Raw genomic sequence first — 57,671 nt, 5'->3', positions numbered from 1 at the left:
TATGACTGTAAACGTTACTAAAACGAAAAAACTTTCTAACGTACGTTCTTCTGGAGCTGATGATAAAGCTAGAATTATTCCAGCTATCAAATTCTCTTTAGAAGAAGCTTTAGAGTACATTCAAAAAGATGAATATGTTGAAGTTACTCCAAAATCTTTACGTTTAAGAAAGATTTACTTAAGTGAAACTGATAGAAAAAGATACAAAATCTAATTCGATTTAAATTTCAAATAATAAAATCCCAAATTTCAATTATGGAGTTTGGGATTTTTTTTGTGTAATTTTTTCCGCCACGAATTCACGAATTAATTAAAAAAAAGATTCGTGAATTCGTGGCGGAAAATTACCCGAATCAGTTTGGAATTTGGAATTTTAAAACTTAGAATGTTAAAAAATTATCTTTTCAAACTAAAATGTCCTTTTACATTTTTTCCGTTAACAAAAAGAAGCGTAAACCAATAATCATCCGAAGGCATTTCTCTTCCATTGAAAATTCCGTTCCAACCCGAACCATTCTGATTCATTTGTTTTAACAATTTTCCGTAACGGTCAAAAATCGAAATGGTATAATCTGGCATTTGGTCAATATTTTTAATAGCCCATAAATCATTGAATCCGTCACCATTTGGAGTAAAGAAACGAGGATAATCTAAAACGTATACTTGAAACACATTAGACAAGCCGCAGCCGTTTTTGTCTCTTGCAATCGCATTGTAAACGCCTGGGCTTATTTGTGTGAAAGTTGGGTCATCTTGGAAAACGGTTCCATCAAGAGAAAACTCGTAGTTTCCTGCTCCAGTATATAGAATTTTTACAGAATTGTCTACTCCAGAAAAATCCTTCACATCTGCTCCCGTAATTGTCGCCGGTTCAGATAAAACTACTTTGAATTTTTTAGTTTTTGGACATCCATTTGCATCTGTGACAGTTACTGAGTAATCGCCAGGGGGGCTAACTTGAATTGAATTTGTTGTGCCTAAGTTATCAGACCAAGCATAGCTGCTAAAACCAGTGGCTACAGACAATGTTATTTCATCTCCTTTGCAAAGATATTGTGTTGCATCTTCAAAATTGGGCGGATCAAAAGTATGTACAATCAATTCGATTGGAGTGATGTCATAACAATTAGAACCATTTGCGGCACGAGCATAAATAGTCTGGCGGTTTGGCGTTGTATTTTTGAAAATATTCGCCAGCTGATTTGTTTCGGTAATTGCATCAGAAGCTGTTGAAAAATAATTGATTACCAAGCCAGAAGGTAAACCAACCATAATTTGAGGCGTTACTTCTGCTGCCAAATCAAATTGATATAAACCGTCTTGTGTTGTGTCTCCATCGCAAGTCTCTACTGGAGATTGGTTTGGGATGACCGCATTAGAAATAGTCAATGTAATTTGAGCTACTGCACTACATCCAAAAGAATTTTCAATCCTAGCAAAAACGATCTGATTTGGAGCTTTATTAGTATATCGCTGTGGATTTAAAATCGGATTTGTTTTAACTTGCGCATCTGCCAACGTTTCGTAATATCCTTGATTGGTAATCTGTGGGTTGTTGTTCTTTACAATATTAGCCGTTTTTGTCAAATCAAAAATGGTAATGCCGTCTGTATCATCATCACATTGCAAGAGGGAAGTATTTGTTGACGGAATTTCTGGTGAAAATTCCACTGTAATTTCTCCAATTGACACACAGGTTGTACTGCCTAAAGTTGCTTCTGCTTTATAAGTTCCTGTTGCAGTAACAGTGTAAGAGGCAGATGTTGCACCAGGAATTTGAACATAATTATTGGAAGCGTCTTTTGTAAACCATTTAAAACTGTAATTGGCAGGATTCAAATTGGTGGTTAAAACGTAATTTTCGCCAAAACAGACAGGATTATTATTAGCTACAGTTCTGTCTTCTCCAAAATTTATTTTCGTTACAAAACTGCCAGCTTCAATAAAAACTGCCGAATTGTACTGTCTTGTTGCATCATCGGCAATAACCAATTTTAAATGGTACTTTTTATTAGGAACTACGTCTGTAGAAGCGTTCATTACTACAGTTTGGCCAGCATAATTAATAGGGCTGGAAGCTGTATTATAGTCGTCAAAATAGTTTTCATTTACGGCTGCACAGCCAATCATTGGTTCTCCGCCAGCACCATTCATGTTTTCAATTTTTGGATGGACTGTTGTTGCGGAAACTGCTATTGAGGTATTGGGTAAAACAGCAAGATTTTTATAGTTTTCACTGCTTCCGGCTTCTTTAATCAAAAAAGCAAATCCGTCTGAATAAATACAAGGGAAATTAAGTTGATATTCATTCGAAGCAAAAATATAATTGAAGCTGATTGAATTGGTCAATGCTATAAAGTCAAATTCTAAAACGGTTGCTTGCGTGCTGTTATTAATTCCTAAAGCTTGATTAAGATCTGAATCGCCACTCCAGCTTGGCACTTTTACACCTTTAGAATCTTGTTGGTCAAAGGGACCTTCGGCTCTTTTGCTGGGAGAAGTGCTTAAAACAATTCCGTGAGAAAATGGAAAGTTGGCGCCCGCTGTAAAAGAGCCGTAGCTTTGTTCATTTGGCGTTGGGTTTCCTTTTGCACTTACGCTTTGAGTCTCAATGCAAGAGCTATTTATTAAAACATTTTGAATTAAATCTTCTGGTGATACTGTGGCATTGACAGAAATAGCCTGTGCAGTAATTTTATTATAAAAACAGCACAAAAATAAAAATAGAAATAAAACTCTTGAAGGACTCATAGTAACAAATATACTACAAATCTCTATTTTTTAATAATTTGTAAGAAAAATAAATAAATAGAAAAGTCCATACTAAAACGATCAAAACAGCAGAATAATCAACGCTAAAATCGGTGTCGGTTTCGATTCCCATTTGTGTTCCAATATTTTTAACAACAGATAATCTCGGGCCTGGATTGACAATTAAATTAGACATTGATTCTAAAGGTAAAAATTGCGTAATTTTTTTATCTGCATCGCTATCTGGGAAAATTTTAAAGGCTAAAGTACCTCTTATAATAGCTTCAATTATATTCCAAACTAAAAGAAAACCCAATGCAAATGCAGAACGCTTTACTAAAATGCCTAGAAATAAACAGAAAGAAAAGAAACCTGTCAATTTTATAAAAAAGGCAAGAAGATAATCCAAATCGCTAAAGATAATGCCAAATTCTGTATAAGAAGAAAAGCATAATCCTAGAAATAAACTCATTATAAAAACAAAAAGAGTAGATCCAAATGCAAATAAAACTACAGTTAAGAATTTGGATAAAATAAATTCTTTTTTACTGAGGCCATCAATTAAGTTTTGTTTTAAAGTTCCGTAGCTATATTCGTTTGCCATCATCGAAACGATTACAATGGCTAAAAAGAATTTAAGCCAAGCGGCTACATAAGTATTGAAATGCCAGATAAACGGGAAATTAAAAATTCCCATTTCTGCCAAATGAAATTTGAAAGGGCCAATATCAAATTTTATAGCAGCGATTAAGGCTATAAAAGAAAGTAGTATAAAGTAAGTTAAGGTTAATATGCGGCTGGCTTTGTTCATCCAGATTTTTTGCAATTCTATAGAAAGAAGTCTTTTCATGGTTTAGTTTTTTTGAGCAATGGCATTTTTGGTTAATTCTAAAAATTGAGCTTCCAGACTGTTTTTACGTTTTACTAAATGGCTTAATACGATGTTTTTAGAAAATAAAAACTGGTTTAATTCTGAAGCTGATAATTCAGATTTTAGGTAAACCAGAACTTTTCCGTCTTCTTCTGCAATTCTCTCAACTGCAGGATGATCCTGTAAAGCCGTTTTTAAAACTAAGTTATCATTTGACTGCACTTCGAAGAAGCCTTCATTTGAAGACATTCCGTCAACAGAACCAGAGTATAAAACTTCACCTTTTCTCAGAACAATTACTTGGGAGCAGACTTTTTCCACTTCGTCCAATAAATGGGAAGCAAGCAAGATAGTAGTTCCCTGAGATGCAATTTTTTTTATAATATCGCGAATCTGATGAATTCCCTGCGGATCTAAGCCGTTAGTAGGTTCATCTAAAATTAAAATTTCAGGGTCGTTTAAAAGCGCCGATGCAATTGCCAGACGCTGTTTCATTCCTAAAGAAAAAGTGCTGAATTTGCTGTCTTTTCTTTCGCTCAGACCAACCAATTCTAGTTTTTCATTGACCTTAGAATAATTTATATTTTTGATTTTGCAAACCAATTTTAAGTTTTGCTCGGCCGTCATGTACGGGTAGAAATTGGGTCTTTCTATAATGGCGCCCACTTTTTTTAATGCGTCATGTGTTTCAACATTCCCGTCAAACCAGCGATAATTGCCAGACGATTTATTGACAACATTCAAAACAATTCCCAATGTAGTCGATTTTCCGCTGCCGTTTGGCCCTAGAATGCCATAAACACGACCTTTTTGTATTTGAAAAGATACATTTTTCAAAGCCTGGATTCGGCCGTATCTTTTGCTTAAATTCTCAATGGTTAATATGGTTTCCAAATTTTTCTGGTTTTAGTTTTTAGTATGACGAGCCAAGTTGATTTTTGTTACTTTAAATTCTAACTTTAAATCGTATTGATGTAAATTTGTAATAAAGATATTCAAAATGAGCGAGCCTTTAATGGTTTTAAAAAAACCGTCTTACCCTTTAACACAGCCCCTATTAAGTTATTTAGAGCGATACGAGCGTATTTCTAAAGTTTCTGTGTTTTATGATGACTTGCTTCGTTTTTCGGGCTCTATAAACGTTTACGATAAAAATGATACCGATACGCTTTGGATTCGGGTATATTACGGCGAATTTGAGCGCAATGAAATTGATTTAAATCTAAAAAAAATATATTCGCTATTGCATTCTGATGGAAATAGCGAAATCATTCAATACTTGAATGTCGACGCAATTGATTATTGTACTTTTGGAAATTCGAAACCTTTTAGAATTAAAGTTCGAAATATTCTCAACGATAACTATGTTCATTTTTACATCAAAAAAGCAGATGCCTCCCGTATTTACGGACTGGAATTGGAAGATATTCTGTCGCCAGATAAAATTAACTTTCTGGTTTACAAAGATACTTTGATCGAAGAGCATATTATCGGAATTCCAGGAGATGTTTTTATGGATACGCTGCTTGATAAATGCAGCGAAATGGAAAAAGCACAGATTGCCAAAGAGTTTGTGAAATTTAACGAGCGCTGTATGATTCGGCTTTTGGGTGACATGAGGGCATATAATTATGTAATTGTTCCGATTCACGATTTTGATCAGGTAGTTTATAAAATTCGCCCGATCGACTTTGACCAGCAATGTTACGAAGGAAATTTTAAGGTATATCGTCCGCAGTTTTTCAAGGAAAATTTTCCAATGATTCAATTAATCAAAGAAAAATTAGAAGAGCGTTCGATCATTCAGTATAAAGATGAGGAGAGAGCGATTCTGGCAAAACGTATCCATTCAGCCGAAACTAGAATTAAAAAATTACTGAATATAATGTGTCACGATACCATTTCGACGCACGAGCATTTACTGCAATTAAAAATGGAGTTGTATCGTTATACAAACGATATGAAATTCAAAAACGCAAAATCAATGGGGCACATCATGCACGCCGCATTTGAATTTATTACCCGTAATTTTAAAAACACTAACTTAGTTTAAATCATTTCACCATATAAGTTATATAAGTTCATTTCAGCCAATCTTTTTATAACTTATATGGTTTAAAAAATAGTTTTATGAAAAAATCATTTTTAGTAGCCGTTTCTATTGTTTTATTAGCTTGTCAGAAACAATCTGGTTCTGATTTAAAAGAACTTTATTCGCTTCCTAAAAAATTAAAGGAAGTTTCCGGAATCACTTATTTTCCTGAAACAAAAATTCTTTACACGCTAGAAGACAGTGGAAATAAAAATGCGATTTATGCAATTGATTCTAAAGGAAAATTAGCTAAGACCATTACGATCTCGAATGCTACAAATATCGATTGGGAAGATATTACAAAGGATAAGGCTGGAAATGTTTACATTGGCGATTTTGGAAATAATGATAACGAAAGAAGAGATTTATGCATTTATAAAGTGGCAAAAAATCAGTTGAATAATGATTTGGCTAAGGCTGAATATAAAGTTTCATTTTCGTATCCGGAGCAAAAAGAGTTTCCGCCAAAGAAAAAAGAAATGTTTTTCGACGTTGAAGGTTTCTTCGAACAAGGCGGCTATTTTTATCTTTTTACGAAAAACAGAAGCAAAGGTTTTGACGGAACAGCTTTTATCTACAAAATTAAAAATGCTGCAGGAACTCAAAAAGCGGTTAAAATTGGAGAATTTAAAACGTGCAGCAATTATAATCACTGTGTCTTAACGAGTGCCACAATAAGTCCCGACGGAAAAAAAGTAGCTTTGTTGAGTCATGATAAAGTGCTTTTGTTTAAAGGATTTAAAGGAGATTTGTTTCATAGCGGTACACAAACAGAATTAAATCTGAACCACTTTTCACAAAAAGAAGCAATCGTTTTTAAAGATAACAATACTTTATTGATTGCTGACGAAAAAACAAATAAGATAGGAGGGAAGGTTTATGAGTTTAGTCTCTAATTTAGTCTCAAAGTTGCAAAGGAACAAAGGATCAAAGATTTTTTAAGATAGAACTAAAAACCTTTGAACCTTTGTCGCTATGTGCCCTTTGTACCTAACTAAAAGCTATATGCCGCTCCAAAAATCAATCTTCCAACTTCATCAGGAGATTTGAAATAAGAGATTCTTGCTGTAATAACGTTTATCGCATTCAGCCAGAGTCCTCCGCCGTAATCTTGATGCCATTTTTTAGAATTTTCGCCATCAAGCCAAACCCTTCCGTAGTCAAAACCTCCTAAAATTCCATAAGTAAAAGGAACAATCGTTTTACGGATTTTCCCGATGCTTAAACGCAGATCAGAGCTTTGAGAGAAGTATGAACTTCCTAGGAAACGTTCGTTTCTGAAACCGCGCAAATCGGTATCGCCACCTAGAGAAGCACCTTGATAAAACTCATAATTATTGTTGAAAATAGCTTTTCCTTTCACGTAAGTGGCCAATATCAATTTTCCGTTGTGATCAATTTTATGGGTAAATCCTAAGAAACTCTCCAATGTTGGGAAATTTTTCTTTGTATTATCCAAATTGGTTGTCCAAGTCGCTGCAAGCATAAACGCCATTCCTAAAGTAGGTTTGGCAGCAAAATCTGAATTTTTAAATACATACTTAACTTTTAAGCTTCCAAAATTCTGACTGTCAAATACCTCAGGATTTACAATTCCAGGAATGTTTATGTATCTATTTTCGGTATCTTCAACCGTCATTCGCTGGAAAATTGGCTGAATGCTAAATTCGCTTCCGTATCGTCCTACGTGTCGAATGGCGCCCGAAGCATTAAATTTTCTAATACGCACACGATTATAATCCATTCCTAAATCGTCATCATATTTTGACTCATTTCCATATCCAAAATAGTTCATGGCAAAATTTGGAGTCGTATATAATGATTCCACGTCAATAACCCATTTGCCTAATAACCCTGGAAAATGCGCCGCATAATTAAACTCTAAACCGCCTGTAGCAAAATAGTAGAAAGCATTAAAAATATGTCTTTGCGTGTATGGATTTTGTTTAAAATTATTGACAGTATAATTTACATTAACCCCCATTTTCACACCATCATCTGGATTGTATCCAATGTTTGGCAGACCTGAAACCACATTGTATTTTGGTTTTTCGTAATTATAGGCATTAACATCATAATCATCTGTTAGCTGCGTTTGCGTTTTCGAATCTAGGTTGTACGTGTTCTCTTTTGATTTGAAATCGTAAACAATAACCTTTCTTCCGTTTTCAATGTTATAAGTATCGTTGTTCTGGCCTCCAATCAAACGAATTTTAATGCTGGATTTTTCGTTTCCTTTTACTTCAAAAACATCATTGTCGTCTAAACCGTAAATCCAAAGATTTTTGGTTTTATCATCGGTTACGTTTTTGGTGTAAAGCAATTCGTCTCCTTCCTTTTTGATTCTGAAAACCTGAATTTCAATTCCTTTCTTTACATTATGATTCAAAACAAACTTGTCTTTTTTGTCTGTTCCTGCGATCATAATTGTTCTGCTTAAGACATCAGAATACTCGCGAGCATATTTCTGAAGATCTTTTTTTCTGCTTTTTAGTTTTGCCTTGATTTCGTCAATCGTTTCGTCTTGGACTTCTTTTGGCAAGTTTTTGAAAGCTTCGTCAATATCTGCATCAGTCAAATTTTCCTGAATATATTTGGCCTGCTCCACCCAATCTTTTTCTTGGGCTGTTTTTAAAAATGCCAAATCCATTGGGTAAGGCTCTCTTCCAAGCCATTTCACATTTATTCTGTCACCTTTAAAAGATCGCATATGACGAAGGGGAGGCATATTCATTAAAAGCGAAAGTAAAGCGCCATCATATTTTACAAACGCTTGATCACGGTCACGCGGAATCGGTTTGTAAATCACTTTGCCATCTTCTTTATATTCAGCCCAACGCCATTGATCGCTATGTCTGTCCCAATCTCCTAAAAGTATGTCAAACAAACGCGCTTTTATATATTCTTTTTCATCGACCACATATTTTTCGTCCTTATGAAGATTCAGCATCATATCATCAGTTCCGATAATGTTGTTTGGTTTTCCAAAATTTTTCCCATCAAGATGATTGTCAGCAGGCCTTTCTTCAACCATATACAATTGATCTCCAAAACTCGCGTTAAATTCGCCTAAACCATTTTGTTTTGGAATGTAGTATAAAATAGGGTTGGTGTGTCTAAGACCAATTTGATCGGACATACTGCCAATGGCGAAAGAAGAATAAGGATGAGAAGTAGTGTAGAAATCAAATAAGAAATCCTCGGCGTATGTCTTTTCGAATTCATTTACTACATATTGGTCTTTAAAAGCAACTGACTGCAAAAATACAGTCGCGCTTTTCTTCATGGCGCGCATTACATATTCACGGCCTTGAGGATCAGACATTCTCAAAGAAACAGATTGATGTCCTCCGCCTTCGCGAATGGGTTTCAGACCGCCTTTTAGAGTGTCAACCGTAGCAGTTGTCGCCTCAATAGGCATACTGTAATATTTTCTGTAATGTTGGCCGAATAAAAATCTGTGAAAAGCACTTTTTTGAGTCATTTTTGGAGAATAAATCGAAGTGGTCACTTTTGCTGGAAAGGTATTCGGAATATCTGCAGCCCAGTTGATTTCTTTTGCTTTTATGATTTCTCGTTCAAAAAGCAGTTTTTCTTTACCGTTTTCATTTCCATAAAAACAAACTTTTGCATCACCGCTGTTAAACATGGTTAAAGTTGCATAACCATTTCCGCCATATGAAAAATCGTATGGGCTGATAGCTCTAGCAGCTTCAGATTTTGATCCTGCGCCGCTGATAATCTGCTGGATGTTTTCTTTGCTGATGTATTGCAGGTTGTGGTCGTGTCCAGAAACTACAATGACATTTTTCTGTTTTTGCAAAAGCGTTTTAATTCTCTTAGCATAAATCGTGTATTGTTTGTTCTGAATATCCTGCGGACTTACACCAGATGTTTTTCGCAATAAATTAATGAATGAGCCAATTATTGGCAAAGGAATCTTTTGTTCTAAAGGAAACAATTGCTTTTCTAACGAAAATTGTCCGCCATGTGTTCCGTTGCTCAATAATGGATGATGAATTGCCAAAACAACCGTTTTTTCTTGGTTTTTGTTCAAAAGCCCCTCCAATTCTTCAAAAAAAGCTTCTCTGGTTTTAATTTCGCAATTGTCGTTTATAGTGGGATGATCGTTCCAGTCTTCCAGAAACCATTCACTGTCAATAGCTATCAAAGTAGTGGTGCTGTCGATTTTAACGTTTTCGATAGGGCAGCTTTTTCTTGGAAGAAATGCTTTTTTATCATTTAAATATTTAGTTACAAAATCGGCTTGACGCTCTAGACCTTTGATGCCGCTGTACCAATCATGATTTCCGGGAATTACAATAGTTTTTCCTTTAAAACCTTTTGTCAATTTTAACTGATTGGTTAGTTTGGTCTCGGCCAAAGCCTTATCTTCAGGGTGTTTGTCGTTAGGAAAGCCTTTTGGATAAATATTATCGCCCAAGAACAGAAGTGTCGATTTTTTGCTTGCTTTCTTAAGTTTTTGATGTAAAAGTTCTAACGTCTGCTGTGCTTGCTCTTCGTCGGCATTTCCAGCATCACCAACCAAGAAAAAAGTATGTGCAATTTTTATAGTATCGGTAGCGTTTTCTGTTTCGTTAGCACTAACATTTTTTCCATATTGGGGCTTGCGTGTTGCACAGGAATAAACAATGAATAGTGCCATTATTGCTAATGCGTATTTTTTAATCTTAGCAATAAAATGATTATCCAAAAACAATTTCATAATTTAGTGGTATAAAAATATTCTTTATGAATCTAATAGAACAATCCGAAGATTTCGTCAGTAATTTACTCAAAGATAAACTTTCTAATTTATATTCTTACCATAATTTTAACCATACTTTCACAGTAGTTAATGCTGTAAAAGAGCTGTGCAAAAAAGAAGATGTAGAAGGTGATGACAAAGAGGCACTTTTGATTGCAGCATGGTTTCATGATACAGGATATGTTGAAGGATATGAAAACCATGAAAAGACAAGCACTAAAATTGCTGCTGATTTTTTGCGTGAAAAAGGAAAATCGGAAGAATTTATAGCGCTGGTTTCCAGTTTGATTTTGGCTACAGTTAAAGAATATGAGCCAAGAACTCACTTAGAAAAAATTATACGTGACGCTGACTACGCCCATTTGATGGGAGCCGAATATGCTACAACTTGCGAACTGCTTCGTCTGGAATTAAAAAATGCAGGAATAGTAAGTTTTTCTAATGCCGAATGGACAAGAGAGAATCTAAACTTCTTGCTGAACAAACATAGATTTTATACCGATTATGCTTTAAGAAAATGGCAACCCTTAAAAGAAAAAAATCTATTGATGATTCAGAAAAAAATCAATAAGCAGGAAGTGAAAGCCGCCGCAGCGCTCGAAGAAGAAAATAAAAAGAAAGAAAAGGTAGAAAAACCAGACCGCGGAATTGATACTTTGTTTCGTGTTACACTAGGGAATCACACCCGTTTAAGCGGTATTGCAGATAGTAAAGCCAATATTTTACTGTCTGTAAATGCAATTATTATTTCGATTGCACTATCGTCTATTATTCCAAAATTGGATAGTCCGAAGAATGCTCATTTGGTTGTTCCAACGTTTATTATGCTGATGTCGAGCGTAATCACAATTATTTTTGCCATTCTTTCTACACGTCCAAAAGTAACTTCTGGATTTTTTACTCGAGACGATGTTGAGGCTAAAAAAGTGAATTTGATGTTTTTTGGAAATTTCTACAAAATGCCGCTTGAAGATTATGACTGGGCAATGAATGAAATGATGAAAGACCGTGATTATCTGTACTCAACCATGATCAAAGATTTGTATTATTTAGGATTGGTTTTACAGCGAAAGTATAATCTGCTCCGAATCGCCTACAATTTTTTCATGTTCGGAATTATCATAACGGTGATCGCGTTTGTGATTGCGTTTAAATCTATTTAAAATTAGACGCTGATTTTACGGGTTCGCTATCGCGAAAACGCGGATGAACACAGATTTTTTGATTTAAATTAAAAACCGTTTTATTCGTGTCTATAGAACTTTGACAAAGTTTTTTATACAGAAAAATTTTTAAACACATAGAAACATAGATTTTATTTTGTAAAAAAAGAATAAAGAAAGAAACTAGTTTCTCACACATAGCTATGTGAATTGATGCAAGTGAAACGCCTTTTTTAAGTTTCAAAATCTATGTTTCTATGTGTTTAAAAAATAAAAAAAGCTCAACTATTAGTTGAGCTCATCAAGTAAATCCTGATAGGTTATTTTTTTGACTCCTGGGTTAGAATTATTGTTGATTACTTTTACTCGTATGGCTCTTAAACCAGAAACTCCCTGAAGATCTTCAACTTCAAATTGTTCAATAGAAGGTTCCAGAATTTTCTTGTGCTGCAGATATTTAATGTATTTTAAATATTCTGCTTCCTCGCTGTTTTGAGAATATACAATTGTAATTTTTTCTTTTTCAGTAATTCTTTCAGTTGTTCCTTTAATATGCGATTTGTCAATTCGTTTTTTAACCACTTCATATCTCGCGTTGTAAGTTCCATCCACATCAAAACGTTTTTCGTCCATTCTGAAACGTATAGAAAGCGCAGAACTGAAAACTAGAATTAATGAGGTAACATCCAATTCGTATGGCAGAGATGCTTTAAGTTCATGATGCTCGAGTTCCATTTCGCACAACGTCTGCAATTGCCATAGACGAAGGTTATGCAGATACATAATGTCGAAAGGTTTTGTTGGCGATATCGAAGCTCCAATGTATAAATTGTGCTCAACACCATCCGTTTTAAAACGTTCGTAGTAATGCGGATAAATCTGCTGGGCTTCAACTTGTTTCCTGTCTAAAACGGTTGCCAGTCTTTTATTGATAATCGACATAGCATTGTCAAACTTCTTTCTTTCCTGATAAAACATTCCTGTTTTTTCGTCCAGATTATCAAAATATACTTTTTCTAGCTTTTCAGTTGTAGAATTGCTTTTCGTATTTTTAAGTATTGGATGAATTTCTTCTTCAATATAACGCTGAATATGCTGTTCTGTATCGGCTTTTAAAGGGAAATCAAGCTCGTTTCGTAGCGATTCCAGTTCAAATTTTCGTTGTTCCAGAAGCACCAGATTAGAGTTTGCCTCCTCGTTTTCGAAAATCTCCAAAAGAGCCGAAAGCTGGTTTTTTAAATCAATTTTTACCGTTTCGTTTCGATGCTCTGATGAACTTTTGATGTCAATCTGACCATACAGCGGATATACATTCTTAAAAACAATTTCTTTAAAAATATAGTCTTTAGTATGATTCATATTTTGAAAGTAATTCTGCGATTCCCTTTTAAATTTCCAATACACACTCGGGTGAATCGTTGTGTATTCTCGTTGGATAATTGCCTCGATCTGATGCTGCATATCTGTATTGTAGCGATCGATAGTATCCGTCAAATATGGCAGAACCAAATCTAGTTTTGTTGCATTTACGCTGTTTAAATCTCTTGGATTTTCTGAAACCAATTCAACAACACCCAACAAATGCCCGCTTTTAATAACTGGAGCAAAAATGCAGCTTTGAATATTCTGCGACAGTAAATGTTCGCCAAGTCTCTTGTTTGTCGACTCTTCAGTAAATTTGCTGACATTTGAAATAACAAAAGGTTCTCTGTTGTCTAATAAATTTTCGAAAGAACATCCAAAAAAAGCATTTTTGCAATCCACTTCCTGGTCCGCAGAAAGTAAAAAGCTTTTCATCTGATTTTCGTACTTCGCAGGTCTGATAAATTTCTCTTCCTCAGGATTATAAATGATAAACCCGACTTTTAAATTCGGAAGATTAAAAATAGACTGAAAAATGTTAGAGACTTCTTCATCAGTTGTAACTGTTTTTGGGCCAGGCTTCAAAAGATTGCTTTTCAAAATTGAAATTGCGCTTTCAGTAGTGGCATCAAATAAAGAAACAATTCCGAAACCTCTCAGAACCCAGCTTCCTTTCGGGAATTTAGATTTCCATAAATTAATATCACTGTAATTATCGATTAATTGATCGATATCTTCCTGAGTTAAATGAACAGCATTTTCAGTAGGAGTAATTTCCATGAAATCGGCATTATACAAAATTCGATAATGTTTTTCGATGCCATTTTCATCCGGAATATCGTAGAAAAAAGGCTGATTGAAATCGATGTGCTGCTTGTAATAACTGCTCAAAATTAAACAGCAGTTATTGATATAGAATTGATGCTCGCTAAAATCACGAATCTCCATATAAAACTCATCTCCTGCATTTTTTAAGATTTTCTTGAAACGCTCTGTATAATTAAAGGAGATATTTTGAAATGGAATGGTTACCGCTTTTATTTCGTTGTGCGTCAATGCAGTTGGGAATAAATCGGCTAAAATATTTTTGATTAAGGCTTCGTTGTCTTTTATAACCGAATAATCCTGAATACCAGTCCTAAGTTCTGGAATTAATTCGATTTGTTTTAAAATCGCTTTGGCGTAATCTGATCTGTAATCAACGTCTGACAAAGCAATTTCTTCAAAAGATTCAATAAGCTTATGAAATGAAATTATAGTGGTAAAAGGACTTTCTTTAAAAAATTGAATATCCATCTGAGTTATTTTTTAATGCAAAATTAAGCATAAATTAAGAATGTCCGACATTTTATAATTTCTTTCGCTTATAGTTAAATAGCTGATTGCCTTTGAAATAAAGACATTGCGAAGGGTAATTATTGTTTTAACAAGAAATTAACATCAATAATAACGGAACAATCATTCCGTTATTATATCTTTGTACTGTAATAATTGAATAATCAATAACTTAAATAATAATAAAAATGAAAAATTTAGAAAACAAAGTAGCAATCGTGACAGGAGGCAATAGCGGAATTGGATACGCAGCTGCAGCAGATTTAGCAGCAAAAGGTGCAAAAGTAATTGTAACAGGAAGAAACAAAGCAGCTTTAGCGAAAGCAGAAACTGAATTAAACGTTACAGGAATTGTGGCCGATCAATCCGATTTAAAATCAATCGACAATTTGGTTGAAGAAGTAAAAGCAAAATTTGGAAAAGTTGACATTCTGTTTTTGAATGCTGGAATAGCGGCTTTTGCTCCTTTAGATTCTGCTTCAGAAGATCATTACGATACCATCATGAATGTGAATGTGAAAGGAGTTTATTTTACAGTTCAAAAAGTGCTTCCAATTTTGAATGATGGCGGGTCTATAATTTTTAATACTTCTGTAAATGCTCATGTAGGAATGCCAAATTCAAGTGTTTATGCTGCAAGTAAAGCTGCTGTTTTATCGCTAAATAAAGTTTTTTCTGTAGAACTGGCATCTAGAAAAATTAGAGTAAATGCAGTTTCTCCTGGCCCAATTGAAACACCATTGTATGGAAAAGTTGGTTTAGAAAAAGAAGCAGTAGAAGGTTTAGGATCTGCTTTGGGTGAGAAAATTTTATTGAAACGTTTTGGGCAAGCTGCTGAAGTAGCAAAAACAGTTAGTTTCTTAGCCTCAGACGATGCTTCATTCATTACAGGATCAGAGATTGTTGTTGACGGTGGTCTTATTGTAAACACTGTGTTATAATTTTTTTGACTAATTAAGGAACGATTGTTCCGTATTTTCATATCTTTGCATTGAATTTAATTTGAATGTTATGGCTAGAACGAAAGAGTTTAATGAAGAACAGGCTTTGGATAAGGCAATAGAAATTTTTTGGCACAAAGGCTATAATGGCACTTCTGCTCAAGATTTGGTAAATCATTTAGGATTGAGCCGTTCAAGTCTGTACGATACTTTTGGCGATAAGCAAAAACTATTTGTAAAATCATTAAAGCGCTACCAAAAACAAAATTTAGATGGTCTTAAAACGCTTTTTGAAAATGCTGAAAACATCAAAACAGCCTTAACTGATATTTTTAAGCAAGCTGTTATAGAAAGTCTTCAAGACCGCATAACAAAGGGCTGTTTTATGGTAAATTCGGCGGTAGAATTGGCGATGCACGATCCTGAAATTGCAAAAATTGTTCATGATAACCAGAAAGTGGTAGAAGAGATTTTTTATAATGCTGTAAAAAAAGGGCAGGCGTCAGGCCAAATTTCAGATAAACAAGAGGCTAGGTCCTTAGCGCGTTTTATCTTCAATAACTATTCAGGAATACGGGTTCTAGCACGAACAGGAGAGAAAGACAAGCAAGTTTACGACGATATTTTGAAATCGATTTTTGCTTTGTTTTAGAAAATTTGTTTCTAATAAAAAACGGCAGTTACAAATGTAGCTGCCGTTTTTTGTATTAATAAGTAAGTAATAGAAAATGAAAACTTCTTAGTTTTTTTCTTCTTTGTTGAAGTAAACTAAGTAGTAATACATTTGTTTTTCTTCATCCCAGCCTTTTTCAACGAATTTTTCTGCACTTTCAGGATTAATGAAATCCATTTTAATCTGGATGTGAGTATCCAGATTAATTACGTTTTTAATCGATTTTCTGGCGTCAGAAACTGCTGCGTTGGCAATAGGGAATGAGGTTACATCTTCGATGCTGTATTTTTCTCCTTTATCAACTTTATAGTTTTTAAATTCAGGGATCAAATCAGGATTGTCTAGTACTTCATTCAAGAAATTCTGCTCTTCAAACTGATCATTTTTAGCGAAATAATTCACAGATCGGTTCATAAACATTACTTCCTCTTTCTTGTCTTCTGCTGGCAAAACCACGTCTTTTGCGAAGTTTTGACAGAATTTTAAATATTTTTTAGTGATGAAGTTTTCATCTTCAAAAGCGTCAACAGACAAAAAGTGCTCTAACCAGTAGCGCGCGTCGTAACGGTTGCTATCTACGGTCAGGATTTTATAACCTTCTTCTTTTTTATAATTGAAAATCAAACATCCTTTATCTAATTTACTCAAGTTGATGCCTTGCTGTAAAATCATTTCAAGATTGCTTCCGTTTTCTTCAAACTGTAAAAAGTCTGCTTGAAGCTCACTTTTAAAGATTCCGATTGCATCAACTACGTTATTATCGATGCTTAAGTTTGTCAAATACGTTACATAAACCTCTCCATTTTTAATGTGCGGATGATTTGACTGCTCAAACAAATGTTTTGTAATGTTTTTAGAAACTTCATGCACATTTGATGGATTAGCAAAAATCTCAGTTGCATATTTAAACATATCGTTGTAGTCCAAGTCCACTTCGTGTGCAAACTGATAATAGTTTTCTTCTTTTTCTCTAAAAGGCTTGAAAAAGAACTCTTTAATCAAAGGAACAATTTCATCATTTAAATTAAATGGCTGCTCTGATAAAAAAATCGCTTCGTTTCTGCTTTTGTTCCCTACGCGGTGTATTGACAGCGTCTCGATGTGGGTGTTGAATAAATTTATCATTTATTTTTAGGTTTAGAGGTGCAGAGGTTCAAAGGGACAAAGGTTATTTTCTGTCTTTTATTCTTCGAATAAAAGAACTTAACATTTGTTCTAATTCTCTGCTTTCTCCATTTATTTTACTGAATTGGTACTCGGTTATATATTTTAGATTGAATGAAATTTCTAGCTGAGTCTGCATTTCGAATAGAGATGAAATGGAAATATTTAAAAATCTCAAATAATCACTATTTCCATCTCTACCATATCCTTCCGCAATATTGCTAGGTATTGATATTGAATATCTTCTGATTTGTGAAGATAGTCCATAAATTTCTTCTTTTGGAAATGAATTTGTTAATTGGTAAATTTTAGTTACCAGATTCATAGATTTTTGCCAGATTAAAAGGTCGCGAAAAGTTTTCATTTTATATTTTAAGAATTAAAACATAAAAATAAAGAAAAATATTACATTTTAAAATCGCAAGATTTTAAAAAAGACCTCTGAACCTTTGTACCTATGCCTCTTTGAACCTTAAGAACTAATTCCAATTTTCCTCAAATCCATAATCTTCGAAGCTATCATCTCCTTCGAACATATCAAGATCGTCTTCGTCTAGGTCGTCTTCAAATTCTCCGTAGATATCGTCGTGCATATCATCAGCTTCAAAGTTTTTTTCATGAGCTTCGTCTGGCATTTCACCGTGAGAAAATAAAGTTTCTGGGTATGTTGCTCCAACGGTTTCATCTTCGATAGCGGCCAATTCTACTAAGAACGTCCACATACTAATGAAATCATAAACGTAGATAATCTTTGTATTTTCTTTGTCTAAAATACTAGATAACGGATAATCGTTCATGGTTCTCATTTCGCCAGGAACATCTCCTGTATCAAAAAGCGGAATTTCATCTTCTTGATTCCATGTATCATCGCAAGTATAAAATGAAGCCACTTCTGATCCGTCAAAGCCAAAAGCGTTGAAGATTGCATTGTGCAAATCCTCAAGAGTATCTTCCTCAAGAATTGCAATGTCTCTAAAAATATCTTCTTCGGCGTCTAGAATAACTCTAAATTTATAAACCATAATCTTTGTTTTTATTGAGAGGTCAAAGGTAAAATATAAAAAACGAAATTCGAATCTCGAATTGCGATTTGTTGAAAAGATTTTTAGTAAATTGATTTTCAATTAGTTTGTCTGACTGAGCGAAGTCGAAGCCTTTTTCCAATAGGAAAGTCCTTCTCCCGAAGTTTCGGGATCGTTTAGGGTGACAAACGAGGCTTAAAAACTTTTACTTTCTTGCCAGCCTTTTTCTAATTTTATGATAATGTTTGTGATAAGTGCTATGGCTCGGGTAACTTCTGCTTGAAGTGATATTATTAAAAAACAAGGCTGTTATAAATAGGATTAAAACGCCAATTAGAACTGGAGAAATCACATACATATATCCTAAAGCTTTTATTTGGGGCGAACCTGTAACCGCAATTAAGGCTGTCGCACCTCCTGGCGGATGCAATGTTTTTGTAATCTGCATGAAAATAATCGAAAGCGAAACAGCAAGAGGAGCAGTAATCCAGATAATGTCTGGCACTAATTTATTTACAGTGACACCAATAAATGCAGAGATAAGATGGCCTCCAATTAAATTTCGTGGCTGTGAAAACGGACTTTGTATAATTCCGTAAATCAAAACACTCGAAGCGCCAAAAGAGCCAATTAAATAAACTACATCGCTCCCTGTAAATTGTGAAGCTTCTAGATAAGCTAAAATTCCAATTCCGACAAAAGAGCCTAAAAAGGACCAAAAATGTTCTTTATAATCAATTAAAGTTTCTTTGTAAAGAATGTAGCGAGTTTTGCGATAGCTTCTTTTTATTTTGTCAGTGGGCATAGTATTGTGGTATTATTTTGCTCGTTATGTTTTTTAATATACTTTGCTGTATATTTTTAGCCTTTAATTGCTTTGTAAATCTGTAGCGGGTTAGTTTGAGATTATTTAATTAGGCTTGGAGAATAACTGTAAACCGTATATGGATAAATTGTTTTTGCAGTATATTTTGAAATTAAACAAACTGCAAGAATTGGAAAGAATAAGGTATAATCGTTTGTTAAACCGCAAACCAAGAAAATTGCCGTAAAAGGGGCATGAATGCTTGCACTCAACACGGCAGCCATTCCTATAATCATAAAGTTAATCGGAATTACATTTACATGAAAAAAACTGTTTAAGATTGAAGCCAGCAGCAAACCTAAAAATGCTCCGATGAATAAGCTGGGTGCAAAAACACCACCGTCGCCGCCAGAAGCCAATGTGATTGAAGTGACAACTGGTTTTAGAATTAAAATGCCTATAAAAGTCAATGCTAAAGTTATGGTCAGTTGAGTTTGATGCGCATTTCCGAAGATTCCTTTAATAGCATGGTAACCTTCTCCGTATAATTGTGGAAAAAAGAATAGGGAAAGGCTTAAAACAGCAGATCCTATGATGATTTTGTAATAATGGGTGTCGATTTTGCCAAATTGCGATTTGAAAAATAAAACACAGCGTGTTAAGTAAACTGAATTCATTCCGGCCAAAATCCCTAAAAGAATGAAGTACGGAATCGCTTTTAAATTCCATGTTGTAATTGAAACTGCAAACAACGGTTCCTCTTTTAAAATGGTCAGCAAACCAAAAGCGATGGAAACGGCAATTAAATTTGAAATCACAAATGCTCGCGTTACTTTTCTTGAAATTACTTCAAAAGCAAATAGAACTCCTGCAATCGGACTGCTGAAAAGTGCCGTTACTCCCGCCGCAACACCCGCGCATATTAATTCGGTTTTGTATTGACGGAAAACATTTTCTTTCTCATGAGCAACCGAGCCAATCGTTGCTGTGGCTACAACTGTAGAGACTTCAATTCCTGTGGAACCTCCAAAAATAACAGTTAATAAGCCGTTTATGAAGTGAGATGGAATTTTATAGGACGGAAGATTTTTGGTTTTTGAGGCTGTACTTTCAAAAACTTCTTTCATACCTTTATTTTCTTTTTTCTTGAAAATATAATGTCTTAAGAAATAAATTACCGATAAACCGAAAGCAGGAAATAGGATGTAAAAAAGGGGATGAACTGATACTTCGTGAAAAAAGATTTCTTCGTAATATTCAGTTATTTTTTTGAGTGAAATTCCGAGAAAGGCAGAAAGAAAGCCAATTAAGATAGAAACAATAACTAATTTTCGGAGTTTGATTAATTGATGATTTTTTTTGATTTGCGCCGTTTTGTTCATCAGAAGGAAATTTGAAGTCGCATTTTTTTTATGCGGGTCACAAAATTAAGCATCAAATTCGGTTTATTCTAGGAAATAATCATTTTAGTGTGTTAAAACGAATGTAAATAAGAAAAATCTTTCATTCATTTTGCTTGACAAAGTGTTGAGAAATTGCTCGCAAAGTCGTCGAGTAGCAAAGATATTTTTAATAGCCCCTAGCTTCAGCTAGGGGAGTAAGTTTTAAATAATAAAAGGCTTTAGCCAAATAATATTTGTTTGGCTAAAGCCCTCTTTGAGCCTATAATTATTCATCCAGCTAAAGCTGGACGCTATTCAATCTTTAAATATTAAAAAGATAAAAAACATTGTGTCTTAGCGCCTTAGCGGCAAAAAAGCCTAACGCTCATAAAACTCAATAGGCAGTAAATCAGGATCAGCAATGAAAGTAAAACGCTTTTCGGTTGTTTCATCAATTCTGATCGGTTCAGATTCTATGTTTTTTGAATTTAAAAACGCAATCGTTTCTTCCAGATTAATAACTTCAAAAGCCAAATGACGCAAACCAACCGCTTCTGGTCTTGAGGGTCTTTGCGGCGGATTTGGAAATGAAAATAATTCGACAACGTAAGTGCCATTTAAAGCCAAATCTAATTTATACGATTGACGTTCTTCACGGTAGATTTCACGAATAATAGTTAAACCTAAAATCTGAGTATAGAAATATTTCGATTTTTCGTAATCGGAACATAAAATGGCAATATGGTGAACTTTATTAAGGGTAAGCATTATTTTTTAGATTCAGGTTCTTGATTTAATTTTCGAATAACTTTTGCAGGGTTTCCAACGGCTAGTGAATTCTCAGGAATATCTTTTGTAACGACTGATCCTGCTCCAATAACACAGCCTTTTCCAATTGTTACGCCAGGACAGATAACCGAATTTCCTCCAATCCAGCAATCGTCGCCAATGGTAACCGGATATGCATTTTCGAGTGTTTTTCGTAGTTCAGCGTCAAGCGGATGCGATGCCGTATAAATTTGAACATTTGGCGCAATAAAAACATTTGACCCGATATTTACAGGGGCGCAATCCAAAACCACGCAATTTACATTAAAATAAACGTTTTCTCCGGCAAAGATATTATAGCCATAATCGCAGTGAAAAGGAGGTTCGATATAAAAGCCAGCTCCAGCATTTGGAATTAGTTCTTTCAGGATTTCTTTTGCTTTTTTGGTAACTCGATATTCTTTTACATTTAAGGTATGCAAAAGATTCTTGGCTGTTCGGCGCCCTTTTACCAATTCGGGATCAAAGGCATTATAATATTCGCCAGAAATCATTTTTTCTTTTTCGGTTTTCATGCTTTACATTTTCTTCTTGGCAATTTTGTCGTGCATTTTTGGTATTTCCTGCAGAGCTGCCGTACAATACCAAGGTGTTAATTCGGCTTCGAGCAAATTGGCTTTTATGGCTGGATCTGTAGCTACGAGGGCTTTGGCTTCTTCTATCGTTTCGACATTGAAGATGTAAATGCCGCGATAATTTCGGTCATTTTTCATAAAAGGTCCTGCAACAGCCAGTTTTCCTTCTTTGGCCAATTTGCCAATGTTTTCCATATGGCCTTCAAAAAGTTTTTTGGTTTCTTCTTTCGAAGCCGTCGTGTTGCTTCCAGATTTTAAAAGGCAAAAAACATATTTCTTCATTCCGTATTCGTCGGCATGAAGCGATTTTGCAAGGTTTTCATCGTATTTGATTTCGGTTTCCTGTGAAAAGCCGATTGCACTCATTACTAAAAAAACAAAAATTAAAAGTGGCTTTTTCATAATTATGAATTTTTAAAGCAGTTTCTTCAAAATAACAATCTGTCCTAAATGATAGACATCATGTTGAATGATTCCGTGAATATCTTCATAAAAATTGTGATTATTATTTAGATCTATTTTCTCGAAATCCTCATCATTAAAATCACTTAGACAAGCACTCCATAATTCCTGAGATTTTGCCAGATTTTGTAGTGATTGTTCCCAAGCGGGTTCAGATGAATCTATAATAGGCACAAAATAATTATGATCGGGAGTCGTAATTATTTCTCCTTGAACACGCTTTAATATGTTTCTTCTCCATTGTATTAGGTGATTGACAATTTCCCAAATTGTGTTTAAATTAGGATTGATTTTTTTATAAGCCTGAGCAGCAGTTATATCTTTTAAAGTATCTGCTAAGGTCACTTCAAGCCATGGATTTCCATTATAAATGGATTGATACAAATTCGAAACTCTTTTACTTTCTGACATAGTTAATAGTTTTTAGAAACGCGTTAGCTAAGATACAAATTAGTATTTTACAACTCATCCTCGAAAATCTACAATTGGGTTATTATATATTTTTTAACATGAATTGTTAAAATACATTTGCTTCATCAAAAACCAAAGAGAACATGAAAACCAGATTATTATTTACAGTTAGTTTTTTATTTTTTACAGCTTTAATTTTTGCTCAAAATACTATTTCGGGAAAAGTGGTAGATCAAAAAGGAAAACCAGTTGCAGGCGCAAATATTTATATTGATGGGACTTACGACGGAGCAACAAGTTCTGAAACAGGAGATTTTTCTTTTGAAACTACAGAAACAGGAAACAAATTTTTAGTGGTTAGTTTTTTGCTTTTTGAAACTTACAAGCAAGAAATTGATGTTGCAAATTATAAAGATCAGACAGTAAAATTAAGAGAAAATGTTAATGCTCTAGATGCAGTTGTCATTACAGCGGGAACTTTAGAGTCTGGAGACAAAGCAAGGGTTTCTGTTTTAAAACCTTTAGATATTGTGACCACAGCAGGCTCAGCCGGAAATATTGTAGCGGCATTGCAGACTCTGCCGGGAACGCAGACTGTAGGTGAAGATGGGCGTTTGTTTGTACGTGGGGGAGAGGCGAGCGAAACGCAGACCTTTGTTGACGGAATTCGTGTAGCGCAACCTTATGGCGCAACGACAAATAATTTGCCAACTCGAAGCCGTTTTTCTCCTTTTTTGTTTAGCGGAATCGCATTTTCAACTGGAGGCTATTCTGCAGAATACGGTGAAGCTTTATCGAGTGTTTTGCTTTTAAATACACAAGATGAAGAAGATCATGAAAAAACAGATATCGGACTTATGACGGTCGGATTAAGTTTAGGAAACACGCAGAAATTCAAAAAAAGCTCTTTGAGCGTAAATATGGCTTACATCAATTTGGCTCCGTATCAAGCTGTTATTCCGCAAAACGTAGATTGGAACAATCCTTATCAGTCACTTGGTGGAGAGACAGTTTACAGATACAATTTTACAAACGGAATATTTAAACTGTATGCTTCTTTTGATTCTGAAAAATTTGATTTGAATCAGAAAAATGTCAATTTCGAAAATCCGATTAGAACAGATATGAACAACAACAACTTCTATTTGAATTCATCTTACAAAGGAAGTTTTGGAACAGGATGGCAGATTACTTCTGGAGTGAGTTACGGTTACAGCAAAAACAAATTAAAATACAATATCACAGGAATTGACAGTCAGGAAAATGCTGCACAATTGAAACTGAAGCTAAGCAAGAAATTTTCAAATTATTTTAAATTATCTTTTGGAACAGATTATTTCATTACAAAATATGATGAAAACCTAGCAGATAATATTGCTCTTGATGTTACAAATGGCTACGACTCAAACATTTTTGCAGCTTACACAGAAGGAGATATTTTATTTTCTAAAAAATTAGCTTTAAAAGTTGGCTTGAGGTATTCAAACAACAGCCTTTTAAACGAAAACAATATTGCGCCAAGAGCTTCATTAGGATACAAAGTTTCAAAAAGCAGCCAGTTCTCTTTTGCCTACGGAGATTATTCTCAAACGCCGGTTGTAGATTATATTAAATTTTCTAAATACCATCAGTTTGAAAGCGAGAAAGCCAGTCATTATATTTTAAATTATACGTTTACAAGACCTGGACAAACGCTTAGAGCAGAGGCTTATTACAAAGATTACAGCAATTTGGTGCAGTACGATACGAGAGATATTCAGTACAATTCGGTTTTCAATAATAACGGATCGGGTTATGCAAAAGGGTTGGATTTATTTTGGAGAGACAGCAATTTGCATAAAAACTTAGAATATTGGATTTCGTATTCTTATATAGATTCAGAAAGACAATATAAAAACTTTCCAAAAATGGCAACTCCAAGTTTTATTGCCAATCATAATTTATCTGTAGTTGCAAAATATTTTATTACAGACTGGAAATCTCAAGTTAGTTTAACCAACAGTTTCAGTACAGGACGCCCGTACAACGACCCAAATAAGACGCAGTTTATGAACGAAAAAACAAAATCGTATAATAGTTTAAGTTTCAGCTGGGCGTATTTATTGACAACACAAAAAATCCTTTATTTCTCAGTTTCAAATGTTCTAGGAACTCAAAATATTTTTGGATACGATTACGCAAAAACTCCAGATGCAAGCGGAGTATATCAGAGACAGGCCGTAGTGCCTAATGCTGACCGATTCTTCTTCGTAGGTTTCTTCTGGACGATCAGCCAAAACAAAAATGAGAATCAGTTGAAAAATCTTTAACAAAGGAACAAAGTGGCAAAGGCTCAAAGGGGCAAAGTTTTTTAAATCGGCAAAGAAATCTTTGTGCCTTTGAACCTCTGAACCTTTGCACCTTAAAAAAAAAACAATTCAGTAACCAAAATCAACAACTCAGTATCATTTAATTTTAAAAGACTAAAAACCAGCATACTTTTGAAGTGTAAATTAAAAAGTCGATAAGTGGTTAAGGTTCTGAGAGGCTAAGTTTAAAAAGCTTTGAATCTTAGATTTCTTAAAAACTTAGAGGCTAAAAAAAAGTTTTAATCATCAACAAAAAAACTTAGAATTTCAGAACCTTAAAAAAATAGAAATCATGACCAAAATTATTACAATTACCATGTTATTTATCTGCAGTTTAATGTCTGCACAAAATGTAAAATTGACTGTTGCTGTTTCAGGTTTAAAAAATGATACAGGAGTCCTTAAAGTAGGATTATATAATTCAGACGGAACGTTTCTTAAAACAACATATAAAAGCCTTGCTTCCGAAATTAAAAACAATCAGGCTGTTGTAACATTTGAAAATCTTCCTGCGGGAGAATATGCAATTTCGACTTACCATGACGAAAACAGCAACGGAAAACTTGATAGAAATGCAATGGGAGCTCCATCTGAAGAATATGCCGCTTCTAACAATGCAAAAGGATTTATGGGGCCTCCTTCGTATCAAGATGCCAAATTTACTGTCAGCAAAGACTCAAAAGTCGAAATTGTATTCTAAATAACTAATCTATATAAACAAACCATTAAATAACTTATAAAATGAAAAAAATCATCACTTTAGTTGCACTATTTGTTGTCGTAATAAGTTCAGCGCAAACACAATTCGAACAAGGAATGAATAAAGCGTTCGGACTTTGGAAAGAAGGAAAAAATACCGAGGCTTCTGCTTTATTTGAAAGAATTGCTGCTGCCGAAAAAAATAGTTATCTGCCAAATTATTACGTAGCTTTAATTAATGCAACAGCTGTTTTTACAGAAAAAGATAAAACCAAAATCGATTTGTTATTGACAAAAGCGCAAGATGCCTTAGATATTGAATTGATAAAGGACCAAGCCAATTCAGAATTGTATGTAATGCAGGCTTTAATTTATACGGGATATGTTGTGGCAGATCCGATGACAAATGGAATGAAATATTCTGCTAAAGTAATGGAAGCTTATGCAAAAGCAAAAGCATTAGATCCAAATAATCCGAGAGCGGTTTTTGGTGAAGCAGATTATCAGTTAGGCGGTGCAAAATGGACAGGTGTAGACACAAAACCTTTATGCGCGCAAGTTGACAAATCTATCGAACTTTTTAATACTTTTAAACCAGCTACGCCTTATTCTCCAAAATGGGGATTGGATAGAGCGTTAGAAATTCAAAAAACTTGTAAGTAATTCAATAGTTTATAAAACATCATGATATTAAAACCAAATTTGTTAAAGGCGTGCTTAGTTGGAGGAATAGTATTTTTATTTTCTTTTCTAATTCGGTTTGCTTCTGTAGGAACAGCAGTTTTTACCAAGAATCTTTCTATTTATTTCTTGTACTGCATGCTTTACAGTGTGGTTTTATATATCGTAAACGTTGTTCTTTTTGAGTTTTTAGATAGAGTTTTCAGGTCAAATCCGTATTCGATAAAGAGAATCTTAATTGGTTTTGCAAGTTCATTTTTAGTGTCGATGATTATCATTGTAGTATTGCGTTTGTTTACCAGCGTAATCATCGACAATAAAACAATTTTAGGTTTTCTGGCCAATGAGAAGGCAGAAAATTATATTGAATCTGCGGTAATGACCTTTATTGTCTTATTGTTTTTTCACGGGCTTAATTTTTATAAACTCTATCAGGAAAATAAAGTTACGCAGCAGAAAATTATTGCGGGTACGGCAAATGCAAAATTTGAAAGTTTAAAAAACCAGATCGATCCGCATTTTCTTTTCAACAGTTTAAATGTTCTTAGCTCTTTAATAGAAGAGAATCCAGATAATGCCCAGCGTTTTACAACTTCTCTTTCTAAAATCTATAGATATGTTTTAGAGCAGAAAGACAAAGAACTGGTTTCGGTAGAAGACGAATTGTCATTTGCAAAAACCTATATGAACCTGCTGAAAATGCGTTTCGAAAATAGTTTGTTTTACGAATTGCCAACAGAAAACATTAATCCGGAAGCCAAAGTGGTGCCGCTCTCTTTACAGCTTTTGTTGGAAAATACGGTAAAGCATAATGTAGTAAGCGAACAAAAACCGCTTCATATTAGAATTTTTGTTGATCGGGATTATCTTGCTATTCAGAATGATCTTCAGAAAAAAGAAGTGTTGCAGGATAGACAAGGTGTCGGACTGCAGAATATTGTAAATAGATACGGAATTGTAACGGATAGAAAAGTGAAGATTGAGGAAGATGAAAAGAATTTTACCGTTAAAATTCCAATTTTAACCAAACAAATTACGGTTATGGAAATGAGTGCAGAATATACAGACGAAGCAAAAGCTTATTATAGAGCTAAAAAAAGAGTAGAAGAATTAAAAGGATTTTACGGAAATATAATTTCATATTGTTGCGTAATTCCGTTCTTGGTCTTTATTAATTTAAAATTTTCGCCAGGATTTCAATGGTTTTGGTTTTCGGCATTAGGATGGGGATTTGGAGTTGCCATGCACGCTTTTAAAGTTTTTGGCTACAGCTCTGATTGGGAAGAAAGAAAAATTCGAGAGATTTTGGAGAAAGATAACCGACAAAAAACGTGGAAATAATGGAAAATAATTTCACAGAAGCAGACCGTTATTATGATGCTCAGAAAAAAGTAAAAGAAATAAGAGGATTTTATGAGCATTTGACTGTATATGTTTTATGTAACCCGATTGTGATTGTTGTAAATTACATGACTTTTCCAGAATACCTCTGGTGGATATGGTCTGTAGCAGGATGGGGAATGGCCATTATCTTGCATGGATTAAAAGCTTTTGAATATCCGCCTTTTTTTAATAAAAAGTGGGAACAGAAAAAGATTCAGGAAATTTTAGAAAAAGAAAACCAAAAACGACTTGAAAATAATCATGGAAACAAATTTGAATAATGATCAGGAACAAGTAATGCTGGAAGAATTAGCCAGCAAAAAAGTAATTCAGCTAAAATCTTTTTACAAGCATTTGTTCTTTTACACCATTGCATTGATTGTTTTTCTTCTAAAAGAATACACCAATCTGCCCTTGCAAATTTTTCCGATCAAATATATAAATTGGGTGATTGTAATTATTTGGACAGCCGTAATTGTGGGTTCGGCAATCGATCTGTTTGCTTCTTATAAGATTTTTGGACAGGAATGGGAAGAGCGAAAACTAAGAAGCATTTTAGAAAAAAAGTATAAAAAACAAAAATGGGAATAGTTATGGAAAGGAATTTAAGTGAAGAGGAAAAATATATCCAAGCCAAAAAGAAGGTAGAAAATATTAAAGGATTTTATGGAAATCTTCTTGCTTTTGTGCTAGTAAATGCGATTTTAATTTTTATTAATTTGTATACGTCGCCTAGCTATTTATGGTTTTTCTGGCCATTGCTATGGTGGGGAGTTGGAGTTGTTTTTCACGGATTAAAAGTCTTTGAAGTTTTTCCAGGAATGGGCAAGGAATGGGAAGAAAGAAAAATCAAAGAGTTTATGGAGAAGGAAAAACAGAATAAAAACAAGTGGAAATAGTTTAAAACATAGTTATGGGACGTTTTAGAAGAAATATGTACGATGATTACACAAAAGAGCATTTTGGAGAATATACAGACGATCCAAATTACAATGCAGCTTATAGAAGAGTAAGAAGACTTAAGAGATTTTACTCTCATTTGAAAATTTATATAATTGTAAACATCATTATCATCGTATCAAGTTTAACGCGAGATAAATTTACTGGCGTAATGGTAATGGATTTAAGCGGTTTATTAGAATCACGAACTTATTCTACTGCATTTTTCTGGGGAATTGGTTTGTTGGCTCACGCGTTATCTGTTTTTGGCGCTGATTGGTTTTTTGGTTCCGATTGGGAACAAAGAAAAATTCAAAAATACATGGAAAAAGATGCCGCAAATAAAAATAAATGGGAGTAACTTTGAATTCATATTTTTTCAAATTTTACAGCATAGTAAATGATCACATTAATTATAGAAGACGAAAAGCCAGCGGCAAGATTGCTGCAGAGAAAACTTGAAAAGTTGGATGTAACCGTAGAAACCATGCTGCATTCTGTAGAAGAATCGGTTCAATGGTTTGAAAATAACCCGCATCCAGATTTGATTTTTTTGGATATCCAGCTTTCCGATGGCTTGTCATTTGAAATTTTTGAAAAAATAGACATTAAAAGCGCAATCATTTTTACTACAGCGTATGATGAATATGCTTTAAAAGCGTTCAAATTAAACAGCATCGATTATCTTTTAAAACCAATTGACGAGGATGATCTGGAAACCGCTGTATCAAAATACAAATCGCGCCTTCCAAAAGCAACGGCAGAAAGTTCAAATATGCAATTGGATTTTGAACAGATTCGCCAAATGCTGTCTAATCCTTTCGAGAAAACGTACAAAAAAAGATTTACAGTTAAAATAGGACAGCATTTAAAAGTCATTACGACAGAAGAAATAGAATGCTTTTTCAGTGAAAATAAAGGAACCTACATTCATACCTACGAAAATCGCGATTATCTCATAGATTCGACTTTAGAGATATTGGAACAAGAACTCGATAAAAAGGATTTCTTTCGCGTAAGCAGAAAATTTATTGTTCCGTTAAAAGCAATTAAGGAAATTCAGGTATATACCAATTCACGCTTAAAAGTGATTTTGCCAAGTTATAAAGATGATGAGGTAATTGTAAGCCGAGAAAAAGTGCAGGATTTTAAAGCTTGGCTAGGATAGAAGCTTTTTGTTAGCTTCGGAGAAGCGAAATATTTATAGCAAAAGATAAATGGTTCCAATATAAAGCTCCAGAGGAGCGACATTTTTTTGTCTCAATGTAACTCTATAAATATTTTACCCTGCTAGGGTTTTACATATAAATAAATTTTAAAAATAATATGCCTTTCAACAAAAAGCTGTCCTTTTGAGACAGCTTTTTTATATTTTGATATGTTTCGAATTTATTTGCTTAATCTATGCAATGTATACGTCATGGCACTCAAAAGGAAAAACGCCATAATCTGATGGATTAATCCTAAAGCCAAAGGAACACTATATAATAAAGTGAAAACTCCAAGCAAGAACTGAATGAAAACAAAAACAACCAAAGTTTTGATTCCGTTTGCCTGCGTATGTGTAAGCGTATATTTTTTGCTTTTGAAGAAAAGGAAAAGAATAATGCCCACTACAACATAAGCAAAAGTTCTGTGTACAAACTGAACGCCGCTTTTTCCTTCAATTAAATTTTTTACTAAAGAAGACTGCTCAATAAAAACCGATTCATGAATAAATTCTCCGTCGCTCATCAACGGCCAGTGATTGTGAATTAACCCTGCGTTTAATCCCGCCACAAATCCGCCATAAATAATCTGGATTAGAAGAGCCGCTAAAGCATAACGCGCAATATTTCTAAGAGGTAAAATTTTGTTGATGTTTCGTTCTGGATAAATCAAATCTAGCGCTACCCAAAGCGTGTAGGCGAAAGTGATAAAGGCAAAAGTCAGGTGCAATGAAAGTCTAAAATGGCTTACATCTGGATTGTCAATTAAGCCGCTTCTCACCATAAACCATCCTAAAAATCCTTGGAAAGCTCCCATCGCCAAAAGGACGATGCATTTTTTAATCGTATCAGTATCTAATTTCTTTTTTGCTAAAAAGTAAACAAACGGAACAAAGAAAACCAAACCAATAATGCGGCCAATGAAACGGTGAAACCATTCCCAAAAATAAATGAATTTATAGTCAGCTAATTGAAAATCGTTGTGAATATTGATTTTCTGGTATTCAGGAAATTTTTTGTATTCGTCAAAAGCGGCTTGCCATTTAGCTTCTGTCAAAGGCGGGAAGGTGTCGGTTACCAAATGCCAGTCGGTCATAGATAAACCCGAATTGGTCAAACGCGTAATTCCTCCCACGACAACCATTAAAAATAATAAAACACAGCCCGATAGTAACCAAATGATTACTGATTTATTCTCTTTTTTCATTTTATTAAATAATACTTATTTCTCTATTTTTTTTAAGCCTAACTTTTCAGCTCTTTTAATCACAAAATCATAAGCCGCCTGATATTCATTTGGAATAACGCCTTCTAAAATAGCTTCTTTTACTGCTTCTTTTAAAATTCCGATTTCGCGTGAAGGCTTTAGATCGAATATTTCCATAATTTCTTCTCCAGAAATAGGAGGCTGGAAATTACGAACATGATCGCGTTCTTCTACTTCCACAATTTTCTTGCGGACAAGCTCGAAATTTTTATGGTATTTCTTGAATTTTGATGGATTTTTGGTTGTGATATCCGCTTCACATAAAGTCATTAAATTTTCTACATCTTCGCCAGCATCAAAAACCAAACGACGAACTGCGCTGTCGGTTACAATATCCTGAGCTAAAACAATCGGACGCGAACTCATAATAACCATTTTCTGAACGAATTTCATTTTATGGTTCAAAGGCATATGTAAACGCTCGAAGATTTTCTTCGCCATTTTTCCGCCTAAAAATTCATGTCCGTGAAAAGTCCAGCCTTGTTTTTTAGTGAAACGTTTTGTTGGTGCTTTTCCAATATCGTGCAATAAAGCCGCCCAACGCAGCCAAACATCATCTGTGTTTGGACAAATGTTGTCTACAACCTCAAGCGTATGGTAAAAATTGTTTTTATGTGTATGGCCTTCAATTTCCTCAACCTGATTTAAAGCGGTCAATTCAGGTAAGATTAAATCTAAAAGCCCAGTTTTGTATAAAAGTAAAAATCCTGTTGAAGGTTTATCTGTTAGAAGAATTTTGTTTAATTCATCAACGATTCTTTCGCCAGAAATAATTTTAATCCTTTCAGCATTTTTTGTGATCGCATTTAATGAATTTTCTTCAATTTCAAAATTCAATTGAGTAGCAAAACGAATGGCACGCAACATTCGCAAAGGATCATCAGAATAAGTAATATCTGGATCCAAAGGTGTTTTGATTGTTTTATTTTCTAAATCTGTTAATCCATCAAAAGGATCTAAAAGATCTCCAAAATTAGTTGAGTTTAAAGATAAAGCCAACGCATTGATGGTAAAATCGCGACGATTTTGATCATCTTGTAAAGTTCCGTTTTCGACAATCGGATTGCGGCTGTCTCGGGTATACGATTCTTTTCGGGCACCTACAAATTCAATATCCGTATCTTCAAAACGAAGCATGGCTGTTCCGTAGGTTTTAAAAACCTGAACTTTGGGTTTGTTCGGAAGTAATTCAGAAACTTTAAGCGCCAATTCGATGCCGCTACCAACAGCAACTACATCAATGTCTTTTTTAGAGCCTCGGTTTAAAAGCAGATCACGAACAAATCCTCCTATCACATAAGAGTCAACATTTAATTCCTGAGATGCTTTCGAAATGATATCGAAGATTTTGCTTTGTAAAGCAGTTTTATAGTTTGTCTGTATCGCCACGAATCACTAATTTTTATAAAATAATACGTTTGTGTTCAAGTGAGGTAGAATTGAAGTTTGCCAAAATCGCTAAATTGTTTTTGGATACTTTTAAATAGTTAATACATTGAGAAATATATTTTGGATGCAGAAAATCACTTGATTTTATTTCAAGTATAATTTTATCAAACAAAACAAAGTCAGCATAAAACCTGTGATCTAAAATAATGTCTTTATAATTTACTAAATATTCTTTTTCTCTTTCAAATGGAATATTTGCTTTCTTGAATTCATATTCTAAAGCATCTTTATATACAATTTCAGAAAAGCCACCACCTAAATTTCTATGAACATCAAATAAAATTCCGATTATCTGATAACTTTCCTGTTGATACAATATTTTGGTCATGATCTAAATTTTTTTTCCGCCACGAATTCACGAATTTTTCTAATTAATTTTTAAAAAGTTAATTCGTGAATTCGTGGCTAATATTTAGAATACAACTTTCTTTTGTATTGAAAATGTTTTTGGAATTTTATGGTTGCAAATTTACAACATAGAAAATGCCTTTTATAATCTATCGTTCACTTTTTTGAATAAATTCACAATTTTTCAATTGAATTTTATTTAAATAAAAAATGGCAAAGCTTAATTTTTGATTTTTTGCCATGATCTAAATTTTTCTGCCACGAATTCACGAATTAATTTAAATCATTTCGCATAAATTAGAGTAATGAATTACACGAATTTATGCGAAAATTAAACTCAAAGATTGTAAAAAAAATAATTCGTGAATTCGTGGCTTAAAAAAAATATAACAATAGAACAAAACAATTGTAAACGATAATTTTTAAAATTTCAATTTGTATTTTTGAATCATAGAAAAAAGCACACATGAAAATTGTTATATCTCCTGCGAAATCACTGAATTTCGAAAAAGAATTGCCAACATCTCAATATACAGAACCTTCATTCTTAAAAGAAGCCAGAGTGGTTCATAAAGTAGTAAAACAAAAAAAGCCTTCAGAATTATCGGAACTAATGTCTATCTCAGACAAGCTAGCCGACTTAAACTGGAAACGCAATCAGGAATGGAAAACGCCTTTTTCGCCAGAAAATGCTCGTCCAGCCGTTTATACATTTGACGGAGATGTATACACAGGTTTGGATGCGTATACCATTCCGTTAGAAAAACTTGATGTTTTGCAAGATAAGCTGAGAATTTTATCGGGCCTTTATGGTCTTTTAAAACCCTTAGATTTAATGCAGGCGTATCGTTTGGAAATGGGGACAAAAATGCCGGTTGGCGAATCTAAAAACTTGCATGAATTCTGGAAACCAACAGTGACTAAAGCTTTAAACAAAGAATTGAAAAAAGATGAATTGTTTGTGAATTTAGCAAGCAACGAATACTTTTCAGCGGTTGATGTAAAAGCTTTAAAAGTTCCTGTTATCACTCCAGATTTTAAAGATTATAAAGATGGAAAATTAAAAATGATCAGCTTCTTTGCTAAAAAGGCGAGGGGTATGATGGTTCGCTACATTATTGATACCAACGCTGAAACTATTGATGATTTAAAAGGTTTTAATTACGAAGATTATCAGTTTGACGCGAATCTTTCGAAAGGAAATCATTTGGTTTTTACAAGGTAATTTTTTTAAGCTGATAAGGTTCTGAGCTACTAAGGTTCTGAGTTTTTTAACTGCAAAGCACGCAAAGATTAACGCAATCCCGAAGCCTCGGGGCGTAAAGGTTTTATCATAAAGCTTTGCAAACTTTACGTTTTTAAGCTTCTCAGAAATAAAATTCTTTACGCCCTTTGCGGTTAAATTAAAAAATAAACGCCGAATTCTAAATGATGAATTCGGCGTTTCTGCGTATTATAAATCTATTATTATTAATGCATTGCGTCGGCTGCACTAATTTTGTTCTTCCCTTTTTTGATAAAGAGAATAATCGGTATGCAACATAAAAACATAATTCCTAAATAAAGGAAAATATCCATATAAGCCATTACAGTACTTTGTTTCATTACAGAATATTCTATAGCCTGATACGCTTTTTTCAAAGCAACATCTGCGCTATATCCTTTTGCCATAAAAGCGTGTTGCATTCCTGCAATTCGCTGTTGTACTTCAAATTTGGCTGGATCTAAATTATTGATCAAATCTACTCTATGCGATTGGCTAAAACGCGTGATGAAAGTGGTAATAATTGCAATACCAAAAGATCCGCCCAACTGGCGCATCATTCCCGTAAATGCAGCTCCTTCACCAATTTGTTTTCCTTTCAATGTAGATAGCGAAAGTGTTGTAATAGGAACGAACAATAGTCCTAATCCAATTCCTCTCAAAATTAATGGCCAATACATATGTTCTACACCAGTGTCAGGTGTCATACGGCTGTACATCATGAAAGTAAAGAAGAAGAAAATTAAAAATCCTACTCCAACCATATACCCTTGAGGAACGCCTTTCTGTATCATATTACCCACAAATGGCATCATAATCGCCGTTGTGATAGATCCTGGAATCAACAATAAACCTGCATCAGTTGCGGTCCATCCTAAAATAGACTGCGTATAAATTGGGATAATTAAAGTTGAACCATATAAACCGAAACCAAGAATGAAACACATAACAGTTCCAATTCTTAAATTACCATCTTTTAAAACACTCAAGTTTACAATTGGATGTTTGTATGTAAGCTCTCTCCAGATAAACAAAATTAAACCTAGAACTGTAACAACACTCAAGGTTACGATTAATGAATCGTTAAACCAGTCATCCTGCTGTCCGTGTTCCAAAACAAATTGTAAAGATCCGATAAAAGTGCTCAGCAAAATAATTCCCCACCAGTCAACCTGATTGGCTTTCAATTTCTCTCCGTATTTCGGACTTCTAACAAAGGTTAAAGCCAAAATGGTAGCAATAATTCCCAGCGGAATATTGATGTAGAAAATATAAGGCCAAGAGTAATTATCTACTAAATATCCTCCTAATGGCGGTCCAAGTGTTGGTCCAACAATTACACCCATTCCGTAAATGGCCTGTGCCATTCCACGTTTTGCTACTGGGTAACTTTCTGTAATAATAGTTTGGGCTGTTACAAGCAATGCTCCACCGCCCATACCTTGTACGAAACGGAAGGCTACAAGTTCCCAAATATTGGTGGCGTTACCACACAAAAAAGAACAGACTGTAAATATTATAATGGAAGCCACAAAATAATTACGTCTTCCAAATTGCTGCGATAGCCAGCTCGTCATCGGAATTACAATAACATTCGCAATTGCGTATGCTGTAATTACCCATGCCACATCGGTCAAGGTAGCACCAAGACTTCCGCGCATGTCTGTCAGCGCTACGTTTACAATCGTCGTATCAACAATTTCCAGCAGTGCGCAAAGTACTGCTGTAATCGTAATGATAACGCGTCGGAAACCGTATTCTACTAAATCGTCGTCTTGTACTGCTGTTGCCATTTATTTTATTTCAAATGTACATCTACGTCAACGTTCATACCTGGTCTTAAAAGTTTTACTTTTTCAGGATCGTTAGACTCGTCTATGCTAATTTTTACTGGTAATCTCTGAATTGTTTTTACGAAGTTTCCTGTTGCATTATCAGGTGGCAATAATGAAAAACGAGATCCTGTTGCAGGAGAGAAAGAAGTTACAGTTCCTTTAAACTCATAGTTTGGATAAGCATCTACTTTTAAGCTTACTTTTTGTCCGATAACCATTTTGTTTAATTGTGTTTCTTTAAAGTTAGCTACAACCCAAGCTTCATTATTATTGATGATGTAGAATAAAGATTGTCCCGGTTGAACTAATTGTCCTGGCTGAATGTCAACTTTAGAAACCTGACCATCGATTGCAGCTGTAACTACTGTATAAGAAAGGTTTAAGTGAGCGACATCAAGCATTGTTTTTGCTTTTTTAATGTTTGCCGCAGCAACTTCTGTCTGTTTGTCAGAAACTTTAGATTTTGACTGAATAACCGATTTTTGGTAAGAACTAGCTCTTTGTTGTTGTTCTAAAACACGTACTTGGTTTTCAGCTTCTTCTTTTGCAGTTAAAGCCTGCTCATATTGCTGTTTTGTAATAGTATGTGTCTTGTACAAGTTATTGTAACGGTTATAATCGTTTGTAAGCTGTCTCAATCTAATTTTTGCACTTTCGATAGAACCAGTTGCAGATTTCATTTGAGCATCAGAAACTGAGATGCTTGCATTTGCACTTCCAATATCTGCCTTAGCAGCTTCATACTGGCCTTCAGCTCCTAATAGAGCGGCATTAGCTTCGTCAATCTTTAATTGATAATCTCTTTTGTCAATTGTAAACAAAGTATCTCCTTTTTTTACATAATCATTATCTTTCACATATACTTTGCTGATATATCCTGAAACTCTCGGGATGATGGGATTCATTCTTTTCTCGATCTGTGCATCATCTGTTTCTTCGTGAGCTTGAGAGTGTAGGTATTTAGATATTCCGTAAGTTCCGCCTCCTAAAATCAGAACTGCAAGTATGATGATGAATTTTTTATTTGTTTTTTTCTTTTCCATGAGAGCTATCGATTATATTTTAGAAAGATTGAATGATTGTGATAATTGTCCTGATACTGAAAGTAATTCGTAATATTTTTGAATAATGGTTGCTTTTGCTACAGCAGTATTGATTTTTGCGCTTAATTGTTCAACATCAGCTTCAACCAAATCGTTGGTATCAGCAAGACCGTTGTCAAATTTATCTTTTACCAATCTGTAGTTTTCTGCAGCTTGTTGAAGTGCTTCGTCATACACCACACTTTGATTGATCGCTAAGTCATAATCTTCAATAGATTTCTGAACTTCAACCTTAATGCGGTCAGTCATAATGGCTTCTGTATTTTTTACTTCAAGAGCTTTGCTTTCAGCTTCTCTAACGTGTGCATTGTTTTTTAGAATTCCAGATAAATCATAAGACAAACCTAAACCAAAATTCATTGCATATTTTACAGTAATAATATCTTTAAGATCCAGAGCTGTATAACCTCCAAGTAATGAAAGCGTTGGGTAATATCCTGCTTTGGCAATCTTAACATTTGCTTCAGAAGCTTTTTGCTGCAAACGAATAGCTTCCAGATCTTTTCTGTTTTCAAGAGCTAGTCCGTCTGTTGTAGGCGCACCTGTTGTTTTTAAATTGAAAAAATCATCCTCATTTACTTGTATTTTAACATTTGAGTCTAATTTAAGCAATGTTGTCAGATAGAAATTGATGTTATTGATATTATTATTAGCTTCATCAATAGATAATTGCGTTTTTGAAACCAATAACTGCGCTTTCAATAAATCGTTTCTCGGAATAATTCCGTTTTTCTCCAATTCGATAAAATCAGTAACACGCTGTTTAGCGCTTTTTTGATTTTCATTTAGAGCATCTAAAGTCTTTTGTGCTTTGTATAAAGCTGTGTAGTAAGTGATTACTCTTAAAGCTACATCTTCTTTTGTTTTTGCGGCAGTAGCCGTTTCAGCTTCATACATACTATCGTACGCATCGATGCTGCTTTGGATTTTAAATCCTGCAAAAATTGGTAAACTTAAGTTAGCCATTCCAAGCATTGCACGGTCAGGTGAAGCTAGAGAAGCACTTTGCCCCTGATTTGGCAAATCAATAGAAGCTTTTGTAAGACGCTGGTATTGGCCAGAAATTTTTAAATCAGGATATTGGTTATTCTTAACCGTCTGTAATTCGTATTTTTTTGTGTTTACCTTAGTGTTGGCAAGCGTAACTTCGTCACTCTTTTCCCATGCCATTTTCACGGCTTCGCCTAAGGTTAAACTTGTTTTTTCTTGTGCTTCTATTGAAGATATTCCGATAAAGAAAACTCCAAAGAGCATTAATTGACTAATTTTCATAAACAAGTAGCGCTTTTATAGTTTGTTGAATGTGCTTTGTAAGATCGTTTTTAATGTAATTGTTAAACATTTCTTCTGTTTTTAAATCAAATAATTCTTCGAAGAAAGAGCGATTCATGTGAAAGTGAAAAAAGGTTCCAATAATTGTCGGAGTAATGAGTTGGATATTGACATCTTTTCTAAAAACTCCTTGGGCTTGACCTTGTTTGATAATGCTTTCAACTGATTTCAAATTTCCTTTTTTAAGTTCAGTAAAAGCTTGAAGGCTTTTTTCTCGCTTTTTATTGTAAAGTTCAAAATGTAAAACCCTGTAAATCCCTTTGTTAAGGCAAATTCTGTTGATGTAAATTTCGATCAATTTATTGACTTTTTCAAGAGGTTCTATCTCTTCTTGCAATAAATTTTCGAGCTGTAGCTTTAAATCAACGGTTTTGTGAAAAATTAAGGCTTCTAGTAGTCTTTCTTTTGAACCAAAATAATACGAGACCATGGCAATGTTAATTTTGGCCTCTTTGGAGATATCCCGTATCGATGTACCCTCAAATCCTTTCTCAGAAAAAAGCCTTTCTGCAACATTAAGAATCTGAATTTTTTTATCGTTCAATTCGATGTGTGACATGGTATTGTTTCTAATCGAATGCAAAATTAAACACTTGTTTAATTTAAACGCTTGTTTAATTTTGTTTTAACATAATATTAACATAAAGCGTTTTCGATAATTTATGTTAATTTGTTCTGGAATCTGGTAAAATAAAAGAGCTGAAATACTTTTAGTATTTCAGCTCTTAAGGAGTTTATTGGTCTAATTTTATTTTGATCGGATTTTGTCTGGTGTCAAATACGTTGGTAACATACACAACATTTCTGTATTCATCAATCCAGTAAATAATTTTATAATTGTTAAAAACTAAATATCTAAAATTCTGAATTCTTTCTGATAAAAGTTCTTCTTTCTGGCCACCATAAGCATTATATTCGAGTGAAAGAGAAGAATCTACTAAACCATCTATCAATGCTTTTGCAACTTTTATTCCAGTTTTAAATTTATAATACTCAAAAATATCTGTTAGTTTATCCTCTGCAAATTGAGTCCAGTAAACAGTTAATCCCATTTTTGGATTCTTGATTTTAAATCTTTAGCTGAAGTAATTCGACCTTCAGCAACATCATTTATAGATTGATCAATTTCATTATTAAATCGATCTAAACTCATCGGTTTCATTTCCAAATCCAATAATTGCACTTTTTGCTCATGAAGCAATTTTTCGAGCTGATTTACTATTTCTTCATTTTGCAATCTAAGAAATTCTTGTACAAATGATATTTTACGAGCTTCTAAATCCATGATATTTGATTTTATTCAAAGGTATAAAATATTTGAAGAGGTTATGTTTATAGATTCTTAAAATTAAAAAACGGTATTTAAAAATTGTTTTTAAACGCGGTCTATGAAATAATTTATCGAATATCTCCAACAAACTCAGCAATTTTCCCGCTTCCGTTTTCGCTTAAATGTTTAATAAAAGCACTTCCAATAATAGCGCCTTTTGCATATTTTGTCGCCTGATTGAAAGTCTCTTTATTTGAAATTCCGAAACCAACAATTTGAGGGTTTTTCAAATTCATTTCGGCAATTCTTTCGAAGTAGCTTTCTTGAATGTCGCCAAAACCAGATTGAGATCCTGTAACACTAGCAGAACTTACCATATAAATAAATCCGTCTGAAACGCTGTCAATAAAACGAATGCGTTCTTCTGAAGTTTGAGGCGTAATCAAGAATACATTTATTAATCCGTATTTTTCAAAAATCGCTTTGTACTCATCCGCATACACATCAACGGGAAGATCTGGAATAATTAAGCCGTCAATTCCGATTTCTGCACATTTTTGGCAAAAAGCTTCAACTCCGTATTGTAGCATTGGATTAAAATATCCCATGATAATCAACGGAATTTTTACGCTTTCGCGAATGTTTTTCAGCTGATCAAAAAGAATTTGAGTGGTCATTCCGTTATGAAGCGCCTGCGTAGAACTCGCCTGAATGGTTGGCCCATCTGCCAAAGGGTCACTAAAAGGAAGTCCGATTTCGATTAGATCAACTCCGTTTTTTTCTAAATCTTGAATAATCTGCACAGTATCATTTAAGTTCGGATATCCGGCAGAAAAATAGATCGAAAGGATCTTTTTATCTTCTTGTAATTTTTGAGTTATTCTGTTCATTTTTAGTATTTTTTATCCTAACAGGTTTCCAAAACCTGTTAGGGATGTTTATGTTTTGCTTTAGCCAAAGATTAGAAGTTTATTTCACGCAGATTTAAAATGATTTAAGCTGATTCAACAGATTTATAATTTATATCTGTTTTAATCTGCAGAATCTGTGTGAAACAAAAAAATACTTATACTAATCGGTTAATCTATGGCATTATATTTTAAAATTTTACGATTCGACTTTCCCAATCGTCACCTTGTTTTTTAATAAGTAACAATCCAGAGTCAGATTCATTCATTTGTCCAACTAATTCGCCTTTATTATTCCAAAAAGCACTCTGTCCTGCTGAAGGCGATCCCCAAGACTCACCGCTGAAATTGGCCATCAAAACATTCATTTGATGTTTTTCTGCATAATTTTGCAAATCTCTGTACGCATTCGGAATTCCGTTTGGAGAAAAGAAAATGCTCGCAATATATATGTCTGCATTATTTTTTGAAGCATTTTCAGGATGTTTCGGGTTATCAATATCGGCACAAATCGCAAATGCAATATTCTGATTTTCAATTGTAACTGTCGGATTGTTGTCAAACGAAGACTGGAAAAATTCATCCTCGCCTTCATGCAAAAACTGTTTCGTATAAACAGAAACCGAATCGTTGGGAGCTATTATAAATTCGCCAATAAACAATTGATTTTCAATTAAAATTGGAGCGCCAGCAATAATGACGATATTGTTGTCAGTTGCCAAATCTTTCAGATGATCTATTCTGTAATCATCTTCAGCGAAAGCCAATTCCATAGCATTTTCCCGTTCATATCCAGTGATTGACATTTCAGGAAAAGCAATTAATTGAGCGCCATTTTGAGCAGCCAATTCAATGAGCTGATAATGGTTCAATAAGTTTGAAGCAATATTTCCACGTTTAGGTTTTGTCTGAGCGGCTGCTAAAATCATTTCTAATTATTTATTTTCGGTATAAACCCAAGCAACTATTCCAGATTTTAGCTTAACCTGAATTCTTCTGTACGAATTGGATTCGAATAAATCTACTTTTGCTAAATCTGCATTGGTAACATTAAAAACAACGCCATGAATGGTTTCTGCTGCGTTTTCACTTGGTATCGCAACCACATAATCGGCCATTCCAAATTCTTCTTCTATCTGGAGGCTTTTTAGTTTGTAGCCAAGAAGCTGATCTGCAGTTCCCGTTAGTACTTTGTTGAAAATCTGCATCTGAATTTGTTTAGATCGTAATGTTCCGTATGAAAATAATTTTTCCATAATTATTATTTTTCTCGTTAGTAGTTTTGATTTAGAATAAAATCCTGAGCCGCTAAGCGGTAACATCAAAAGTATAACTTTTATTACAATTTAAAATATTCGATATAATTATCTAAATCTTTATCGCCACGGCCAGAAAGGCTGATTACAACAATATCGCTTGGTTTGAATTGCTTTTGATCCAAGACTGCAAACGCGTGTGCGCTCTCAATTGCAGGAATAATTCCTTCCAATTTTGTCAATTGTAGGCCTGCATTCATAGCATCGTCATCTGTTACAGAGAAAAATTCTCCGCGTCCTGTTTGAGCCAGATGTGCGTGCAAAGGGCCAACTCCGGGATAATCTAATCCGGCAGAAATAGAATACGGTTCTGTAATTTGTCCGTCTGGCGTTTGCATTAAAAGTGTTTTACAGCCATGAATAACACCAACTTTTCCTAATTTGCTGGTTGCAGCGCTATGACCGCTGTCAACGCCTTTTCCCGCAGCTTCTACTGCAATGATTCCAACTTCTGGTTCGTGCAAAAAGTGATAATAAGTTCCTGCGGCATTACTTCCTCCACCGATACAAGCCACAACATAATCAGGATTTTCACGTCCTTCTTTTTCTTTTAGCTGCCATTTGATTTCCTCAGAAATGATGCTTTGAAAACGCGTCACCATATCTGGATAAGGATGCGGGCCAATGGCAGATCCAATAATGTAATGTGTATCAACTGGATTATTAATCCAATCGCGGATGGCTTCGTTTGTTGCATCTTTTAATGTTCTTGAGCCTGAAAGTGCTGGACGAACTTCTGCGCCTAACATTTTCATACGTGCTACGTTTGGCGCTTGACGTGCAATGTCAATTTCGCCCATGTACACGATGCATTCAATTCCCATTAAAGCGCAAACCGTTGCTGTTGCTACACCATGTTGTCCGGCCCCAGTTTCGGCAATAATTCTTTTTTTGCCTAAACGTTTTGCTAATAAGATCTGACCGATAGTGTTATTTACTTTGTGCGCTCCGGTATGGTTTAAGTCTTCTCTTTTTAGATAAACTTTGGTATTGTATTTTTCAGATAGACGTTTTGCAAAATACAACGGACTAGGACGTCCAACGTAATCTTTCAATAATTGATTGAACTCTGCTTTAAAATCAGGTTCATCCATTATGCTTAAATACTTCTGGCGTAATTCTTCTACATTTGGATATAGCATTTCAGGAATGTAGGCTCCTCCAAATTCTCCGTAATATCCTTTTTCGTTGACGTTAAAACTCATTTTTTTAAAGTTTAAATGTTTACAATTTCAAATTTGCGTTTAAAATTGCTTAATAGATTTTTATTTTTTAGCCCTGGTTTAGTTTCAAATTTACTGTTTACATCTACTGCATAAATAGGTAATTTAGTTTTTGAAATTTCTTCAATGGCTTCTAATTCGCTCATTCCGATTCCGCCGCTCAAAAAGAAAGGTTTTTTCGAATTGTATTTTTTTAAGATGCTCCAGTCGAAAGTTGTGCCGTTTCCGCCAGGCAATTTTCCTTTTGTATCGAACAGAAAATAATCGCAGACATCTTCGAAAGGTTTAATGACTTCAAAATCAAAATTTTCATCAGCAGAAAATACTTTTATGATTTCAATTTTCTTTGGCAATTGCTTTTTTAATTCTGAACAAAATTCAATCGATTCATGTCCGTGAAGCTGAACGGCTTGTAAATTGTATTTAGCAACTTTCTCCAGAATTTCTTCCTGACTTTGATCGACAAAAACGCCCACTTTTTTGATTGTTTTTATCAATTCGGGAACATTCCCATTGCAATATCTAGCGGATTTTTCCCAGAAAATAAATCCCATATAATCGGGTAGGAGTGCGCCTACTTCGAGAATGTTTTCGGGATATTTCATGCCGCATATTTTGAGTTTCATTTTCGTTTTGTGTTTTTTAACGCAAAGTGCGCTAAGGTTTTTTGCCTTTAATTATGCTTAAAAACGCTAAGTTCGCAAAGCTTTGTGTTGATTTTTCGCCACGAATTCCACGAATTTTCACTAATTCAATTCGTGCTAATTTGTGAAATTAGTGGCAACTTTTCATAGCTGTTTAATAAATTCAGTTGCGGCTTGTCCAGCGTTATCGGTTTTCATGAAGTTTTCTCCAATTAGGAAACCTTTGTAGCCGTATGGTTTTAGTTCATGAATCGCTTCGATTGATGAAATACCGCTTTCAGAAACTTTTACGAATTCGTCCGGAATTTGCGCTGCTAGTTGTTTGCTGAAATCTAAGCTTACTTCAAATGTTTTTAAGTTTCTGTTATTTACTCCAATCATATCTAAACTTGGCATGATTGATTTTTCTAGTTCTTCCTGATTATGAACTTCCAAAAGAACTTCTAACCCTAATTTCTTCGCAAATTCAGACAACGATTTGATTTCTTCTCGAGATAAAACCGCTGCGATCAATAAAATCAAATCGGCTCCGTGTGCTTTTGCTTCAAGGATTTGATATTCGTCTACAATAAACTCTTTTCGTAAAAGCGGAATATTTACTGCAGCTCTTGCTAAAAGTAAATCGTCTAGAGAACCGCCAAAATATTTTCCGTCGGTTAAAACTGAAATTCCGCAGGCACCGGCATTTTCATATCCTTTTACAACTTCTTCAACGGTAAAATTATTGTTGATGATTGATTTTGAAGGAGAACGGCGTTTATGTTCGGCAATAATTCCAGAATTGCTTTCTTTTAATTTTTGGCTAAGCGAAATGGTTTGTTTTCCAAAAAATACAGAAGCTTCCAATTGCGAAACAGGAATGATCGATTTTTTTAGAACAACTTCTCGTTTTTTGTCTATTATTATTTTATCTAAGATATTCATTGTTGTTGTTTTGCCACGAAGTCACAAAGACGCAAATTTAATTAGTGCTAATTCGTGAAATTTTTGTTTGTTTTTTTATTTACTTAATTCTTGTAATTTCTGTAATGCTTTTAATCCTTTTCCAGATAACAAACTTTCTTTAGCCAGTTCAAATCCTTCTTTTGGAGAACATTTTGTGACCGTTGCGATTGCCATTGCAGCATTGGCACAAACTACATTATTCTGCGCTTCGGTTCCTTTTCCTGAAATTATATTGGTAAAAATCTCTGCAGATTCATCAATAGTTTTTCCGCCTTCAATTTCATTTTGAGACAAAAGATGAACGCCAAAATCTTCCGGATTTAGCATTCCTTCCATGTGGTTCGAAATTGTTTTTGTTGGACCAGTCAATGAAATTTCGTCATATCCGTCAAGCGAATGCAGGATGGTAAAATTAACATCGGTATTTTGATACAAATAAGCATACATTCTTGCCAACTCTAAGTTGAAAACACCAACCAATTGATTTTGTGGAAACGACGGATTTACCATTGGCCCCAACATATTGAAAAATGTTTTTACAGCCAATTCTTTTCTAATCGGACCAACATTTTTCATTGCTGGGTGAAATAGGGGAGCGTGCAAAACGCAGACTCCAGCTTTGTCGATACATTTTTCTAAAAAGTTAGGATCGTTGCTAAATTTTATTCCCATTTTTTCCATTACGTTGCTTGATCCTGAAATAGATGAAACTCCATAATTTCCGTGTTTAGCAATTTTAATTCCTGCTCCTGCCGATACAAAAGAGGCTAAAGTTGAAATATTGAAAGTATCTTTTCCGTCACCGCCCGTTCCGCACAAATCGATTGTGTTATAGGCCGATAGATCGACGCGGATGCATAAATCTAATAGCGCTTCGCGAAATCCTGAAAGTTCTTCAATTGTAATGCTTCGCATCATAAAAACAGTCAGAAATGCCGAAATTTGACTTGGATTATACTGACCGCTTGAAATATTAATCAATACCTGTTTGGCTTCTTCTTTAGAAAGCACTTCGTGGTTGATTAATTTGTTTAATATCGTTTTCATTGAAATTTAGTCTTAAAGTCTAAAGTCGAAGGTCTTAAAGGCCTTGACTTCATAAATCATTTTTTGCTTGGATTTTTTAGTTTTAAAATAGTGAAAGCCCTTTTTGACTTTATGACTTTCGACTAACTCTTAATCCAATTCTCTAAAATTCTTTTTCCGTTTGGTGTCAAAACGCTTTCTGGGTGAAACTGAACGCCTCTTACGTCATAATTTTTGTGTCTTAATGACATGATCTGTCCATTTTCATCTACCGAAGTTGCTTCTAAATCTTCTGGTAAATTGCTGTCGACAACCCATGAATGGTATCTTCCAACTTCAAATTCGTTTCCTAAACCTTCAAATAAAATTTCGTCTGAAACTAATGTTTTTACATTGGTTGCAACTCCATGATATACTTTATCAAGGTTAGAAAGCGTGCCACCAAAGACTTCCCCAATTGCCTGCTGTCCTAAACAAACTCCAAGAATGCTTTTTGTTGGGCTGTATTTTTCGATTACTGCTTTTAATAAGCCTGCCTCATCTGGAATTCCAGGTCCTGGAGAAAGTAAAATTTTCTCAAAAGAAGCGATTTCATCAATATCAAATTCATCGTTTCTGTAAACGGTAACTTCGCAGTTTAAGTCTTCTAAATAGTGCACTAAATTGTAAGTGAAGCTATCGTAATTGTCTATAACTAAAATCTTTTTCATTGTGTTGTTTTTTGTTTCAAAGTTTCAAAGTTTCAGGTTTCAAGTTGCAGGTTTTGGTTAACTTGAAACTTGAAACAAATAAAACTTGAAACTAAATTTTATTTTTCTCGAACGTATTTTTCTACAATAACACGATCGACTCCTAATTTTTCTACTTTTTCTATTCCCTTTTGAATTAAAGTGTCGTTTTGAACTTTCACCACAAATTCAAATTTGTTGTCTTCCCATTCGCGGTTGTTGAAAAACTCTAAATGCTCAGTGTAAGTGCTGTCTTTTAATGTATATTTTCCGCCTCCGCCAAAGAACAATGCCGCTGTTGAGTCTTTTCCGTGTTTTAAGTCATGGTTAAAAAATGCAAAGTGCGTATCGTTAATAATTTTAATCATTTTTGTTTTTGGATTGAAAGTTGAAAAAGTGGAATCTTTTTCAGTGGTTTCAGCTGATATAAGTCGCCAGGTTCCTTCAATTGGATTTTGCTTTTTTTCTGAATTACAAGAAGTCAGGGTGATGATTAAAACTAAAATTGATACTGCTTTTTTCATAGTTTGTGGTTTTTATAGTTTGTTTTTAATTGTTTCAAGTTTATGGTTTTGTCAATCTTTGTCTCCAGCGGTTGAAACCGCTGGCTATATTTACTTGGCATTTTTTTACGATCGTTTTTCAAATATAGCCCGAGGTTTCAACCTCGGGAAACGTATTGTGAATTATATTTTTTCTGCCATTTCTAGAGCTGTGTTCAATGCTCTTAATTTATTATAAACTTCTTGCATTTCGCTTTCTTCGTCAGAACTTGCTACGATTCCGGCTCCTGCCTGACAATGCAATTGGTGATTTTTAGAAAGGAAAGTCCGAATCATAATGGCGTGGTTAAAGTTTCCGTCAAAGTCCATAACACCGATTGCGCCTCCGTAGAAGTTGCGATTTGTTTTTTCGCATTCTTCAATCAACTGCATCGCTCTGTGTTTAGGAGCGCCACTCAAAGTTCCTGCTGGGAAAGTATCTGCTACGACCTGCATCGTGGTTGCTTTATCATGTAAATGTCCTGTAACTTTAGAAACCAAGTGAATAACGTGAGAGAAAAATTGAACTTCTCTGTATTTCTCAACATTTACATCATGTCCGTTTCGGCTTAAATCATTTCTTGCCAAATCTACTAGCATAACGTGTTCGCTGTTTTCTTTTTTATCTTCAGAAAGTTCTTTTGCTAAAAGCGCATCGCGTTCATCATTTCCTGTTCTTTTGAAAGTTCCTGCAATTGGGTGAATTTCGGCTTTTCTGTTTTTTACGATAATTTGAGCTTCTGGTGAAGAGCCAAATATTTTGAAATCGCCATAATCAAAAAAGAATAAATATGGAGAAGGGTTAATGCTTCTTAAAGCTCTGTACACATTAAATTCGTCTCCCTTAAAACCTTGCGTAAATCGGCGAGACAATACCAATTGGAAAACATCGCCACGGTAGCAGTGTTTTTTGGCCAAAGCTACATTTGCTTTAAATTCTTCATCAGTTAAATTTGAAAATCCTTCGCCTTCTTTAGAAAATTTATAAGAAGCTATATTTCTAGATTGCAGCAATTGTTCTATTTCTGCAATGTTGTTTTTTCCGTCAACGCTATGGCAGAAAATGTAAGCCTCGTTTTTGAAGTGGTTAATTGCGATAATATTCTGGTAAACCGCATAAAAAACATCTGGAATAGAAGTAGCATTGTCTTTTTTTGCAATTGAAACTTTTTCGAAGTAACGAACGGCATCATAAGAAATGTAGCCAAATAAACCATTGTTGATGAATTTAAAATCGTTTTTTTCAGATTTAAACTGACTTGAAAATTCCTGAATTACTTGTGGAATATTGGTCGAATTATCGATAGCGATTTTTTCTGAAGTTCCATCAGGAAAAGTTTTAGAAATAACTTCGTTTTCAATCTTTATAGTTGCAATCGGATTGCAGCAGATGTAAGAGAAACTGTTGTCATTTCCGTGGTAATCGCTACTTTCTAGCAATAAACTATTTGGGAATTTATCTCTAATTTTGAAATAAATGCTTACTGGCGTAACCGTATCGGCCAGAATTTGTTTGTAATGTGTATTAAGAATAAAAGGTTTCAAAATATATAGTTTTATGTTGTTCGTTAATCTATTTTCGGTTTGGATCAAAAAAAAGGGCTTGTCGTGATGACAAGCCCTTTATATTTTTATATTTTTTACAATACCATAGGAAGCTTCGTTCACGACGTCTGACGTAAATTGCTCCACCACCAAGTATTGTTTAAAATTGTTCTCATTTCTTTATTTTGATGTGACAAAGATATAAATGTAATTTTAAATAGAGTGCATAAAATTTCAAAAAAATCTTTTCGAATCTGTAAAATTTGTTAAATTTTAATCGAGAGTGTTTTTATAACTCCTTAGTTTCCACTTGCTATCGTGTTATTTACGCTTAATCTGAAATCTGGATTTCCTTTTATGTTTGGAAGCGCAAACAGCTCGTTAAGTTTCATTTTAGTATATTCTATTCCGTAAGCTGGGTTGCCATAATAGCTTTTTATGCCTGGAATATTGCTTCCCGATTCGCTTTCGATTTGACCTTGGCAATTGTTTGCTACAACATTTTTAAAACTAATTTTAGACAAATTTGCTTCACCATTTCCTATATTTCCTTCCAATAAAATAAAAGGAGCAAATCCAGAAACAACGCTATTCGTTAAATTAAAGAATGTATTTTCTCTAATATAAGCAGATTCTCTTACCAAACCTTGATTGTTTTCTTCTAAATTGACCAAAGTAATATTGTTCGCATTTATTTTGGTCATTTTTTTGGTCATATCTGTAGTCGCAACTTTTTCGTATGAGTCGACCTCAAAACATCTTGAACCTGAGATGTCAGAAGAAAAAGGGTGGCGAACGGCAATGCTATTGCTGATATTAATTTGAGCGCCTTGCGTAAAATCAAAATCATCGTCTGTTGTTCGAAATGAAACTAAATTGCTTAGATTCAAATCTCCGCCATAACATTCGAAAGAATCATCATTTGAAAAACTGATTTGAACGTGACTAACCGTTGTTTTTCTTCCAACACCAGCAAGAGAAAGACCGTTTAATTCTTTAGAAGCACTTAATTTTCTGCCGGCATATTCGATTCTTACATACTTCAAAATTCCTGAATTATCTTCTGGATCTTGGCCTCCATAATGATTCAGAGTTGGATCAAGGTCGAAAGGCAAAGTATGAATGCCGCCTAAAGAGTTTATCGGAGCTTTTCCTAAAATAATAATTCCGCCCCAGTCACCTGGTTTTCTGTTGTTTATTTCGTTTTCAGAAGTAAAAACAATTGGATCTGTTTCTAACCCTTCTGCCATGATTTTTGAGCCATTAGTAATTACAAGAGTTCCGCAGGTTTTATCGTCGCCTCGTATAACAGTTCCGGGCTCAATAGTAAGAGTTGCGTTATTTGTAACATACACAACACCAACGAGATGATATATGTTTCGTTTTACTAAGCGCGTGTCTTTGTCAATAGTCCCAGCTATTATATTGGTCGCTTCACCATAGTCGTTTCCAGCAGGTTTAAAACTCGTCCAGTTGGTCATCCAGTTTGAAGTGCCAATAATCCCTTTTGGCTGTTGTTGAGCTTGTGCGAAAAAGCTGATAATGAAGGTTATATATGCAATGCGTAATTTTGTTTTCATAACTATGATTTTAATTTCTAGTTTTTGATTTTTTAATTGTCCCAAAAATAGAAGCCGTATGTTAATCAAAGCCTTGATGCTTATTACGAAAGAGTTACTATATTATTAAGAATGTTAAATTTTTGAAAAGGATTAAAGTTTCGTAGCTGTAAATGCCTATTTCAAAATTGTTTTGAATTAAATTTTCATTTAAAGATAATTTGTAACTTTGATAAAAATAAAAGAAATGGATTTAGATACTAGAAAAGTGATTTTTATTAGAGACTTTCTTAAACTTGAAAGTGAGAAGGCAATTTCTCAGTTTGAAAAATTATTAAAAAAGGAAATTAAAGAAGATTTAGAATTAAAACCAATGTCTATTGCTGAATTTCATAAAAGGATTGATGCCTCTATGGACGATTCTAAAAATGAAAGAATAACAGGTGTTGATGAGTTAATTTCTGAGATTGAGAAATGGAGTTGAAAATTTATTGGACTGATTTTGCTAAAACTGAATTAAAAAAGATTTTTGATTATTATAAGAAAGAAGCAAGTCTAGCTGTTGAAGATTGTGCTTGGGATTACCAAAGAGACGATAAAGTTAAAACCGAAGCCAACAAATGCAATAGGGCAAAAAGAAGAACTTTTAGAAAGTTATTCTGAAGAGATACGATATTTGGTTTATAAAAATTATAAAATTATTTATTGGATTAATTTAAAGAAAGATTCAATTGAAATTTTGGATGTTTTTGATACAAGACAAAATCCAATCGATATTAAAAGGAGTATATAAAAAATATAAAAACCTAACAGAATTATTCTGTTAGGTTTTTTCTTTGTATGGATTTAATGTGCTTAAATTAGAATTTTAAAGCTACTGCCAATTCGAATTCGTCGTTGATAGTTTTATCTCCTAAACCGTCGAAGAAGCTACCAGAACCATATTTAATATCGTATTTAGTTCTGTCAACTTTGAAAGCAGTTGTAGCAGTGTTTCCTTTTACAGTGATATCAAAAGTTACTGGTTTAGTAATTCCTTTGATAGTTAAGTCTGCAGTTACAGTATAAACATCAGCAGATTTTGCACCGATAGTTTTGAAAACTAATTTTGAAGTTGGGAATTTATCAGTTCCGAAGAAATCGTCAGCTTTTAAGTGACCGTTTAATTTTCCTTGGTATTCTCCAGTTAAATCTGTAGAAGTTAATGAAGTCATGTCAACTGTAAAGTTACCTCCAGCTAATTTTTTTCCTTTGAAAACTACAGCACCTTCTTTTAAGTTTACAGTTCCAGAGTGCTCTCCAGTTACTTTTTTACCTACCCATTTGATAGTAGATGCTTTTACGTCGATTTTTTTAGTTTGAGCGTTTACTGAGATTCCAGCTGCTGCTACGAATAATGCTATTGCAATAGTTTTTAAATTTTTCATGTTTGTTAAAATTAAAATTTGAATTTGATTAATAAATAATTATATAGTGATAAATAATTCCTCGTGTGATTTTCTAACTTTTTTCTGGTGCTGAGATTTGTCGTCATCATGTCTGTAGCCTACAGTTGCAATAACTGAAGCATTTAAACCTAATTTATCGAAACCTAAGATTTCATTAAATTGAGCCGCATTGAAACCTTCCATTGGCGTTGCATCAATTTTTAGTTCGGCTGCCGCGTTTAATAGGTTGCCTAAAGCCAAGTAAGTTTGTTTTGCAGTCCAGATGTGTTTTGCGTCTTCAGATAAATTTGCAATTACATTTTTCATCATATCGCTAAATCCGCCTAAAGCTTCAGTAGGAACACCTCTTACTTCGCTGATGTTGCTAATGTATTTGTCAACAGACCCTGCATCAAGCTTTAAGTCATTTGCAAAAATGAATAGGTGAGAAGCGTCTGTAATTTGAGTTTGTCCCCAAGCTGCACCTTTTAATTTTTCTCTTAATTCTGGATTTTCAACAAGAATAACTTTATAAGGTTGTAGTCCGTATGAAGAAGCACTTAACCTAACGGCTTCTTTTAATGTATTTAAATCTGCATCAGATATCTTTTTTGTAGCATCAAACTGTTTAGTAGCGTATCTCCAATTTTGATTTTCTAAAAAATTGCTCATAGTTTTTATTATTTTATTTGTTGGTTCTATATTTTTCTAATAATTGATTTAATAAAATTAATTCTTCTGGTTTTAAATTGTCTGCAAATGTTTGTTCATGCGCATCTACTTTCGGATCTAATTCTTTTAAAACGTCTAATCCTTTTTGAGTAATCAAAACTTCAATTTTTCTTCTATTATCCGGACAGACATTTCGCGTAACAAGCTCTTTCAATAATAATTTGTCTACCAGTCGTGTCGTATTGCTCGTTTTGGCAAGCATACGCTCTTGTATCACGCACATATTAGCAGGTTTTCCTTTTTGTCCTCTTAATATACGCAACACATTATATTGTTCTCCAGACAGATCATACGATTTAATTAAATCGTTGAAATGATCTTGGATAACATTTTGCGTGTACATGATATTCAGAATAACTTTTTTCGCATTATCCATCTTAACCGTACTCTTAATAACCTCTTCAATTGTCATAGTCGTAAGTGTATAATTTGTATATACAAATGTATGACTTTTAATATTTGTATATACAAGTGTTGTGTTAATTTTTTGTTAATGTGTTTAAAAGCATTTTCTGTAGCATTAAAATAATGGCTTTTGAGAGCATAAAATTAGAATAATTTTGTGCTTTAATGTATTGATATATTGTTAATTAATTATTTCTTAATGCTTGAAAATAATTTTACTCGAAGACATTCATCAAACCATTTTTTGTAAGACAATATTAAGGTTGAAGATTCTCAGAATCAGCTGGATTATCGAATTTATTGGAATTCAGACAAGAGAAAACCTTTCGCAATTTGTCTAAAATTGGCAATTTCTGAGCGTATCCATGCTTCATCGTGTTCTAATTCTTTCGCAATTACTCTTGCTGTTTTCTCCGAAACTTCAATCGCAGCTCTGGCATCTAAGAATAGTAAACGAACCCTTCGGGCTAAAATATCGTCTACTGTTCTAGCCATTTCATAACGAATAGCCCAAACGACTTCTGCGATTGTAAATTCGTGATTAGGATGCAGTTTTTCTTTTAGTTCAGGTTCGTTTTCCTGTAATTCAATTATTTTCGGAATGTCAGAACCATATATATAAAGGTGATTTTCTCTATCAGCAGAAGTGGTAGGTTTATTTCCATGAATAAAAAGATGCTCTGTGCTGCATTCTTTCGGTTGTAGTTTGCCCGTTTTAATGGCTTTATCAATAATATCTTCGGCAATTTTTCTGTAGGTTGTCCATTTTCCTCCAGTAATGGTAATGAGGCCAGTTTCAGAAACTATAATTTTATGGCTTCTAGAAACTTCTTTAGTGCTTTTGCCTTCTTCTTTCGGTGCGGCCAACGGACGCAATCCTGCAAAAACAGATAATACGTCGGCTCTTGTGGGTTTTTTTGCTAAGAAGCGCTGGGCAGTTTCCAGAACAAATTGGATTTCGCTTTCTAATGCGATAGGCTCTAAACTTTGTTTTTTAATTAAAGTATCGGTTGTTCCAACCACAACGCGGTTATGCCACGGAACAGCGAATAAAACTCTTCCGTCTTTTGTTTTCGGAATCATTAAAGCATTTTCGCCGGGCAGAAAAGATTTGTCAAGGACCAAATGAATTCCCTGACTTGGAACAATATATTTTTTATAAACTTTATCATTTAATTTCATGATGGCGTTTGTAAAAACTCCTGTAGCATTTATTACCGCAGAACCTTTTACATCATATTTGATTCCGCTTTCCTGATCTTGTACCTGAACGCCAAAAATTTGATTTTGATCGTCTTTCAATAAATTAGTAACCTTTATATAATTTAAAAGACAAGCTCCGTTTTCTACAGCCGTTTGAGCAAGATTAATTGCCAGACGAGAATCATCAAATTGTCCGTCATGATAAATAACGCCATTTACCAAACCTTTTTCCTCAACGTTTGGGAGCAGTTCAATGGTTTTCTTTTTGGAAAGATATTTAGAACTTCCTAAACTTAAAAAGCCCGATAATAAATCATAAATTTTTAATCCGATCGTATAAAAATAACCGCTTAGCAAATGATAATTCGGAATTACAAACGATTGGTTTTTGACTAAATGAGTTGCATTTTGCGCTAATAATCCTCGTTCTTTTAAGGCTTCGCGAACCAGATGCACATCTCCCTGGGCTAAATATCGAACGCCACCATGAACCAATTTGGTGCTTCGGCTAGAAGTTCCTTTTGCAAAATCTACAGCTTCAAGCAAAACTGTTTTGTAGCTACGGCTAGCTGCGTCAACAGCCGTCCCGAGACCGCTTGCGCCTCCGCCAATTATTATCACGTCCCATTTTTCGGTATTCTGCAGTTTAATCAATTGCTCGGAGCGGTTCATATATTTATGGGACTTTTTGTTTAAAGCAAACTTAACGAAATGAAATTAAAAATTGATGAAGAAAGAGTTTCGGGTTATGTTTTGTTTCAGGTTTCAAGTTTCAGGTTTGCCGAATCTTAAAAAAATAACCCAACCGGTTTTAAAACCAATCGGGTTATCAATTTTAAAGGATTGTTATATTTATATCAATCGTTTTTCAAATGCTTTTCGTGCCGAACCTCTAAAATAGACTTCTCCGCAATACGTATATTTTAATCGGTCTAAAATTTTCAACATCGGAACATTATCGAAGTTTGTGTCTACTTTTATACTGTAAATTTTATTTTTGATAGCCAAACTTTCGATGCTTTCAAATAGTTTGGTTGCAACCCCTTTTCCTTTTGCCAATTTTGAAACCGCTACACGATGCACAACAGTATAATCGCCATCGGTTAGCCATTTGCCTTCGATATTTTCGTAAGCTGGCTCTTTGTCAAAAATAATGGCTGCATAAGCCAAAATCGATTCGCCTTCTGTAAAAACATATCCGTAGCCATTTTCGATATCGCTTTTAATGGAAAGTTCATTCGGATATCCATCTTGCCATTGTGAGCTCCCGTCTAATCGTCTTTGTTCGATTGCATCTTGCAGGATTCCCCAGATTTGAGGTATTTCTGAAAGATTTGCTTTTCTTAGGAATAGCTTTTCTGTCGTATTCATTTTTTAATGAGGCAATTTATCTTTAATCAAACCATAAACCCAAGTTCCTGCAATTGCACTTACAAGCGTAACAACAATTACTGTTGCTCCTGTACCAATTTGAGCAAAAAGCGGACCTGGACAAGCGCCAGTAATGGCCCATCCGAAACCAAATAATAATCCGCCATAGATTTGTCCTTTATTGAAAGTCTTTGGCTGAATTTCGATTTTTTCTCCTTGAAGGGTTTTGATATTGAATTTTTTAATCAATTGCACAGATATTAATCCAACAGCTACAGCACATCCAATTACACCATACATATGAAATGATTCTAGATTGAACATTTCCTGAATTCGGAACCAGCTTATGATTTCTGCTTTTACAAATACAATTCCGAAAAAGATTCCAACGATTAAGTATTTTAGGTTTCCTAATGCGGTTTCTTTTTTCTGGCTTGCGTTAATTCCTTCGCCGTCTATATTTTTATTTTCTAAACTCATTTTTGAAATTTTAAAGTGAAAGAATATAAGGTAAAATCAAAAGAGCCATTACAAAGCCTCCAATCATAAAACAGATCGTTGCTACCAATGATGGCCATTGTAAGTTTGATAATCCCATGATCGCGTGCCCGCTCGTGCAGCCACCAGCGTAACGAGTTCCAAAGCCTACCAAGAATCCGCCCACGACAATCATGATAAATCCGCGAAGCGTTAATAAACTTTCCCAAGAAAATAATTGCGCAGGAACTAACCCCGTATGATCTGTAATTCCATAAGTAGCTAATTTCTCTGATAATTTGGGAGCAATTTCGACAGGATTTGGATTCGATAAAAAATGAGCAGCGATAAAACCGCCTAAAAATATTCCTAAGACAAAGAATAAGTTCCAGCTTTCTTTTTTCCAATCGTATTTGAAAAACGAAATATTTGCAGGAATGCAAGCTGCACAAATATGGCGAAGAGAAGAACTAATCCCGAAAGATTTATTTCCGATAATCAATAAAATTGGAACTGTTAATCCAATTAATGGGCCTGCAACGTACCAAGGCCAAGGTTCTTTTATGATTTCGAGTATACTCATTTTTTTTAGGTTCAAAGGTTCAAAGGGGCAGAGGTTCAAAGGGAAAAACTTTGTCGCTTTGCACCTTTGTTGCTCTGTTCCTTAAAAAATTAGACTTTTTTATTTTTTTTACCATATAAGTGATATAAGAAATTATAAATTGGAGCGTATTTTGAGATCGCACTCAAACTAAAATGAACTTATATTGCTTATATGGTCAAAATTTATATTCAATTGTTATGCTTTCAACACCTTGCTTTGACAAACAAAATCTGATTTTGGAACATTAGTTTTTGAAATCGCTCCAAAACCTCCTTCTACTTCAGAGAAATTTCTAAAACCTCTTGCTTGAAGGATAGAAGCGGCAATCATACTTCTGTATCCGCCGGCACAATGCAGATAAAAATGTTCATTTGGGTCAATGTCTTTTACCCAGTCATTAATATAAGCCAGCGGTTTGCTGTAGGCATCATCAATATGTTCTGCAGCGTATTCTGTTTCCTTACGAATATCTACAACTTTATCTTCTCCAGATTTAAATTCATTTGCAAATTGTTCTGCAGTGATTCTATTTACAGTATCAATTTCGAAACCAGCATTTTGCCAAGCTTCAAAACCGCCCTCCAAATGTCCGATAATAGTATCAAAACCAACGCGGCTCAAACGAGTCACAGTTTCTTCTTCCATACCAGCTGGGGTAACCAATATAATTGGCTGTTTTACATCGGCAATTAGAGTTCCAACCCACGGAGCAAAATCACCGTTGATTCCTATATTAATAGATTGCGGAATAAATCCTTTGCTGAAATCGGCCGCGCTTCTTGTATCTAGAATCAAAGCTCCAGTTTCTTCGGCTACAGCTTCAAATTCTTTTACATTTATCGCTCTCATTCCGTTGTGCAGTACAGTTTCAAAGCTTTCGTAGCCACCTTTGTTCATTGCAACGTTCATGCTGAAATAAGCAGGAGGAGGCAATAGGCCATCGGTAACTTCTTTTATGAATTCTTCTTCAGTCATATTAGCACGCAAAGCATAATTGGTCGCTTTTTGGTTTCCGATAGTTGAAACAGTTTCTTTACTCATGTTTTTTCCGCAGGCGCTTCCGGCACCGTGCGCAGGATATACGATTACATCATCCGCAAGAGTCATGATTTTATCTCTTAGAGAATGAAATAAAATTCCAGCCAATTGGTCCTGTGTCATTCCGGCTGCTTTTTGAGCTAAATCAGGACGTCCGACATCTCCAATAAATAAAGTGTCTCCAGAAAAAATGGCGTGATCTTTTCCGTTTTCATCGATTAATAAAAAAGTAGTGCTCTCCATAGTA

59 protein-coding genes (2 of these 59 running past the window's edge) are annotated in these 57,671 nt (G+C 34.3%); 17 read left to right on the top strand and 42 right to left on the bottom strand.

The annotated features are described in order from the left end of the window. A protein-coding gene (gene typA / locus N4T20_RS21100) for a translational GTPase TypA (RefSeq protein ID WP_260671032.1) crosses the window boundary here: on the top strand, nt 1–214 show its 3' portion. 1,583 nt of this gene lie to the left of the window's left edge; only the last 214 of its 1,797 coding nucleotides appear in the window; its start codon lies off the left edge, out of view; it ends in the stop codon at nt 212–214. Nucleotides 215–396: 182 nt separating this feature from the next. Here the strand turns inward: typA and N4T20_RS21095 are convergent, their stop codons facing one another. Genes N4T20_RS21095 through N4T20_RS21085 form a run of 3 tightly spaced genes read right to left on the bottom strand, consistent with a single transcriptional unit; the run spans nt 397 to nt 4,516 of the window. Next, nucleotides 397–2,751: a T9SS type B sorting domain-containing protein gene (locus tag N4T20_RS21095; protein WP_260671031.1), complete on the bottom strand. Its 2,355-nt coding sequence runs from the start codon at nt 2,749–2,751 to the stop codon at nt 397–399. 13 nt (nt 2,752–2,764) lie between these two features. After that, nucleotides 2,765–3,601, bottom strand: coding sequence for an ABC transporter permease (locus tag N4T20_RS21090; RefSeq protein ID WP_260671030.1), 837 nt, complete (start codon nt 3,599–3,601; stop codon nt 2,765–2,767). A gap of 3 nt (nt 3,602–3,604) precedes the next feature. After that, nucleotides 3,605–4,516: an ABC transporter ATP-binding protein gene (locus tag N4T20_RS21085; protein ID WP_260671029.1), complete on the bottom strand. Its 912-nt coding sequence runs from the start codon at nt 4,514–4,516 to the stop codon at nt 3,605–3,607. Between the two features lie 106 nt (nt 4,517–4,622). Between N4T20_RS21085 and N4T20_RS21080 the strand changes: the two genes are divergently transcribed. Both N4T20_RS21080 and N4T20_RS21075 read left to right on the top strand, forming a co-directional pair. Continuing rightward, on the top strand, nt 4,623–5,675 hold the full coding sequence (locus tag N4T20_RS21080) for a hypothetical protein (protein ID WP_260671028.1): 1,053 nt from the start codon (nt 4,623–4,625) through the stop codon (nt 5,673–5,675). A 77-nt stretch (nt 5,676–5,752) separates the two neighbouring features. Then, nucleotides 5,753–6,610 (top strand): SdiA-regulated domain-containing protein, encoded by an 858-nt coding sequence (locus N4T20_RS21075; RefSeq protein ID WP_260671027.1) that lies wholly within the window; start codon nt 5,753–5,755, stop codon nt 6,608–6,610. A gap of 98 nt (nt 6,611–6,708) precedes the next feature. On the opposite strand, the gene N4T20_RS21070 is transcribed toward N4T20_RS21075, so the two are convergent. Continuing rightward, a complete protein-coding gene (locus N4T20_RS21070; RefSeq protein WP_260671026.1) occupies nt 6,709–10,440 on the bottom strand; it encodes a metallophosphoesterase in 3,732 nt (1,243 codons plus the stop codon). Nucleotides 10,441–10,466: 26 nt separating this feature from the next. Here N4T20_RS21070 and N4T20_RS21065 point away from each other — a divergent pair, with 26 nt between their 5' ends. Then, entirely contained in the window at nt 10,467–11,645 is a 1,179-nt protein-coding gene (locus tag N4T20_RS21065) for a Pycsar system effector family protein (protein ID WP_260671025.1), read from the top strand. Between the two features lie 288 nt (nt 11,646–11,933). Here N4T20_RS21065 and N4T20_RS21060 read toward each other — a convergent pair whose 3' ends face one another. Then, complete coding sequence (locus N4T20_RS21060) at nt 11,934–14,303, bottom strand: GAF domain-containing protein (RefSeq protein ID WP_260671024.1); 2,370 nt, start codon at nt 14,301–14,303, stop codon at nt 11,934–11,936. A 227-nt stretch (nt 14,304–14,530) separates the two neighbouring features. On the opposite strand from N4T20_RS21060, the gene N4T20_RS21055 reads away from it, so the two are divergent. Together N4T20_RS21055 and N4T20_RS21050 are read left to right on the top strand one after the other, a co-directional pair. After that, nucleotides 14,531–15,283: an SDR family oxidoreductase gene (locus N4T20_RS21055; protein WP_260671023.1), complete on the top strand. Its 753-nt coding sequence runs from the start codon at nt 14,531–14,533 to the stop codon at nt 15,281–15,283. 70 nt (nt 15,284–15,353) lie between these two features. Further along, the gene (locus tag N4T20_RS21050) at nt 15,354–15,935 is read left to right on the top strand and encodes a TetR/AcrR family transcriptional regulator (RefSeq protein ID WP_260671022.1); all 582 of its coding nucleotides are present in this window, start codon (nt 15,354–15,356) and stop codon (nt 15,933–15,935) included. An 87-nt stretch (nt 15,936–16,022) separates the two neighbouring features. Here N4T20_RS21050 and N4T20_RS21045 read toward each other — a convergent pair whose 3' ends face one another. From N4T20_RS21045 to N4T20_RS21005, 9 genes are all read right to left on the bottom strand, one after another. Continuing rightward, the gene (locus N4T20_RS21045; RefSeq protein ID WP_260671021.1) at nt 16,023–17,081 is read right to left on the bottom strand and encodes a nucleoid-associated protein; all 1,059 of its coding nucleotides are present in this window, start codon (nt 17,079–17,081) and stop codon (nt 16,023–16,025) included. A gap of 43 nt (nt 17,082–17,124) precedes the next feature. Then, nucleotides 17,125–17,484, bottom strand: a complete 360-nt coding sequence (locus tag N4T20_RS21040; protein WP_260671020.1) for a four helix bundle protein — start codon at nt 17,482–17,484, stop codon at nt 17,125–17,127. Between the two features lie 115 nt (nt 17,485–17,599). Next, nucleotides 17,600–18,142, bottom strand: coding sequence for a plasmid pRiA4b ORF-3 family protein (locus N4T20_RS21035; RefSeq protein ID WP_260671019.1), 543 nt, complete (start codon nt 18,140–18,142; stop codon nt 17,600–17,602). 205 nt (nt 18,143–18,347) lie between these two features. After that, complete coding sequence (locus tag N4T20_RS21030) at nt 18,348–18,947, bottom strand: HPP family protein (protein WP_260671018.1); 600 nt, start codon at nt 18,945–18,947, stop codon at nt 18,348–18,350. Between the two features lie 101 nt (nt 18,948–19,048). Beyond that, on the bottom strand, nt 19,049–20,329 hold the full coding sequence (locus tag N4T20_RS21025) for a chloride channel protein (RefSeq protein ID WP_260671017.1): 1,281 nt from the start codon (nt 20,327–20,329) through the stop codon (nt 19,049–19,051). 378 nt (nt 20,330–20,707) lie between these two features. Further along, a complete protein-coding gene (locus N4T20_RS21020) occupies nt 20,708–21,097 on the bottom strand; it encodes a VOC family protein (RefSeq protein ID WP_260671016.1) in 390 nt (129 codons plus the stop codon). Continuing rightward, a complete protein-coding gene (locus N4T20_RS21015) occupies nt 21,097–21,672 on the bottom strand; it encodes a sugar O-acetyltransferase (protein WP_260671015.1) in 576 nt (191 codons plus the stop codon). Before N4T20_RS21015 ends, N4T20_RS21020 begins: the two co-directional genes overlap by 1 nt. Before the next feature lie 3 nt (nt 21,673–21,675). Beyond that, nucleotides 21,676–22,134 carry a YciI family protein gene (locus N4T20_RS21010; RefSeq protein ID WP_260671014.1) on the bottom strand — a complete coding sequence of 153 codons (459 nt, stop codon included), beginning with the start codon at nt 22,132–22,134 and terminating at the stop codon, nt 21,676–21,678. A 12-nt stretch (nt 22,135–22,146) separates the two neighbouring features. Next, on the bottom strand, nt 22,147–22,605 hold the full coding sequence (locus N4T20_RS21005; protein ID WP_260671013.1) for a DinB family protein: 459 nt from the start codon (nt 22,603–22,605) through the stop codon (nt 22,147–22,149). Between the two features lie 143 nt (nt 22,606–22,748). On the opposite strand from N4T20_RS21005, the gene N4T20_RS21000 reads away from it, so the two are divergent. The 9 genes from N4T20_RS21000 to N4T20_RS20960 all read left to right on the top strand — a co-directional run bounded on the left by N4T20_RS21000 (nt 22,749) and on the right by N4T20_RS20960 (nt 29,823). Beyond that, nucleotides 22,749–24,914 carry a TonB-dependent receptor gene (locus N4T20_RS21000; protein ID WP_260671012.1) on the top strand — a complete coding sequence of 722 codons (2,166 nt, stop codon included), beginning with the start codon at nt 22,749–22,751 and terminating at the stop codon, nt 24,912–24,914. A 331-nt stretch (nt 24,915–25,245) separates the two neighbouring features. Next, nucleotides 25,246–25,653, top strand: coding sequence for a DUF2141 domain-containing protein (locus tag N4T20_RS20995; RefSeq protein WP_260671011.1), 408 nt, complete (start codon nt 25,246–25,248; stop codon nt 25,651–25,653). 41 nt (nt 25,654–25,694) lie between these two features. Then, complete coding sequence (locus tag N4T20_RS20990) at nt 25,695–26,315, top strand: hypothetical protein (protein ID WP_260671010.1); 621 nt, start codon at nt 25,695–25,697, stop codon at nt 26,313–26,315. A gap of 21 nt (nt 26,316–26,336) precedes the next feature. After that, a complete protein-coding gene (locus tag N4T20_RS20985; protein WP_260671009.1) occupies nt 26,337–27,674 on the top strand; it encodes a 2TM domain-containing protein in 1,338 nt (445 codons plus the stop codon). Further along, a complete protein-coding gene (locus N4T20_RS20980) occupies nt 27,674–27,997 on the top strand; it encodes a 2TM domain-containing protein (RefSeq protein ID WP_260671008.1) in 324 nt (107 codons plus the stop codon). Before N4T20_RS20985 ends, N4T20_RS20980 begins: the two co-directional genes overlap by 1 nt. After that, on the top strand, nt 27,978–28,307 hold the full coding sequence (locus N4T20_RS20975) for a 2TM domain-containing protein (RefSeq protein ID WP_260671007.1): 330 nt from the start codon (nt 27,978–27,980) through the stop codon (nt 28,305–28,307). The genes N4T20_RS20980 and N4T20_RS20975 overlap by 20 nt, the downstream gene beginning before the upstream one ends. 2 nt (nt 28,308–28,309) lie before the next feature. Beyond that, nucleotides 28,310–28,615 (top strand): 2TM domain-containing protein, encoded by a 306-nt coding sequence (locus N4T20_RS20970; protein WP_260671006.1) that lies wholly within the window; start codon nt 28,310–28,312, stop codon nt 28,613–28,615. Between the two features lie 14 nt (nt 28,616–28,629). Then, complete coding sequence (locus tag N4T20_RS20965) at nt 28,630–29,016, top strand: 2TM domain-containing protein (protein WP_260671005.1); 387 nt, start codon at nt 28,630–28,632, stop codon at nt 29,014–29,016. Between the two features lie 39 nt (nt 29,017–29,055). Further along, nucleotides 29,056–29,823, top strand: coding sequence for a LytR/AlgR family response regulator transcription factor (locus tag N4T20_RS20960; RefSeq protein ID WP_260671004.1), 768 nt, complete (start codon nt 29,056–29,058; stop codon nt 29,821–29,823). 221 nt (nt 29,824–30,044) lie between these two features. On the opposite strand, the gene N4T20_RS20955 is transcribed toward N4T20_RS20960, so the two are convergent. From N4T20_RS20955 to N4T20_RS20945, 3 genes are read right to left on the bottom strand one after another with little or no spacing between them, the layout of a single operon-like run. Continuing rightward, nucleotides 30,045–31,070 carry a COX15/CtaA family protein gene (locus N4T20_RS20955; protein ID WP_260671003.1) on the bottom strand — a complete coding sequence of 342 codons (1,026 nt, stop codon included), beginning with the start codon at nt 31,068–31,070 and terminating at the stop codon, nt 30,045–30,047. Nucleotides 31,071–31,085: 15 nt separating this feature from the next. Next, entirely contained in the window at nt 31,086–32,519 is a 1,434-nt protein-coding gene (locus tag N4T20_RS20950) for a CCA tRNA nucleotidyltransferase (protein WP_260671002.1), read from the bottom strand. A 13-nt stretch (nt 32,520–32,532) separates the two neighbouring features. Beyond that, nucleotides 32,533–32,907, bottom strand: a complete 375-nt coding sequence (locus N4T20_RS20945; RefSeq protein WP_260671001.1) for a GxxExxY protein — start codon at nt 32,905–32,907, stop codon at nt 32,533–32,535. Nucleotides 32,908–33,393: 486 nt separating this feature from the next. Here N4T20_RS20945 and yaaA point away from each other — a divergent pair, with 486 nt between their 5' ends. Beyond that, nucleotides 33,394–34,152: a peroxide stress protein YaaA gene (gene yaaA / locus N4T20_RS20940; RefSeq protein ID WP_260671000.1), complete on the top strand. Its 759-nt coding sequence runs from the start codon at nt 33,394–33,396 to the stop codon at nt 34,150–34,152. Nucleotides 34,153–34,397: 245 nt separating this feature from the next. Here the strand turns inward: yaaA and N4T20_RS20935 are convergent, their stop codons facing one another. From N4T20_RS20935 to N4T20_RS20855, 17 genes are all read right to left on the bottom strand, one after another. After that, a complete protein-coding gene (locus N4T20_RS20935; protein ID WP_260670999.1) occupies nt 34,398–35,984 on the bottom strand; it encodes an MDR family MFS transporter in 1,587 nt (528 codons plus the stop codon). A gap of 5 nt (nt 35,985–35,989) precedes the next feature. Then, the gene (locus tag N4T20_RS20930) at nt 35,990–37,069 is read right to left on the bottom strand and encodes an HlyD family secretion protein (RefSeq protein ID WP_260670998.1); all 1,080 of its coding nucleotides are present in this window, start codon (nt 37,067–37,069) and stop codon (nt 35,990–35,992) included. A 12-nt stretch (nt 37,070–37,081) separates the two neighbouring features. Then, nucleotides 37,082–38,401 (bottom strand): TolC family protein, encoded by a 1,320-nt coding sequence (locus N4T20_RS20925; protein WP_260670997.1) that lies wholly within the window; start codon nt 38,399–38,401, stop codon nt 37,082–37,084. Then, on the bottom strand, nt 38,391–39,020 hold the full coding sequence (locus tag N4T20_RS20920) for a TetR/AcrR family transcriptional regulator (protein ID WP_111363359.1): 630 nt from the start codon (nt 39,018–39,020) through the stop codon (nt 38,391–38,393). Before N4T20_RS20920 ends, N4T20_RS20925 begins: the two co-directional genes overlap by 11 nt. A 175-nt stretch (nt 39,021–39,195) precedes the next feature. Continuing rightward, nucleotides 39,196–39,513, bottom strand: a complete 318-nt coding sequence (locus N4T20_RS20915; protein WP_260670996.1) for a type II toxin-antitoxin system RelE/ParE family toxin — start codon at nt 39,511–39,513, stop codon at nt 39,196–39,198. Then, nucleotides 39,504–39,746 (bottom strand): hypothetical protein, encoded by a 243-nt coding sequence (locus N4T20_RS20910; RefSeq protein WP_260670995.1) that lies wholly within the window; start codon nt 39,744–39,746, stop codon nt 39,504–39,506. Before N4T20_RS20910 ends, N4T20_RS20915 begins: the two co-directional genes overlap by 10 nt. Before the next feature lie 113 nt (nt 39,747–39,859). Continuing rightward, nucleotides 39,860–40,621: a tryptophan synthase subunit alpha gene (gene trpA, locus N4T20_RS20905; protein WP_260670994.1), complete on the bottom strand. Its 762-nt coding sequence runs from the start codon at nt 40,619–40,621 to the stop codon at nt 39,860–39,862. Between the two features lie 209 nt (nt 40,622–40,830). Then, the gene (locus N4T20_RS20900; RefSeq protein ID WP_260670993.1) at nt 40,831–41,568 is read right to left on the bottom strand and encodes a carbon-nitrogen hydrolase family protein; all 738 of its coding nucleotides are present in this window, start codon (nt 41,566–41,568) and stop codon (nt 40,831–40,833) included. 6 nt (nt 41,569–41,574) lie between these two features. Beyond that, entirely contained in the window at nt 41,575–41,895 is a 321-nt protein-coding gene (locus N4T20_RS20895; protein ID WP_260670992.1) for a gamma-glutamylcyclotransferase family protein, read from the bottom strand. An 83-nt stretch (nt 41,896–41,978) separates the two neighbouring features. Beyond that, on the bottom strand, nt 41,979–43,160 hold the full coding sequence (trpB, locus tag N4T20_RS20890) for a tryptophan synthase subunit beta (protein WP_260670991.1): 1,182 nt from the start codon (nt 43,158–43,160) through the stop codon (nt 41,979–41,981). A gap of 11 nt (nt 43,161–43,171) precedes the next feature. Next, on the bottom strand, nt 43,172–43,804 hold the full coding sequence (locus tag N4T20_RS20885) for a phosphoribosylanthranilate isomerase (RefSeq protein WP_260670990.1): 633 nt from the start codon (nt 43,802–43,804) through the stop codon (nt 43,172–43,174). A 162-nt stretch (nt 43,805–43,966) separates the two neighbouring features. Continuing rightward, nucleotides 43,967–44,746, bottom strand: coding sequence for an indole-3-glycerol phosphate synthase TrpC (trpC, locus tag N4T20_RS20880; RefSeq protein WP_260670989.1), 780 nt, complete (start codon nt 44,744–44,746; stop codon nt 43,967–43,969). Between the two features lie 75 nt (nt 44,747–44,821). Further along, entirely contained in the window at nt 44,822–45,814 is a 993-nt protein-coding gene (trpD, locus tag N4T20_RS20875; protein ID WP_260670988.1) for an anthranilate phosphoribosyltransferase, read from the bottom strand. Nucleotides 45,815–45,936: 122 nt separating this feature from the next. Continuing rightward, nucleotides 45,937–46,503 (bottom strand): aminodeoxychorismate/anthranilate synthase component II, encoded by a 567-nt coding sequence (locus N4T20_RS20870; RefSeq protein WP_260670987.1) that lies wholly within the window; start codon nt 46,501–46,503, stop codon nt 45,937–45,939. Between the two features lie 98 nt (nt 46,504–46,601). After that, entirely contained in the window at nt 46,602–47,045 is a 444-nt protein-coding gene (locus tag N4T20_RS20865) for a hypothetical protein (RefSeq protein ID WP_260670986.1), read from the bottom strand. Nucleotides 47,046–47,207: 162 nt separating this feature from the next. Further along, on the bottom strand, nt 47,208–48,608 hold the full coding sequence (locus tag N4T20_RS20860) for an anthranilate synthase component I family protein (protein ID WP_260670985.1): 1,401 nt from the start codon (nt 48,606–48,608) through the stop codon (nt 47,208–47,210). A 299-nt stretch (nt 48,609–48,907) separates the two neighbouring features. After that, nucleotides 48,908–50,188 carry a hypothetical protein gene (locus N4T20_RS20855; protein WP_260670984.1) on the bottom strand — a complete coding sequence of 427 codons (1,281 nt, stop codon included), beginning with the start codon at nt 50,186–50,188 and terminating at the stop codon, nt 48,908–48,910. Nucleotides 50,189–50,414: 226 nt separating this feature from the next. Here N4T20_RS20855 and N4T20_RS20850 point away from each other — a divergent pair, with 226 nt between their 5' ends. Continuing rightward, entirely contained in the window at nt 50,415–50,651 is a 237-nt protein-coding gene (locus N4T20_RS20850; protein WP_260670983.1) for a hypothetical protein, read from the top strand. Nucleotides 50,652–51,027: 376 nt separating this feature from the next. Here the strand turns inward: N4T20_RS20850 and N4T20_RS20845 are convergent, their stop codons facing one another. The 8 genes from N4T20_RS20845 to N4T20_RS20810 all read right to left on the bottom strand — a co-directional run. After that, nucleotides 51,028–51,594, bottom strand: a complete 567-nt coding sequence (locus tag N4T20_RS20845; protein WP_260670982.1) for a YceI family protein — start codon at nt 51,592–51,594, stop codon at nt 51,028–51,030. A 39-nt stretch (nt 51,595–51,633) separates the two neighbouring features. After that, on the bottom strand, nt 51,634–52,266 hold the full coding sequence (locus N4T20_RS20840) for an NAD(P)H-dependent oxidoreductase (RefSeq protein ID WP_260670981.1): 633 nt from the start codon (nt 52,264–52,266) through the stop codon (nt 51,634–51,636). 13 nt (nt 52,267–52,279) lie between these two features. Then, on the bottom strand, nt 52,280–52,738 hold the full coding sequence (locus N4T20_RS20835; RefSeq protein WP_260670980.1) for a MarR family winged helix-turn-helix transcriptional regulator: 459 nt from the start codon (nt 52,736–52,738) through the stop codon (nt 52,280–52,282). Nucleotides 52,739–53,028: 290 nt separating this feature from the next. Next, entirely contained in the window at nt 53,029–54,606 is a 1,578-nt protein-coding gene (locus tag N4T20_RS20830) for a glycerol-3-phosphate dehydrogenase/oxidase (RefSeq protein WP_260670979.1), read from the bottom strand. A 180-nt stretch (nt 54,607–54,786) separates the two neighbouring features. Next, nucleotides 54,787–55,305: a GNAT family N-acetyltransferase gene (locus tag N4T20_RS20825; protein WP_260670978.1), complete on the bottom strand. Its 519-nt coding sequence runs from the start codon at nt 55,303–55,305 to the stop codon at nt 54,787–54,789. A 3-nt stretch (nt 55,306–55,308) separates the two neighbouring features. Then, nucleotides 55,309–55,785 (bottom strand): YeeE/YedE family protein, encoded by a 477-nt coding sequence (locus N4T20_RS20820; RefSeq protein ID WP_260670977.1) that lies wholly within the window; start codon nt 55,783–55,785, stop codon nt 55,309–55,311. Between the two features lie 10 nt (nt 55,786–55,795). Beyond that, entirely contained in the window at nt 55,796–56,359 is a 564-nt protein-coding gene (locus N4T20_RS20815; RefSeq protein WP_260673129.1) for a YeeE/YedE family protein, read from the bottom strand. 222 nt (nt 56,360–56,581) lie between these two features. Continuing rightward, nucleotides 56,582–57,671: the 3' portion of an MBL fold metallo-hydrolase gene (locus N4T20_RS20810; RefSeq protein WP_260670976.1), read on the bottom strand. 329 nt of this gene lie beyond the right edge of the window; only the last 1,090 of its 1,419 coding nucleotides appear in the window; the start codon falls outside the window, past its right edge — the gene reads right to left on this strand; its stop codon occupies nt 56,582–56,584.

The organism is Flavobacterium sp. TR2 (assembly GCF_025252405.1).
Classification (GTDB): Bacteria; Bacteroidota; Bacteroidia; order Flavobacteriales; family Flavobacteriaceae; genus Flavobacterium.
This window is presented reverse-complemented; position numbering and strand designations above follow the sequence as displayed.

Coding starts and splice junctions, on each gene's coding strand:
- N4T20_RS21095 (WP_260671031.1), bottom strand. CDS start 2,751: ATGAGTCCTTCAAGAGTTTTATTTCTATTTTTATTTTTGTGCTGTTTT.
- N4T20_RS21090 (WP_260671030.1), bottom strand. CDS start 3,601: ATGAAAAGACTTCTTTCTATAGAATTGCAAAAAATCTGGATGAACAAA.
- N4T20_RS21080 (WP_260671028.1), top strand. CDS start 4,623: ATGAGCGAGCCTTTAATGGTTTTAAAAAAACCGTCTTACCCTTTAACA.
- N4T20_RS21075 (WP_260671027.1), top strand. CDS start 5,753: ATGAAAAAATCATTTTTAGTAGCCGTTTCTATTGTTTTATTAGCTTGT.
- N4T20_RS21070 (WP_260671026.1), bottom strand. CDS start 10,440: ATGAAATTGTTTTTGGATAATCATTTTATTGCTAAGATTAAAAAATAC.
- N4T20_RS21065 (WP_260671025.1), top strand. CDS start 10,467: ATGAATCTAATAGAACAATCCGAAGATTTCGTCAGTAATTTACTCAAA.
- N4T20_RS21060 (WP_260671024.1), bottom strand. CDS start 14,303: ATGGATATTCAATTTTTTAAAGAAAGTCCTTTTACCACTATAATTTCA.
- N4T20_RS21055 (WP_260671023.1), top strand. CDS start 14,531: ATGAAAAATTTAGAAAACAAAGTAGCAATCGTGACAGGAGGCAATAGC.
- N4T20_RS21050 (WP_260671022.1), top strand. CDS start 15,354: ATGGCTAGAACGAAAGAGTTTAATGAAGAACAGGCTTTGGATAAGGCA.
- N4T20_RS21045 (WP_260671021.1), bottom strand. CDS start 17,081: ATGATAAATTTATTCAACACCCACATCGAGACGCTGTCAATACACCGC.
- N4T20_RS21040 (WP_260671020.1), bottom strand. CDS start 17,484: ATGAAAACTTTTCGCGACCTTTTAATCTGGCAAAAATCTATGAATCTG.
- N4T20_RS21035 (WP_260671019.1), bottom strand. CDS start 18,142: ATGGTTTATAAATTTAGAGTTATTCTAGACGCCGAAGAAGATATTTTT.
- N4T20_RS21030 (WP_260671018.1), bottom strand. CDS start 18,947: ATGCCCACTGACAAAATAAAAAGAAGCTATCGCAAAACTCGCTACATT.
- N4T20_RS21025 (WP_260671017.1), bottom strand. CDS start 20,329: ATGAACAAAACGGCGCAAATCAAAAAAAATCATCAATTAATCAAACTC.
- N4T20_RS21020 (WP_260671016.1), bottom strand. CDS start 21,097: ATGCTTACCCTTAATAAAGTTCACCATATTGCCATTTTATGTTCCGAT.
- N4T20_RS21015 (WP_260671015.1), bottom strand. CDS start 21,672: ATGAAAACCGAAAAAGAAAAAATGATTTCTGGCGAATATTATAATGCC.
- N4T20_RS21010 (WP_260671014.1), bottom strand. CDS start 22,134: ATGAAAAAGCCACTTTTAATTTTTGTTTTTTTAGTAATGAGTGCAATC.
- N4T20_RS21005 (WP_260671013.1), bottom strand. CDS start 22,605: ATGTCAGAAAGTAAAAGAGTTTCGAATTTGTATCAATCCATTTATAAT.
- N4T20_RS21000 (WP_260671012.1), top strand. CDS start 22,749: ATGAAAACCAGATTATTATTTACAGTTAGTTTTTTATTTTTTACAGCT.
- N4T20_RS20995 (WP_260671011.1), top strand. CDS start 25,246: ATGACCAAAATTATTACAATTACCATGTTATTTATCTGCAGTTTAATG.
- N4T20_RS20990 (WP_260671010.1), top strand. CDS start 25,695: ATGAAAAAAATCATCACTTTAGTTGCACTATTTGTTGTCGTAATAAGT.
- N4T20_RS20985 (WP_260671009.1), top strand. CDS start 26,337: ATGATATTAAAACCAAATTTGTTAAAGGCGTGCTTAGTTGGAGGAATA.
- N4T20_RS20980 (WP_260671008.1), top strand. CDS start 27,674: ATGGAAAATAATTTCACAGAAGCAGACCGTTATTATGATGCTCAGAAA.
- N4T20_RS20975 (WP_260671007.1), top strand. CDS start 27,978: ATGGAAACAAATTTGAATAATGATCAGGAACAAGTAATGCTGGAAGAA.
- N4T20_RS20970 (WP_260671006.1), top strand. CDS start 28,310: ATGGAAAGGAATTTAAGTGAAGAGGAAAAATATATCCAAGCCAAAAAG.
- N4T20_RS20965 (WP_260671005.1), top strand. CDS start 28,630: ATGGGACGTTTTAGAAGAAATATGTACGATGATTACACAAAAGAGCAT.
- N4T20_RS20960 (WP_260671004.1), top strand. CDS start 29,056: ATGATCACATTAATTATAGAAGACGAAAAGCCAGCGGCAAGATTGCTG.
- N4T20_RS20955 (WP_260671003.1), bottom strand. CDS start 31,070: ATGAAAAAAGAGAATAAATCAGTAATCATTTGGTTACTATCGGGCTGT.
- N4T20_RS20945 (WP_260671001.1), bottom strand. CDS start 32,907: ATGACCAAAATATTGTATCAACAGGAAAGTTATCAGATAATCGGAATT.
- yaaA (WP_260671000.1), top strand. CDS start 33,394: ATGAAAATTGTTATATCTCCTGCGAAATCACTGAATTTCGAAAAAGAA.
- N4T20_RS20935 (WP_260670999.1), bottom strand. CDS start 35,984: ATGGCAACAGCAGTACAAGACGACGATTTAGTAGAATACGGTTTCCGA.
- N4T20_RS20930 (WP_260670998.1), bottom strand. CDS start 37,069: ATGGAAAAGAAAAAAACAAATAAAAAATTCATCATCATACTTGCAGTT.
- N4T20_RS20925 (WP_260670997.1), bottom strand. CDS start 38,401: ATGAAAATTAGTCAATTAATGCTCTTTGGAGTTTTCTTTATCGGAATA.
- N4T20_RS20920 (WP_111363359.1), bottom strand. CDS start 39,020: ATGTCACACATCGAATTGAACGATAAAAAAATTCAGATTCTTAATGTT.
- N4T20_RS20915 (WP_260670996.1), bottom strand. CDS start 39,513: ATGGGATTAACTGTTTACTGGACTCAATTTGCAGAGGATAAACTAACA.
- N4T20_RS20910 (WP_260670995.1), bottom strand. CDS start 39,746: ATGGATTTAGAAGCTCGTAAAATATCATTTGTACAAGAATTTCTTAGA.
- trpA (WP_260670994.1), bottom strand. CDS start 40,621: ATGAACAGAATAACTCAAAAATTACAAGAAGATAAAAAGATCCTTTCG.
- N4T20_RS20900 (WP_260670993.1), bottom strand. CDS start 41,568: ATGATTTTAGCAGCCGCTCAGACAAAACCTAAACGTGGAAATATTGCT.
- N4T20_RS20895 (WP_260670992.1), bottom strand. CDS start 41,895: ATGGAAAAATTATTTTCATACGGAACATTACGATCTAAACAAATTCAG.
- trpB (WP_260670991.1), bottom strand. CDS start 43,160: ATGAGTTTTAACGTCAACGAAAAAGGATATTACGGAGAATTTGGAGGA.
- N4T20_RS20885 (WP_260670990.1), bottom strand. CDS start 43,804: ATGAAACTCAAAATATGCGGCATGAAATATCCCGAAAACATTCTCGAA.
- trpC (WP_260670989.1), bottom strand. CDS start 44,746: ATGAATATCTTAGATAAAATAATAATAGACAAAAAACGAGAAGTTGTT.
- trpD (WP_260670988.1), bottom strand. CDS start 45,814: ATGAAAACGATATTAAACAAATTAATCAACCACGAAGTGCTTTCTAAA.
- N4T20_RS20870 (WP_260670987.1), bottom strand. CDS start 46,503: ATGAAAAAGATTTTAGTTATAGACAATTACGATAGCTTCACTTACAAT.
- N4T20_RS20865 (WP_260670986.1), bottom strand. CDS start 47,045: ATGAAAAAAGCAGTATCAATTTTAGTTTTAATCATCACCCTGACTTCT.
- N4T20_RS20855 (WP_260670984.1), bottom strand. CDS start 50,188: ATGAAAACAAAATTACGCATTGCATATATAACCTTCATTATCAGCTTT.
- N4T20_RS20850 (WP_260670983.1), top strand. CDS start 50,415: ATGGATTTAGATACTAGAAAAGTGATTTTTATTAGAGACTTTCTTAAA.
- N4T20_RS20845 (WP_260670982.1), bottom strand. CDS start 51,594: ATGAAAAATTTAAAAACTATTGCAATAGCATTATTCGTAGCAGCAGCT.
- N4T20_RS20840 (WP_260670981.1), bottom strand. CDS start 52,266: ATGAGCAATTTTTTAGAAAATCAAAATTGGAGATACGCTACTAAACAG.
- N4T20_RS20835 (WP_260670980.1), bottom strand. CDS start 52,738: ATGACAATTGAAGAGGTTATTAAGAGTACGGTTAAGATGGATAATGCG.
- N4T20_RS20830 (WP_260670979.1), bottom strand. CDS start 54,606: ATGAACCGCTCCGAGCAATTGATTAAACTGCAGAATACCGAAAAATGG.
- N4T20_RS20825 (WP_260670978.1), bottom strand. CDS start 55,305: ATGAATACGACAGAAAAGCTATTCCTAAGAAAAGCAAATCTTTCAGAA.
- N4T20_RS20820 (WP_260670977.1), bottom strand. CDS start 55,785: ATGAGTTTAGAAAATAAAAATATAGACGGCGAAGGAATTAACGCAAGC.